Below are 57,671 nucleotides of genomic sequence, written 5' to 3'. Positions count from 1 at the left end.
TCAATTTTAGGATTCATCGTAGAGGCAAAAACAAGGTATTGGCATTTTGTAATATGCTGCGGAATTCTAATAAGATCGTTATAATCGCTGTTTTTGGTTAAGAATTCGGCGTCTTCAACCGCAAGAATTTTTAACTGACTTACATTGATACCGGTAATTTTGAAAAGCTGAAATAACTTTTTTGGTGTAGCGATCACAATGTCCACACCATCATAAATATCATCTTTTTGTTTGCTGATATCGGGAGCGTCATGGGCGCTATAAACGCGTAAGTCCATGTATTTTGTGAATTTGTTGAATTCTTCTTCCAGCGCCAGGGCAGCTTCTTTGTCCTGAACGAAAATCAAAGCTCTGGGGGCATCTTCAAAGGCTGCGCTTTCTAATTTCTGAATTGTACTAATTACAAGTGCGGTAGTTTTTCCTGAACCTTCAGGAGCAACGATGAAAAGATCTCTTCCGCTTTTAATTTTGGGTAAAATTTGTTTTTGAAATGGAAGCGGATTTTCAATTTCCAGTCTTTCTAAAGCTTCTTTAAGCGGAATATTCAGTTTTTTAAAGGACATAAGGTTTATTTTAAAGCTTTTTATTTAATTTCTAAATTAGAAATCAAAAGTTTCTGAAGCTTACAAAGATAACTTTCCCTATAATTAAAGCGCTATAAAACATTATTGCTTTAGAAAACTTGTTGGAAAAGGGCAGGATTTCAAATCCATTCCTGATTTTCCACGCTTAGTTTATCTTTTACTTCGCCGGTATGTTTGGTACTTGCAGGCTCAAAAAGTAAAATCCAGGCTTCCTCTTCAGCCACAGGGTTATGCTCCACACCTCTTGGGACGATATACATTTCGCCCTCATTTAAACGAATAGTTTTATCCCGAAATTCAATTTTCAGACTTCCTTTAATAACCAGGAACATTTCATCTTCCTCTTTATGATCGTGCCAAACAAACTCCCCTTTCAATTTCGCTAGTTTTACTTGTTGCCCATTGAGTTCGCCTATAATTTTAGGCGTCCAGTGCTCATTAAACAACTCGAATTTATCTTTTAAATTTACTTTTTCAGGCTTCATAAGTTTAGAATTAACTAATTAAAAATAAAAAAATTAGGTTCAATTTTTAATAAGCTGCGGTAACTTAGCTTCAATGGGGAAACCTTTAATTCCTTCTTTAGTTTTTAGGTAAGATTCGATTTCAGCCTCACTCATTTGGTAGGTTTCTTTAAGGCCGTCAATAATTATTTTCAGATAAAATTCGTGGGGAGAATTTATTTCATCTTTTAAGTAATCTTCATTGGTAAAAGTGAAAATAGGGCTGTCTTCATCTTCACCCAGGTAAATGATTTTCCCGTACCAGGAATTATTTTTCATATCCAGGCTACGATTTTTAATTACGTGTTGGAGATCTATATCAAAATCGCCTTCAAATTTTATTTCCTGTTGTACTAAATCTACAAATTGTTGCTGGGTGATGAGGTACATTCTACCCAGGGTTTTGATATTTTTATCGAAGTCAGATTTTATAAATCCGGCGCCACCACCACTCCAGGTTTTCGAAGATTTAGCGAAATAAAGTTCGCCGTTAATAGTAATTCCTTTAGATTTTTCAGGCAGGGTTTTATTGGTACAACCGGGATAAACGCGTTTGGCATTGGCAGGGCGACCACCACCAATATAACAGTTAAAGCGTTCTTTTAATAAATTGGAGCCATAACAGGCATACCAAACTTTGGGTTCTTCTTGTGGCATCTTTTTTCTACAAGAAAAGCTTTCTTATAGAGAATAGCAACTTCGCCTTAAAAGGAATTTTTTCCTAATGAATTGAGCGTAGTATGCTAAAGAATTTTATATTAATTCCTATTTGCATTAAAATGCTTAGATCTTCCCCGGCAATTTGCCATTTATCATTTTCTCTTAATGAGCCAACAGGATCAGTCCAAAATAAAGTAGGTTCTAATTGAAGGGCTAAATTGTTATTTAGCTTAGAACTTCAGAATTCTATTGATTATTATCTAATGTTTTAATGATTTTGGCCGGATTTCCGCCTACGAGTACGTTTGGTGGAACATCTTTTACTACCACCGCTCCGGCGGCAATTACACTTCCATCGCCAATATTAACTCCCGGACAAATAATTGCACCGCCGCCTATCCACACGCTATTGCCAATAGTAACCGGTTTGCCATATTCTAAAAGCGAATCTCGAGTTTTGGCATCTAAGGGATGCGTTGCGGTATAAATGTGTACGTTGGGCGCTAAAAATACGTTGTTTCCAATATTTACTTCCACAACATCCAAAATGCAGCAATTAAAATTCATAAAAACCTGGTCGCCCATTTTTATGTTATAGCCGTAATCACAATAAAATGGAGGCTCTATCCAAAGATCTTTACCAGCTTTTCCAAATAAGGAATAGAAGAGCTTGATTCTTTCATCTGCTTTTTCTTCCCCTAACTTATTTGCTTTTTGAAATATAAGTCTTGCATTATACCTGTCTTTTGCAATTTCTTTATCTGATCCCAGGTATAATTGGCCTGAAAGCATTTTTTCTTTTTCGGTCATGGTAAGTCTTAATTAGGAAATTTAATATTACAAAAAATTTCTGATTGCTTGATTCATTTCCAAACGTTTACAAACGTCTTTAAACGTAAACAAATAATTCCCAGACGATTACTACTAAAAGACGGTGTTATGTTTGTCCTGTTGAAATGAACTAACGATTTTCAGCTTTTTAAATTAATACGTTATGAGCACTATTAGAAACAAAGTACAATTGATCGGGAATGTTGGGAGAGAGCCTGAAATCGTAAACCTGGAATCTGGAAAGAAACTGGCTAAATTCTCGGTAGCTACCAATGAAAGTTACAAAAACGGAAATGGCGAACGCATAACCGATACGCAATGGCACAACATTGTAGCCTGGGGGAAAACCGCAGAGCTGGTTGAAAAATATGTAAATAAAGGCAAGGAAGTAGGAGTAGAGGGAAAACTCACCAACCGAAGCTGGGATGATAAAGACGGGAACAAGCGCTATATAACCGAAGTAGTTTGTAATGAATTGCTTTTAATGGGGAAGTAATCTGATTTGGGAATTATAAAAGATAACAAATGCTAGGGTGGAAGTAAAGGTGGTTATTTCTTTAAAAGATAATAACCACTTTTATTTTGTCTTTTGTATTGCCTCTATAGCATTGGCAAGATATACAAAAGGAGCATTCCAGTTAATTGCTATTTCATTACTGGCATAACTACAGCGGTTATCAATATATGAAGTTGCAGGGTGGTTATGCGCAGCTGTGTATTTCTCTGCGCATTCATTTTTGTCTTGTTGCCCTGGGTTTGGCCCCCCGGCTAAAAGTCCGGGTACCGGATCTTCATTATTGTCAGCTTCAGAAGGTCTGTGGTGCGGATCTTTTGTAGGTTTCTCGCCAAAACCGGTTAAAAAGGAAAAGCCCGTGGCATTTCTTCCCAGCAGGTAATCCAAATTGCTATTTGCAGCATCAAGATATTTCCTGTCGTCTGTTATTTCGTATACATTTAAAAGTAGTATTCCCTGGTTTGCTGCGGTGGAGTTACTTCCCCAAACAAAATCTGATTCATTTATTCCCATTGGAATCGCATAAGCAGAACTTTTTGATGAAGCTACCAGATTATCGGCCATTTGGGTAAGCTGCTCAATTATGGTATTAATATTTACAAGCTCACTATCCTTATAATTTTTCCTGTGCCTGGCAAGAGAGTAGAGGGCAGGCGTATTCACATTTGGCCAGGCGGGAATTCCAAAGTTATATTCTAAAGGGTTTTCCAGGTCAGCTTCCTGGTAATAATCTTTCTTTCCTGTGGTTATAAAAAGTTCTGTGGCAGCCCATTGAAATTCATCTTTAAAATTGCGATCTCCATAGGCTCCGGTATTTATTTCAGGATCTTTTAATTTTTCCTGGTGGTAAATTACATCGGGGTTTTCTTTTGCCCAGCGATAAGCTTTTTCGCTCATCACCAAAAGCGAATCTGCTAATCCCGGTAATTCATCTTTATAATCTTCGAAAATTCTTGTTGCCTGTGCAGTTACTGCTGCAAAATCTAAAGTAGCTGCTGTACTTTTTTGTACTACCCAACGCTGAAGTGTAGCATCTTTTGGCGCAACTGCGCCGTGAAAATTTGCGCTGGTAAGCTTGTGATAAACACCTCCGTCTTTATCCTGCATTGTCATCATCCATCTTAGATTGTACAATGTTTCATCAAGAAAATCGGGAATATTGTTCTCGCTTTCTGGAATATTTAAATTAAGTGTGTCCAGGTATTCCGGGAAATCTTCATAGAGCGAAAACAAAGTCCCCATGGTAATTCCGCTGTTTACAATATACTTTCCATAATCTCCTGCGTCATACCATCCTCCGGGGCTTGAAATAGTAGATCCAGCCGGTCTATTCTCTGAAGCGGCCGAATTATGAACTTTTACCATATCGTCTGGATGGCCGGCTTCTCTCGCCCATTTTCCGGCATATTCTTCGGGTAAACTTGTGGAAGCTCGCTGAAAATAAAAAGCCTTTATACTTGCCTTTGCTGGCTCAAAATGTACATTTTCGTCTATATAAAAAGGATGGCTGTTACCAATTCCCGGAACTTGTAATACATATTCTCCTGAGATTTCTACGGAAGAAAAATCCGCTTGTTTTACGGTTTCTTTACTATGCGGCCATTCTTTAGCATCGCTAAGTTTTCCGGAAAATACTTTATTCTTTTCATCTGCTGTAAGAATTGAAAAATTGGTAGCTTCTGAAGTTACAACAATCGCTATTTTTTGGCCTGTAGGATAGAATCCAACCTGATTGATCCTGATTTTATCTGTACCTGAACTTTCTTGATTTAATTGTGCAAATGCTGAAATATTCAGAAGAAAACATAAAATTGGAATCAGGAATGTAGTTGAAGCTTTCATAATTATATTTTTACTGCTGAATAGTGTGATAAACTGAAATGTCCAACCCTAAAGTTAACGTTCCTAAAGCATTTTTCCCTCACCTGTTTTGGTTTTTTGTGAAAATGGCGAAAATTTCTGAATGATCAAGTAGCTGAAACTGAAACTTTTTAAAAGGCAAAATTTTCACTCGATAGAAGAGATTAAATGCTAAATGGGAATAGATCAGAAATAAATTTCTTTAGCCAGTCGGTAAGTATTAGCATGGGCTTCAATAATTACCCTAATTTCTTTAGAATAGCCGCCACCCATGCTGCATTGAACCGGAATGTCTAAAGCGTAGCAGGTTTGCAAAACAAACCTGTCTCTTTCTTTGCAGCCATTTACCGTGCAGGAGATTCGGCCGAGTTTATCAGTCTCTAAAATATCAACACCGCTTAAGTAAAAGATAAAATCGGGCTTTTCTCTCGCTATTAAATCAGGTAATGTCTCTTTTAGTAGTTTTAGATATTCAATATCGCCGCTGCCGTCGGGGACTTCAATATCGAGATCTGACTTTTCTTTTTTGAACGGATAATTACCTTTTCCGTGCATAGAAAAAGTAAAAACCGAAGGATCATTCTCAAAGATCTCTGCTGTTCCATTTCCCTGGTGAACATCCAGGTCTACAATAAGAATTTTTTCAGCTAAATTTTTATGCTGAAGATATCTTGCAGCAATTGCCTGGTCGTTAAGTAAGCAAAATGCTTCGGCCCGGTTAGAATAAGCGTGATGAGTACCTCCGGCAATATTAAAAGCAATTCCATGTTCCAGGGAATAATGCACGGCTTTCATCGTACCATCGGCGATGATCATTTCCCGTTTCACTAAAGCCTCAGAAAGTGGAAAGCCACTTTTTCTAATTTCCCTGGGGCTTAGTTTTAAATCACGTAAGCGTTCAAAATAATCAGCATCGTGAGCTTTTAGAATATATTTGTCGGTTGGGAATTCCGGCTCAAAAAAATTTTCCTCGCTACAGGTTCCTTCGTGAAGTAATTGCCTTGGCAGCAATTCATATTTCTCCATCGGGAAACGGTGACCTTCGGGTAAAGGATGTTTATAGATAGGATGGTAAGCGATTTTGAGCATTTGCAAGGTAATTGGCTATTCAATAAGCAAATTATAAACGTCATTACGAACGCAGTGAAGTAATCTGCCCGTTGAGAGTCGGCAATTTTAGATTGCTTCGTTCCTCGCAATGACGCTTATTTGCAATTTTTCAGATGCATTTTTAATAAACTTAATTAATAGTTGTCCCCGGTTCTACACCATCTTCATCTGGATTTACAAAAACCAGTTTTCCGGCTGAATCCTCGGTCATTAAGATCATTCCCTCGCTTTCTACACCGCGAAGTTTTCTTGGCGCTAAATTGGCTAGAACGGTTACTTTTTTTCCAATGATCTCTTCTGCTTTATAATGTTCAGCAATTCCTGAAACTACCGTTCTTTGGTCTAAGCCTGTGTCTACTTTTATCACCATTAATTTCTTGGTTTTTGGCATTTTATGGGCTTCAATAATAGTTCCCACACGCAAATCCATTTTGGTGAAATCTTCAAAAGTAGCAGTTTCTTTTTGAGGTTCTACCTTACTGTTTTCGGCTGCATTAGCAGTTTTTGTGGCTTCCAGTTTGTCTAATTGTTGCTGCATTTGAGCATCTTCTATTTTGCTGAAAAGCAATTCTGCTTTTCCAATTTGGTGCCCCGCGGGGAGTAAAGAATCACGCGTAGCGATCTTATCCCATTGTGAATATTCCTTCCCGGAAAGCTGACTTTCAGCATCAGTGAAATTCAGCATTTTTTGAAGTTTCGCCGAAGAAAATGGTAAAAATGGTTCGCTTAAAGTAGCTAGCGCTGATGCGATTTGTAATGCCACATACATCACTGTTTTTACACGTTCTTCATCGGTTTTAATGAGTTTCCAGGGTTCCTCATCGGCTAAATATTTGTTTCCTAATCTGGCTAAATTCATTAATTCACCTTGCGCTTCGCGGAAACGGTATTTTTCAATAGAACTTGCAATAACCGCCGGATAGACTTTTAGCTCGGCAATGGTTTGCTCGTCCACTTCAGAATAATCATTAGGTTTTGGAACAATTCCGGAGTAATATTTATTAGTAAGTACAACTACGCGATTAATAAAATTCCCGAAAATAGCGACCAACTCATTATTATTCCTGGCCTGGAAATCTTTCCAGGTAAAATCGTTGTCTTTGGCTTCAGGAGCATTTGCAGTTAAAACATAGCGTAAAACATCCTGCTGGTTTGGAAAATCTTCCAGGTATTCGTGCAACCAAACCGCCCAGTTTTTGGAGGTAGATAATTTTTTTCCTTCCAAATTAAGAAATTCGTTTGCAGGAACATTTTCAGGTAAAATATATTCGCCGTGCGCTTTTAGCATTACCGGGAAAATAATACAGTGAAATACAATATTGTCTTTTCCTATAAAATGGACCAGCTTGGTATTCTCATCCTTCCAATACGGTTCCCAGTCTTTGCCTTCGCGCTCGGCCCATTCTTTAGTAGAAGATATATAGCCAATAGGCGCATCAAACCAAACATAAAGTACTTTACCGTCACCACCTTCAACAGGTACAGGAATTCCCCAATCCAGATCACGAGTTACGGCTCTTGCGCGCAAACCATCGTTTAACCAGGATTTCACCTGCCCGTGAACATTGCTTTTCCAATCGTGAGCGTGCCCTTTTACGATCCACTCATCTAACCATTCCTGGTATTGATCTAAAGGTAAAAACCAGTGCCGGGTTTCTTTTAAAGTGGGTACTTCACCGGTAATAGCCGATTTTGGATTAATAAGATCTGTGGCGTTTAGCGAAGTCCCGCAGCTTTCACACTGGTCGCCATAGGCTTCTTCGTTTCCGCATTTTGGGCAGGTACCGGTTACAAACCTATCGGCCAGGAATTGTCCTGCTTTTTCATCGTAAAGCTGTTGGGTAGTTTCTTCAATAAACTTCCCATCTTCATACATCTTTTTGAAAAATGCCGAAGCGGTATCGTGATGTACTTTAGCTGAAGTTCTTGAGTAATTATTAAAAGAAACGCCAAAATCTTCGAAAGATTTCCTGATAATTCCATCGTACTTGTCAACGATATCCTGCGGCGTAACGCCTTCTTTCTTTGCTTTTATGGTAATAGGAACTCCGTGCTCATCACTTCCGCAAACAAAAGCCACATCATTGCCCTGCATTCGTAAATAACGGGCATAAATATCGGCTGGAACATAAACACCTGCAAGATGGCCAATATGTATGGGGCCGTTGGTGTATGGTAATGCTGCGGTAATAGTGTATCGCTGTGGAGTATTATTCATTTATCTTAAAATTTATTGAGGGCGCAAAGGTAAGCAACTCCATAAAAATACGCGTTAAATTCTTGTAAAACAGAAGGCGTCTATAGGAAATGTTCCTCAATTTAGCCTTTAAATTTAATTCGAATACCAAAAGTTTTAAATCGATAAAAATTAACCAATGAAAAAATTAAGCTTAATAATTATTGTACTTAGTCTTGCAGCCTGCGGAAGTTCTAATAGCAAAATGTCTAAAGATAAATTTGTGGTTGAAAACCTTACAAATTATAATGCTGAGGAATTGAAGGCAAATTATCCTGAAGCAGATTTTCTTGAAGATACCGGTATGTTTGAAGAAGGAACTGTAGAGCGGGCCTATACCGTAATGTATCCCGATACGCCCGATGAATTGCATATTACCTGGAAAACTGAAGATCGTAAAGAAATTTTTGATATTCGGTTTTCTGAAAATGGAAAATGGAAATCTACAGAGGGCATTGAAATAGGAACCATGTATGAAGCTTTGAATAAGCTTAATAAAAAGGAGATCTCTTTCTACGGATTTGGATGGGATTACGGCGGTGCGGTTATGTGGAATAACGGGAAATTGGAAAATTCTAATTTAAGAGTGTTCCTGGCACCCAAAGGAGAAGTAGCCAATAAGTTTTATGGTGATCGCATAATTGAAGCCAGTAAAGAAGAAATTGAAAGTTTAGATTTAAAAGTTGCCAGTATAATGCTGGTGAATTAGTTATTTTTTACGGGAAATCCCCAGGTATAGAAACCTGGAATAAATCCTAAATTCACTTTATGGCTCAGCATAACGCTTTGGGGGAATTGGGTGAACGCCTCGCTTTAGAGTACCTTTTAAAACAAGGTTATGAAATTCTGGCTCAAAATTATGTTTATAACAAAGCGGAAATAGACATTTTAGCCCGGAAGCATAGCACTTTGGTAGTAGTAGAAGTTAAAACAAGAAGCACACCCGATTTTGGGGACCCACAAAGTTTTGTAAAGCCTAAACAAATTCGGCAGCTTGTAAAGGCTGCCGATTTTTTTTTGAATGACAATCAATTAAACCTGGAAACCCGTTTTGATATAATTGCGATTATAAAAAATAAAGCCGGAATACAGGTAGAACATCTTGAAGATGCTTTTTTGCATTTTGAGTGAATTTGAAGCCAAACTCTCTTCCAACCGGATTGTTTCAATTCAAAATAGTTACAAAAAACTGTGTGAAAGGTTTTTGAATTCGTCATTCTGTCCCGAAGATTCAGAATCATTTCAGAATCTAAGATAGTGATATTCAAATCATGTTAGAAGCTGAAACAAGTTCAACTTGACGGATTTTTTCAAAAAACAAAAAGACCTCACAACTTTACAAAACCTGTGGTCTACTTTTTGGTAAAGAAAAACCTCACAGTCCCAATGCTTATCGGGACTGTGAGGTCTATACTTTTATTAAAAAACTTCCGTAGAAATTTATTACCAGATCTTCACTCGATCTTCTGGGGCAACATACATTTTATCACCTTCTTTAATATCAAAAGTGGTATAAAATGCATCAATGTTCTGAAGCGGTACATAAGCTCTGTACATTCCAGGAGAATGAGGATCGGTCTTGATTCTGTTTTTCAAGGCTTCATCACGCATTTTTGTTCTCCAAACAGTAGCCCAGGACATAAAGAAACGTTCTTCTGGAGTAAATCCATCTATTTTTCCGGGATCTCCGTGTTCTTCTAAATGAATTTGTAATCCATCATAAGCAGCGTTAACGCCACCAAGATCACCAATATTTTCACCTAAAGTAAATTGACCGTTGATGAAAACACTGTCTAAAACTTCAATATTGCTGTATTGATCTGCAAGATCTTTTCCAAGGGCTTCAAACTGTTTAAGATCTTCGTCTGTCCACCAGTTATTAAGGTTTCCTTCGGCATCAAAACGAGAACCGCTATCATCAAAGCCGTGAGAGATTTCGTGACCAATTACAGCGCCAATTCCACCATAATTTACAGCAGCATCGGCCTTATAATCATAAAAAGGTGGCTGAAGAATAGCTGCAGGGAATACAATTTCGTTATAGCTTGGGTTGTAATATGCGTTAACGGTTTGTGGTGGCATAAACCATTCGGTTTTGTCTACCGGTTGCCCAAGGTCCGCCATATTATCTGCAACTCTCCATTTGCTGGTATTCATCATATTCTGAAAATAAGACCCACCGTCTTCAACATTTACTATTTCTAGATCGCTGTAGTCTTTCCATTCGTCTGGATAACCAACTTTAATAGTTGTGGTTCCTAGTTTCTCCTTGGCTTTTTTCTTGGTTTCTTCGCCCATCCAGCTAAGGTTGTCTATCCTGGTTTCGTAAGCTTTAATAAGATTTGAAATCATTTCCTGAGCTTTTTCTTTAGCTTCAGCAGGGAAATGTTCGTCTACATATAATTTACCAAGCGCTTCTCCCAGAGTACCGTTTACAGTTTGTAAAGCACGTTCTTTTCTTGGGCGCTGTTCTTGTGCACCTTGTAAGGTTTTGCTGTAAAACTCCCAATTTGCAGTTTCAATATCTGTAGAAAGTGTACTGGCCGCATCATTAAAAATGCTCCATTTTAGATAATCTTTCCAGTCTTTAATAGAATTTCCAGCAAAAACATCCTGAAGGGATTCCATATAGTTTGGTTGAGAAACGATTATGGTATCAAGATCTGTAGCACCAATTTTTTCAAAATACGCATCCCAGTCTATCGCTGAAACCATATTTTTAAGTTCGGCTACAGTTTTAGGGTTATAAGTGTTACGGGCATCACGGCGCTCTACTTTGTCAAGTTGAGGTTCTGCAAGGCCGGTTTCAAAAGCAAGAATTCGCTCTGCAGCATCTGCAGCTTCTTCTTCAGAATAGTCTATATACTGAAGCATTCTGGTTATATGCTCTTTATATTTTTCCCTTTTTTCTTTGGAATCTGAATCGTCTGCCACGTAGTAATCACGATCTGGTAAACCCAATCCTGCAGGATAAAGGTAAGCAGCATTCATATTACTGTTTTTAGCATCGGCACGAACTCCGAAAGAGAAAAATCCGGCGCCACCGTATTGTTGCATTTCGGTAAGAAACTCCTGGAGGTCTTCTTTATTTTCAACAGCATCTACTTTTGCCAAATATGGTTTTACCGGTTCCACTCCTTTTTCATTTCGGGCCACGGTGTCCATAATAGTTTTGTAAAGATAAACGGCTTTAGCCTGGTCACTAGACGGGTCTAAACTATCGTTAGCAGAAGCGCCTTCTAAAATAGCCATCGCATCCTCATCGGTACGCTCACGCAATTCCATAAAACTTCCCCAGGTAGTCTGGTCTGAAGGGATCTCGGTAGAATCTACCCATTTTCCGTTTACGTATCTAAAGAAATCTTCCTGAGCGCTTACGGTGGTGTCCATATAGGCAAGGTTAATACCGCGAACCTCTTCTTTTTCTTTACTTTCTTTATCGTCGTTTTGGCAACTTGTTAGGGTTGCAGCTCCCAAAATCGATAAAAAGAGCACATTACTTATTTTTTTCATATGTGGTTTAAATTATTATGAATTCTCGCGCTAAAGTACTAAAAAGTAGCATATTTAACTGAGGATTATTCAAAGTAGAAAATTGATTGAATTTTTCGCAAAACTGGATCCTGGAAAAGCTGGATTTAACTGAAGGTTTAATCAATTTGATTTATCAAATTTTGATCAAATTCCTTTTTTAATTGGGTTACTTCTTCCACATTTTCGTTGGGTACAGTAACAGAAAGTACATAATGAGTAATTTTCCAGCCATCTTCAGTTTTTTGAAGCACGCCAGAGCCACGACAAATTCCCATTTGCGTGTCAAGAAGTTCATCAAACCAGGCGGTTTTACTGTTTTCGTCGGTATAAATATTTCGTTCTAAAGTGGTGAAATTCCAGGCCTGACCCCGATCAAAATACGGTTTTGAAAATTCACGAAAATCATCATTCTGCCAGTTCTCGGTGGCATCGGTGCCTATAAAAACCCCATCTTTAGTCATTAAGCTGAAGTATTTATCAAAGTTAGCTTCAGCGGCTGCCTGGTGCCATTGGGTTAAAACCTTATCTATGTTAGATTTTTCCTGGGCTGCAATATTTAAACTGAAAAGCAAAAAAAGCAGTGCGATAATTTTTTTCATTGCGAAGAATTTTTATTGAAGATATCAATTTTTCTGCACTCAAGATTAGAAAAATGATTACTACAATTTGGCCTGGGGAAGGGAATCTATAGAAATGGTATCTCTTTCGGCTTTAAATTCGTCCAGCTCGTCTTCAAAATCTTCCAGGGTTTTTAGGAAAAGCTCATTGAGCTGAATCTTAAAATTATTGAATTCCTCAGGGATTTCCCGGGCAACTTCTGTAATAGCATCGGCATCTAATTGCCGGCGGTGCGATAATTGTTCCAGGACTTTTGCTTTAGTGGTTAAAACGTTGGCGCGGGCCCTAACCGCGTTGGAGCTCAAAGAATCGGGAATGCTTGTGTTTAGGGATTCCATAACCTGGGAGATTGGTTTTGAGCTTTCTATAGTTTGCTGTAGATTATAATTTCTTAATTGGTCAACTTCATTTTGGGCAGCTATATACGCCAACCAATTTATGGCATGTTTTCGTGCTTCAGGAAGTAATATTACTTCTTCCTTAGTAGTTTCTATAGGTTGGTTTAAGGTAATTGAATCTAATTGACTGCCATTACTATCATCGGTTTGAGATTTTTCATTGCAGGCAAAGCAGAGTAAAATAGATAATATTAAAACCAGTTTTTTCATACCTAACAAAGTTAACCTAAAAATTTCCAATTTAAATAATTACAAAAGGAAGTATTTATGCCTCTGTTCAGCTTTGAAATTTTATTTAATTTCACTTTGTTAATTGAACAATTATCGAAATCCTTCCTTCAATAAAAGATTTCTAAAAAAAGTAAAGGTTTCGGCTGTTTCATTGCGAAAACCTCTATCTAAATAAATATATTTGCGGAAAAATCAATACAATGGCCGGGAAAATTTTAATTATTGGTGCTTGCGGGCAAATTGGAACCGAGTTAACGCTGAAATTACGTGATCTCTACGGAAACGATCGGGTAGTGGCTAGTGATATTAGGGAAGGAAATGAGGAATTAATGAATTCCGGGCCGTTTGAAATTACCGATGCTACTGATGCTCCAGTAATTGAATCCATTATTGATAAATACGGAATTTCTGAAGTTTATCTTATGGCCGCGATGCTTAGTGCAACTGCCGAAAAGGCGCCAATGAAAGCCTGGAATCTTAATATGGATTCGCTTTTTCATATTTTAAATTTTGCAAAAGATAAAAAGATTGAGAAAGTCTTTTGGCCTTCCAGTATTGCAGTTTTTGGCCCTACAACTCCTAAAAATGATACCCCACAAACTACTATAATGGAACCATCTACGGTTTACGGGATTAGTAAGCAAACCGGGGAAAGATGGTGTGAATATTTTCACGATAAATATGGGGTAGATGTAAGAAGCTTGCGTTATCCCGGGATTATAAGTTATAAAACCCTTCCCGGCGGCGGAACTACAGATTATGCGATAGAAATTTTTCACGAAGCGCTTAAGAATAAAGCCTACACTTCATTTTTAGCTGAAAATACCGGTTTGCCAATGATGTATATGGACGATGCGATTAAAGCTACCGTAGATATTATGGAGGCTCCTTCGGAAAAAATAAAGGTGCGGTCTTCTTATAATCTTTCGGCTTTGAGTTTTACACCAAAGGTTCTTGCCGAGGCTATTCAGGAAGAAATTCCGGACTTCAAGATCTCTTACGAACCAGATTTTAGACAAAAAATAGCCGATTCCTGGCCATCTAGCATAGATGATTCTGAAGCCAGAAAAGACTGGCAATGGAAACACGATTTTGACATGCAAAGCCTGGTTAAGGAAATGCTTGCCGGAGTTTCTGAACAACTGAAAACCGCGAAATAGGTACGCGATAATCGAATTTATTTTTTCTTCATTTTATTTAACCAGATTATGGTTCCGGTAATTGGTAAACTGGTTGCGATTAAGCAGGCCAGGAAATAAAGAATTTTTGAAAAAGTCCCGAAAATTTCGCCTGTGTGAATTGGTTTAATTAAAGAAGCCACCTGAACATTTGCTGGTTTTTCTGAAAAAAGTTCCTTTTTGAGAATTTTCCCGTCTCTATCTATCACCAACATATCATAAGTGTTGGGCGACCAGTTGCCAGCTTCATATTTTCTAATAGAAAAAATACCATTTTCGTCCTCTGGAAATGAAATTGAAGTCTCCCCGGGATAATCCAGGTTTTGATTAGAAATATTAATGATTTCTGCAAGTTCCAGGGTTCTAGAATCGGCATTAGTTTCTGATGCAATTTTTGGTCCGCCGCGGCCACCAAAAACCTGGGTTCCCAGAACCTGACTACCGAGGTCTTTATACCAATCAAAAGACCAGAATAGTCCGGTTAGCGTCATTACGATTAATAATAGGCAGGAATAGAAACCAAGGGTGTTGTGCAAATCGTGATTAATCCTTTTCCAGTTTGCAGACCATTTAATTTTAAAGCCCGGTTTTAAGGTTTTCCACTTTATTTTTTTCTTCGGAAACCAAAGTACAACTCCGCTTATAGATAGAAAGAGAAAGATAAGAGTTGCGATTCCTACAATAGGTCTTCCAATTGCAGAATCGAATAACAACCAGCGATGCATTCTAAACATTGTGAAGAAGAATTCATCTGCAGGATTTTCACCTAGTTGCTGATAATCGCCGGTGTATTGATTTACATAAAAAGTAGTGCCGCGTCTATCTTCCGGCGAAGTTTTCACCTTGAATTCATAAGCTTTATTGGGGTTTTTAGGTAACGTAAGCCCGGTAACCGCTCCTTCTTTTTCAAGGTTTTGCTGCAAATTTTCAATATCAATTAGTTTACCTTGTTGCGGGTCTACTTTTAATTCTTCAGCAAAAAGCGATTTTATTTCGGTTTGGAAGGTTAAGATAGTTCCGCTTAGGCAAACTAAGAACAGGATAATCCCGCTACCAAGCCCTAACCATAAATGCAGATCGTTCAGTAATTTTCTAAACGTATATTTTTTCTTTTTTTGCTTCTTCTTTGTCATAGATTCTGGTATAAAACTTAAAATAAGACTGACCGGAAAAAGAATTTCCGGTCAGCCCTTTTTGGCAAATTCAAATATTTTTTAGGTGCTTAAAAAACTCCTATAAAGTGGCTTCCTTCTACATTTACCAGCTCGGCTCCTTTAGCTACCTCACCGGTTTGCGTATCTATTACATAAATATTTCCGTTTTCTCCTACGGGAGCTTCGGTTACATAAACTTCATCTCCATCTACCACAAATCCCTGGTATTGGAATAGGTAGAAATCTTCGCTATATGGAATTTCGTTTATTTTTTGTGCAGTTTTTGATTCTAAATCTACCAGGGCGAAATATCCCTGGGCTCCAGCTACACCTTCAGCAGAACCTGCGTGACGATAAGCTACAACGGCTTTTCCGCTTGCGGTAGGTCTCCAGGCAAGAATATAAGCGTCTTCAACACCTAATGCTTCGTCTAAATTAAACACGTACGAATCATCATACTGGTTATTAGCACCAATTTTTAAGATATGGGAACCGTTTGGATCTCCCTGGTTTGCCTGGTAAACACTTCCGTTCACCAAAAATGCATTAATGCTTCGGTAACCGTTGGTATTTCCCTTTCCAACTTCAGAAGTAATAATAGTTGGGTTTTCTAAAGAAGGGTAGTCTAAAACAATGGTTTTAGAACCTAAAACTTCACCATTTCTATCTGTTTCTCCGGTTTCCGGGTCTACCTTACTTATACGGGCGCCAATGTATAATTTATCTCCGGTAGCATTTAAGGTTGGCATATCAATCCTGCCAATGTAATATCCCTGAGCTTCCAGTTCTTCACTGAGTTGAAGACTTGATTCTTTAAACTCTTTTATTACCGAATTCTGTAAATCTAAGGTAACAATCCCCATAGTAGCTTGGGTACGAAGATAATTATCCTCATCATCAAACTGGTTTTCGGTATCTACATATACCGCAGCGCCTGTTTGGTCTCCATCAAATAATTTAATCCATCGTGGTGCAGAACCTACATAAGGAGCAATGCTAATTTCGCTTCCGGTTTGTTCAAAATCCTGCCCGCCATTCACGTTGTATTTCGTATAATTACCACCGGTGTCGCCGGCATAGCTAATATTGAATATAGTGCTGCCGTCTTCAGAAGATTGTAACCTTGCCGTTCTGTTAGAAGGCACTATAAATCCGTTATCAAAAGGTTCTATAGAAACCGATGGATCTTTGGCGTCTTCACTACTTACGGAATAAATTAGGGTGCCACCATTACCATCGCCGGGGTTTTCTCCCATTCTGGCTGCGGCAACGGTAATCCATCTCCCGTCTTCATTTTCAACTGGTTCCTGGCCTGGGTCTATAGGAGAATCATCGCTACTACAAGAAGCCAGTAAGCCTGTTGCCATTGCTAATGTTGCAAAAGTTTTAATGCTGAAAAAATTACGTTTCATATTATTATCTTTAATTATTGGTTAAAATTTATTGATTGAATAATTTAATTTTAAGTAAAAAGCCCTTCCCGGTTTTTGTACCGATAAATTGTCGTAAACAGGTTTGTCAAAGATGTTTTTTACATCAAAACTCATTACAAAATTTTGACTTGGGAAGGTGTAACTAAGCCCAATATCTTGCGCTAATTGCTGAGGTACTTTAAAGAAGTCGTCTCCTACCGTGTTGGATCCCTGTGGAACCAGATATGAAAATTCATCGGTAAAGTACATCGTGTAAAATAGATTTAGCCGGGAGTTTTTCTGAATTAAATCTTTAATTGAATAGCGCAAGTTTCCATTCATGGTAAAAAATGGAGTGTTGGGGACATCTATTTCTGCGCCCCGATTTTCAATTTTTAAATCGAATCGGGATACGTTGAAATTAAGTCCGAAATTATTATTATAAGTATATCCCAACTGTGCGTCTATACCTTTTGAAGTACCGCTGCCCTGATTTACATACACAATTAATTCTTCATCTACATTTAAAGAAGTCTCTATAGGTAAACCAATTCTATCTTTAATATTTCTGGTAAAAAGATTTGTGGAAGCATTAAATTGATGCTTCTTAAAGTTAAATGTGCCTAGTTTAATTCCTAAATTATAATTGTTACTTTGCTCGGGATTAATACTGGCGTTGGCTACAACATTATCCCCATCGTTACCAAAAATTTCGGTTTCGTTTGGAAGTCGTACTGCTTTTTCGGCCGAAGCCAATAAGGTAATAGTGGGGTTAAGCTCGTAAGATGCTGCAAAACCATAGCCTTCATATTTTTTGTTACTGCTTATAACATCGTCTACAATTTGCCTGCTTCCGTCTGGATTTATTTGAATTTCAGGATCTACACTTATGCTTTTTTGTTGATAATATTTCCCGAATACATTGGTTTTTAACCTGTCATTAAAAGCATTTAATTCATAGGTGAGCGAAAGTATATTCTTGTGTAAATCTCTTGTTCCTAAAAAGGTATTTTCTAATACAGATTGCAGCTCATCGCTATCTTCTCTATCAATTCCGTTGTAAACGTGGTTTGCTAAAATTGTGTGATTGTCGCTAATAGCGTAGGCCAAACCAGTTCTAATGGAGGCTACGTTACGGTTAATTTTTGCAAGCGTTGGACCGCCTTCTTGCTGCGAGCCCCAGGTATATTTGTATTCGTTTCCTCTAAAATCTATTGCTCTTTCGCCGTTCCAGCTATAAGCCCAGGGTACCGTATCATTCACCTGGCGATTTCGCTTTCCATAATATCCGGTTACATTTACATTCAAACCTGGTGTAAATAAATCTTCTTGTTGATAAGTTAAATTGGCAAGGGCTGCGTCAGATTCAAGAAATCTTCCTTCGTATGGCATAATGGTCATAAATGCGCCGTGTTGCACTTCTTTGTAATCATCAGAACCTGTAAAACCTACAAAAAACTGGTCGGCCCATTTTACATCTGTATATCCTACCTGAACCGTCCCTCCGGTAGACCTATAGGCGTCGTTAAAACGTCTCGCGGTAATTGGGGTTTGTTGGCCACCTAAACCGGTTACTACAATACTTCGGCCTGAAACTTCATAATCATTATCAGAATAGTTATGAAAGGCAGAAGCTTTTACGGTTAAACCGGAATTATCAAACCTGTACAATCCATTTACATTGGTTTGAAAAGTATTGAATGAGCCGTATGAAACGGAAGCGTTAATATTTTCACTCGACTGTTTATTAAGTACGATATTGATGGCACCGCCAAGCGCATCGTCGGCTAAATGGCCTGGAACAACGCCTTTGTAGACTTCAATTCGCTCGATCATGGAAGGCGGAATACTGTTTAAGTTATAGGACGAACCAAAGGTGGAAATGGGAATTCCATCTATAAAAATACGTACCGCACTTCCCGATAATCCATTCAAACTATATTCTGCACGAGAGCCTAAACCACCATTTTGCCGAATTTTTACTCCAACCGTAGTATTTAGTAATTCATTGGTCTGAATGTTTCTAATACTGGCTTCTTCTGTTTCAACAACATTAAGTGCAAAACCTTTTTTCTCCATTTTGGTTTTGAAAGATTCTGCTCTTAAGTGTACCTCATCTAATTCGTTCCCTGAGGTATTTATTCTAATATTATGTTCTAGATTTTTTGGATTTACCGCTATTTGATGGTGGGCTAGAAAATCACCTATACGAATTTCGAGTAGAAAAACTCCCGGTTCTAAATTCTTTAATTGGTAATTTCCTTCGGAATCTGATGTAGTGCTTTCGCTTTGGTTGAGATTGGAGGCTGTAATACTTGCCTCATTTATAGCATCGCCATTTTCATCTTCAATTATTCCAGAAATATTGAAGCTTTTAGTCTCCTTTTGCTGTGCGCTTAAAGTAGACACGATTGCCGAGAGCAACAGTAAAACAAAGCTTATCCTAAATTTTGCAACCACAATTATTAATTATTATTCTTATTTAAACTAATTTTAAATAACTTGCGGCAAATTTATATTTTGAAGTGGTAAGCCTGTTTCGGTTTTGGAAATAAAAATTACGGAAAACGTATTATGTATATTGAGTCTAAATTAATAGAGGTGAATGAAACCTTATTTTCACAGGATCTATCAGAAGAAGAAGGTCTAAATATTCTTAAAAATGAAATCAATATTCAATCGTATTCCTGGTTAAAAGCGAAATGTAAAATTCAGTATTCAAAAGGTTTATTTATATTGGAAACCTTCTTTGAAAATAAAAAGAAGCTTACCGAGCTTATAAGTATTGGCGATGAGTATATTCAAATTTCATATTTGGGAAAAGGAGATTCGCAATTGGTTTCAACGAAGGAAAAAAAACCTGTTGGATTGGGCAGAATAAACTGCTGTTACAATCGCGACACCGTTAATACAATAGAAATGCCTTCCAATAGCCCTACACATTACCAGGCAGTTTTTCTTTCAAAAGCATATTATTTACAACTAATGAAGAGCGAAGCCTGGGCGGCTAATAATTCTTTTTATAAAAATATAGTTGAGGGAGAATTTTTAGAATGGGGAGCCTGTAAATTTCCTATAGATTATAGTTTGTACCATATTTTAAATGAGATTACAAGGGGAGAGTGGCAAGAAGATTATAAGAAATATTATCTTGAATTAAGGCTTAAAGAACTATTGCTTTCTCTACATTTTTGCCAGCAGAAACTGTGCAACGGAGTGGTAAAAGGAATTAAAGAAGAAAACCTCGAAAAAATAAGAGTAGCTCACGCATATTTAATTGAAAATTTTAAAAATCCTCCAACAATAAAAATACTGGCCAGGAAAGTGCTATTAAATGAGCTTCAGCTAAAAAGAGATTTTAAAAAGATGTATGGTAGAACTATTAGAAGCTTTATTATAGATTTGCGAATGAAAAAAGCTAAAAGCTTATTGGGAAAACATACCGTGAGTGAAATGGCCGGTATATTAGGATATAAAAGTGTTCCCCATTTTATAAATACCTTTAAGAAATACTATGGTTATACTCCAAAACAGGGTTTAAACCAGTAAACTACTTCCGGGCAAGCCACGAAGCATTATGATTGGAAAATATAATTCCATATCGAGGCAAGCCTCGGAGGATTTAATCTCGATTATCGAGTAAAATTAGTGCATAAAAAAAGCCGCTAAATTAGCGGCTTTTCAAGTTCTTGAAATAGGATAATATATATTATTCTATAACGCGTACTTCAGCAGCGTTAACTCCTTTTCTACCTTCTACTTCAACGTACTCAACTTTATCACCTTCATTCAAGCTCTCGCCATCTAAACCAGTAATGTGTACGAAGATGTCTCTTCCTGTTTCGTCGTTGGTAATGAATCCGTATCCTTTAGACTCATTGAAAAATTTAACTGTACCTTCCATTGTAATAATAAAATAAATAATTAATAAAGGGCAAAGTTAGTACAATATTATTGAAGACAATGCAATAATATTAATTTTCTTTTGAAAGTATTCTAAAACAGTAACTTAATCTATTCCTTTATCACGCATTTTATCCATGTTCTCTTTAGTGAGAGTGTAGTCTTTAAGACGTTTTCCCTTCCATCTCACGTAGAGGAAAATAGGCATTAAAATAAAAGCACTGGCAAGCACTGCAATGCCAATTATTTGGTCTCCAAGCAAAACATCTTCAAAAGTTCGGTAATAAAAACCGACTCCAATAGCGATAAGAATTAATATTGCGAGAATTTTTATAACTGTATTCATAAGATTAAACGGTTACTTCTATTAGTTTTTGGCGATAGGCAGTGAGCATTTTTGATTTTGAAATAAAGCCTACATACTTTTCGTCCTCTACCACAGGAAGGTTCCAGGCATTTGTTTCCTGAAACTTGGTCATTATTTCTCTTGGCCGGTCTTTTCTTAGATCTATTATTTCAGGCGCCCGCTGCATAATATCGCTCACCTTTACTTCGTTATACATTTTCTGATCAAACATGATAGGCCGTATATCATCTAACAATATTATTCCCAGGAATTTACGGTTTTCGTCTATAACAGGAAAAAGATTCCGGGAAGATTTTATCACGCCTTCGTGAATCACATCACCAAGATTCATATCAATATTAAGGCTTACAAAGTTTTTTTCAATTATCTGCTGAATATTCAGCAACGTTAAAACCGCCTGATCTTTATTATGAGTAAGCAACTCCCCGCGTTGAGCAAGTTCCATGGTATAAACAGAATGTGGCTGAAACCTACTGGTTACCACAAAGGATATTGCAGCGGTAATCATTAAAGGAACAAAAAGCTCGTAGCCCCCGGTAAGTTCGGCGATAAGGAAGATTGCGGTAAGTGGTGCGTGCATTATTCCCGCCATAACCCCGGCCATTCCCACCAAAGTGAAATTACTCACCGAGATAGGATTATTTAGAATTCCTAAATTATTGACAATAAGCGCGAAACAATGCCCCATGGCGCTTCCCATAAATAAAACGGGAGCAAAAATACCTCCAAGTCCGCCTGCACCCAGGGTTAATGAAGTTGCAATTACTTTAAAAACTACCAGTCCTGCCAGGAGGAGAATCACAACCCAAATATTATCCAGATAAGCGTCAAAAAGATTTGTTTGCAGGGCAAACATATAATTTTCCTGGAGCAAATTATTAATCACATCATAACCTTCACCATAGAGCGGAGGAATGAAAAATATTAGAATTCCCAGACCAAGTCCGCCAGCAATTAGCCTGAAAAATCCAGACTTTATTTTCCGAAATAATTCAGCGAATTTAAAGTAAACTTTTCCAAAGTAAATTGAGCAAAGTGCGGCCAACACGCCTAACACCACATAAAATGGAACTTCAGAAATATCAAATTGATCGCTTAATTGATAGTGTAAAATAATATCGTTACCAAAAAAGAAATAGGAGGTAAGGATGGCAGAAACCGAAGCAATTAACAAAGGAATCATAGAAACCAGCGTAAGATCCAGGCTAAATATTTCAATAGCGAAAATTATTGCGGCAATTGGCGCTTTGAATAAAGAAGACATGGCACCTGCAGCAGCACAACCTATTAAAAGCGTGCGTGTGGCCTGGTTCATTTTGAACAATCGCGATAAATTAGAACTTATAGATGCTCCCGTAGCCACTGTTGGCGCCTCTAAACCTACAGATCCTCCAAACCCAACAGTTAATGGTGCGGTAATTAGAGAGGCGTAAGATTGAAACTTACGCATAATTCCCTGTCTTTTGGAAATAGCATATAACACGGTGGGAATGCCGTTTCCAATATCTTTCTTAATAATATATTTTATGAGGAAAACGGTAATAGCAATACCTATAACCGGAAAAATAAAATAGAATGCATTGTGATAATTCACAATAAATTCGTCTTCCAGTAAACGTTGAATATAGTGCGTAAAATTTTTGATACCAACGGCTACAAGACCTGCCAAAAAACCAATGATAGAACTTAGAACCATTAGAAATTGCTGGTGACTAAGGTTCCTTGTGCTCCAATCAGAAAATTGGGTTAGAAGTGCTGTAACTTTACTACTCACTCAAAAATTTTAAGTGAAGATAAAAAATCCCGATTTGATTCCGGGATTTTTTAATCAATTATAATTTTACTCGATAATGGGTAACTTAGAGTCTCCAAGGCTTTTCTAGAAAAGAATTATTTTACCTGAAGATGAAGCTCTTTAAGTTGAGCTTCGTCAAGTTTTGCAGGTGCGTCTATCATTACATCCCTACCGTTGTTATTTTTAGGAAATGCTATAAAATCTCTAATGCTTTCCTGTCCGCCTAAAATGGCTACCAACCTATCAAAACCAAAAGCGATCCCACCGTGTGGTGGTGCTCCATATTGAAAGGCATCCATTAAAAAGCCGAATTGTGCTTTGGCTTCTTCTGGAGTGAAACCAAGATAATCGAACATTTTTGCCTGGGTTTCCTTGTCGTGAATTCTTATAGAACCACCGCCAATTTCATTTCCGTTCAACACCAAATCGTAGGCATTGGCACGAACTTCTCCCGGCTTTGTTTCAAGAAGCGCAAAATCTTCTTTCTTTGGGGAAGTAAACGGGTGATGCATCGCGTGGTAACGTTGGGTCTCTTCATCCCATTCTAATAATGGGAAATCTACCACCCAAAGTGGAGCGAATTCATCGGCTTTTCTAAGACCAAGTTCATTACCTAAATGCATTCTCAATGCGCTTAATTGTGTTCTGGTTTTATCAGCATCACCGGCCATAACCAAAATTAGATCTCCGGGTTTCGCTGAGGTAGCTTCAGCCCAGTTTTTTAGATCTTCTTCGGAATAAAATTTATCTACTGAAGATTTTAAAGTTCCATCTTCATTATATTTTGCCCAAACGAGTCCGTTGGCACCAACCTGTGGTCTTTTAACCCAGGATATTAATTTGTCTATTTCTTTTCTGGTGAAAGAAGCCGCTCCCGGAACCGCAATTCCCACCACTAATTCCTGCTGATCGAAAACGTTGAAACCTTTGTTTTTGGCCAGGTCGTTTAATTCGGCAAACTCCATCCCAAATCTAATGTCTGGCTTGTCGTTTCCGTATTTTTTCATCGCTTCGGCATAGGTCATTCTTGGGAATTTTTCAACTTCCACACCGTTGATCTCCTTTAGTAAATGGCGGGTTAAACCTTCAAAAATATTCAGAATATCCTCTTGCTCAACAAAAGCCATTTCGCAGTCAATTTGTGTGAATTCTGGCTGCCTGTCGGCCCTAAGGTCTTCATCCCTAAAACATTTTACGATCTGGAAATATTTATCCATTCCGCCAACCATTAGCAATTGTTTAAACGTTTGTGGCGATTGGGGTAGGGCGTAAAACTGACCTTCGTTCATTCTACTTGGTACTACAAAATCTCGGGCACCTTCAGGTGTAGATTTTATTAAGTATGGAGTTTCCACTTCAATAAAATCCTGGTTAGAAAGATAATTTCTTACTTCCATTCCTACTTTATGGCGAAATTTTAGCTTGTTTTTTACCGGATTTCGTCTAATATCAAGGTAGCGGAATTTCATTCGCAAATCTTCGCCACCATCGGTTTCATCTTCAATAGTAAAAGGAGGCGTAAGCGAGGTGTTGAGAATAGTAACTTCGGTCACCAAAACCTCAATCTCACCGGTTGGAATATTTGTATTTTTAGATTCCCGCTCAATTACTTTTCCGCTAACCTGAATAACAAATTCGCGCCCAAGTTTTTGAGCTTTCTCCATAAGTTCTGTTGAAGAGCGCTCTTCATCAAAAATAAGCTGGGTGATGCCGTAACGATCGCGCAAATCTACCCAAACCATAAATCCTTTATCTCTTATTTTTTGAACCCAGCCCGAAAGTTTTACTTCCTGGCCAATTGAAGCTGCATTTAATTCCCCGCAAGTATGACTTCTATACATAATATTCCTGAAATTTTAAGTAGCGCAAAAGTAAGAAGATATAGTGAGTTTGCCGATAGAATAGGTTGAGAAAATACAGGATAATAATCGGTATTCAATCGGTTTTAATAACTTGTAAAACAGTTTTTACAGGATTTATATTTTTGTTACCTGCCTGGGTACATGCCGGTTTTTACTTTAAGAATATCTTTTAAGTAGTGCTTGGGGAGATATTCATCCGCCTAATGTTAACTTAAGGTTATGTGATTGTTGATTTAAAGTAAACTTTTAGTTATATTTGAGAAGTAAAGTTTTAAGGAAACGACTATGAAAAAGATAAAAAATATATTATTGGCTACCATTCTTACCTTTGGAGCAGCTGCTATGGCGCAGGAAAGTCCGGAACCCAAATTTGAAAAAGAAGGAAATCTTATTAAGGGAACTTTCTTTTATGAAGACGGTTCTGTAAAACAAGAAGGAACTTACAAAGAGGGAAAACTTCACGGAAAGTGGGTGGCATATGATGCTAATGGTAAAAAGCAAAGTATGGCTACCTATACTGAAGGAAATAAAACCGGAAAATGGTTTTTTTGGACTGCAGATAAATTAACCGAGGTGGATTATGATAATAACCAAATAGCGAATGTTAACACGTGGAAGAGCGATGGTACTCTAGCTGATAACTAGTCAAAATTTTATACCTAAATGAAAAGGCCGTCTTTTTAGACGGTCTTTTTTGTTTGACTAAACTTATTTTTAATCTTTCTCTACCTGCATTGCATCTATAGGATCTTCAAAAGCGATAAAAAGCACGCACGGCGCATCGCCACATTTTGCTGAATGAGGCTTATTGGCCGGCCCGTAAGCATACGAACCTTCTTTTAAAGTTTGCGGTTGCTCTCCTTCATATGTTACTTCCATTTCGCCCGAGACAAGAATCATCCTTTCGGGAGACGTATGGGTGTGCATTGGGATATTGGCATTGGCAGGAACTTTAAAAAAGATATCTGCATTTCTTTCCGCGGGATTTCCATGTAGCACTGCAATATTACAACCATCGGGCATAAAATCTGGGCAGGCACCCCACTCCAAATTTGAATCACCTTTTGAAATGGCAACGGAATTTTCAGCAATTTCCTGGGCAAAAACTCCGGAAGAAAGAAAGAACATTATCAAAATGGCGAAACTCTTTAACTGGTAATTCTGATTATTGATTTTCATGATTTCCTGTTTTTATTGATTAAAACGCTTCTAAAAATAATAGAAGAGTGCATTTACCTTTTAAGATAATTTTTAAACAATACACCAGAAATAAGGGCAATCCTGTAAATATGTAAAAACCCCGAAGTTTCTGCTTCGGGGTTTTCAGTTTTTAGGCTTTTGCTTCCAGTTTTCGTTGTTTTCGCTCCTGGCGTTTATCGGCGGTTTTAACCTTGGCTCTGTTTACCAGGTAAAACATTACAGGAACTACAACCAGTGTAAGGAAGGTGGCAAACACCAACCCAAAGATCACCGTCCAGGCCAGTGGCCCCCAGAAGATCACGTTATCACCACCAATAAATACTTTTGGATCGTAATCTGTAAATAAACTAAAGAAGTCTATATTTAAACCTACTGCCAGCGGGATTAAACCAAGTACGGTAGTAATTGCGGTAAGTAATACGGGTCTCAACCTCGATTTTCCACCTCTCACAATACAGTCATAATACTGCTCGCGAGTTAGTAAATCGTCATCATCTAAATTGAGATCCCGTTTTTTTCTATCAATAAGAATTTGTGTATAATCAATAAGTACAATAGCATTATTTACCACAATTCCCGCGAGGGAGATAATTCCCATCATCGTCATAATAATAATGAAATCCATCTGGAAAATAATAAGTCCAAGGAAAACACCCACCAAACTCAATACCACTGCCATAACAATGATAATTGGTTTCGACAATGAGTTAAATTGCGCCACGAGAATAAGCAAAATACCACCCATAGCAATTAGCAGGGCTTTTAGTAAAAAAGCCATATTTTCTTCCTGCTCTTCCTGTTCACCTGTAAATTCTAAGGTAATGTCTTTAGGAAGATCATAGCTTCTAAGTGCCGTTTTTAACTGGCCAACAATCTCATTTCCATTGTAACCCTGAAGCACGTTAGAATAGAGAGTAATTACCCTTTTCAGATCTTTTCTTTTAATAGAACTAAAAGAAGAGGCAGATTCTGTAGTGACTAAAGATGAAATTGGCACCTGAATTATCTCCCCCGTGTTCTGATCTTTAAAAGTAATTGGTTGGTTGAATAACACATTTTCATCATAGCGATATTCATCTGCAAACCTTAAATTTATTTCATAATCATCATCTCCTTCTTTATAGGTAGAAACTTCCTCACCATAAATAGCCCTTCTTAAAGTCTGGCCTACCTGGGAAGTTGTTACTCCTAGCTGTCCTGCTTTTCTTCGATCTACTTTTACACTTAATTCAGGTTTAGATTTGTTAACATCTATTTTGAGTTCTTCGATCCCGGCAATACTAAGATCGTTAACATAGGAGCGCAGCTTTTCGGCTTCTTGTAGCATTTGCTCGTAATCTTCACCTTTAAGTTCCATGTTTATTGGATAGCCGGTTGGTGGGCCTGCAGCATCTTTTTCTACCACAATAGAAGCGCCGGGGAATCCCTGAACGGCTTCCCTAACTTCAGATAAAACTTCGCTACTGCTCACGCCGCGTCTTTCAGTGAACTCGCGCATAGAAAGTGTGACTTTGGCTTTGTGCGGCATTTCATTTTGCTGGCCACCATCGGTTTGAGGGTTTCCTGCACCTTCACCAACCTGCGAAATGGCTGACTCTACCATAAAGTTGTAACCATCTTCATCTTCGTACTGCTTAATAGCGTCAAAAATTCGTTGTTCCACTTGTTTGGTAAGCGCATTGGTTTTATGAATATCGGTTCCCTGTGGATATTCAATATAAGTGATAACCTGGTTAGGTTCATTTTCGGGGAAAAATAATACTTTGGGTTGTACCAGGCCAATTAATACGAACGATAAGAAAAGCAACAGTAGCGTACCAAAAAAGGTGAGGTAAGCTTTTTTTCCGCGTAGCGCAAATTTTAGGGTCTTCTCATAAGCATTTTCCATTTTTTTGAGTGCGGTGTATTGAAAATACTCCACCCCTTTAGAAATAAAATATTTATATACCCAAAGTAAAATAGCAGCTAAGATTAGTATATTTCCAAAAGCTCGAAGTGCCCCTGCATCTACTACAAAACCTACTATTAAGAGTAATGCTCCAAATATTGCGAGAATAGAACTTATTTTTATAAGTCTCTTTTTTGTGAATTCTTCCTCTTCGGTTCTCATAAATTGGGAGGTAAGCATCGAGTTGATGATTAGCGCGACAAATAGAGAAGAACCTAAAACTATAGACAGGGTAATTGGGAAAATTACCATAAAACTTCCTATAATTCCCGGCCAGAGTCCCAGTGGGAAAAAAGCAGCTAAAGTTGTAGCGGTTGAAGCAATAATTGGCCAGGCAATTTCACCTAAACCTTGTTTTGCAGCTTGTTTTCGCGGCATACCTTCGTCCATTAATGTATAGACGTTTTCTACCACCACAATTCCATTATCCACTAGCATTCCAAGTCCCATGACCAGGGCAAAAAGTACCATGGTATTTAATGTATATCCCATACTGGAAAGAATAATATAGGAGAGGAACATAGATAAAGGAATCGCAATCCCTACAAACAATGCGTTTCTAAACCCTAAAAAGAACATTAAGACTAAAACCACCAGGATTACCCCAAAAATAATGTTGTTCACCAGGTCGTCTACCTGGCTTCTTGTGTTGGTAGAAAGGTCGTTAGTAAGGCTTATGTGTAGACTCTCCGGAAGATATTCTTCCTGCTCTTTTTTTACAATTTCTTTGATCTGGTCTACGGCTTCGATCATATTTTTACCGGCACGTTTTTTAACGTCCAGCATCACCACCGGGTCCCCATATTCCCGGGCAAAAGTGGTTGCATCTTTTTCTCTAAAATTAATATTAGCAATATCCTGAAGGAAAATATTACCGCCATCGGTTTTTACCACAACATTTTCGAGCTCGCTGGGATCTTCAATTTCCCCAACAATTCTTATGTTTTTTTGTACTCCGCTGGTAATTACATTTCCACCCGAAATTGTACGGTTCTCGCCACTCACGGCATTTACGATATCTGAAAAACTAACTTTGGAAGCCGTCATTTTATAGATATCTACGGCGATTTCAACTTCCATTTCTTCAGCCCCACGAATACTCGCTTCTTTTATCTGCGGAAGCAACTCGATGCGTTCCTGAAGATATTCGGCATATTCTTTTAATTGCTGAACGGTATAATCTCCGGTTAGGTTGATGTTTAGAATAGGTTGTTCTTCTGAAATATTAAGGTCGAACACATTGGGTTCTACCTTTGCGCCATTATCTAAAGTGGGCCAGGTAGTTTCAGCTTTAACCATATCTACCTTGTCTTTTACCTTGGTTTTGGCACTTTCTACTTCAACATCTTCTTCAAATTCTACAATTACCAGGGAGTAATCCTGGAAAGTAGAAGAAGAAATCTCTTTCACTCCCGCAACATCATTAAACTCTTCTTCGAGCGGTTCGGTGATGAATTTCTCTACGTCTTCGGCAGAGTTCCCGGGGTTAATTGAGCTAACATAAATTTTGGTTTCTACAACCTCGGGAAAGGTTTCCCTCGGCATATTGTAGTACGACATGAGCCCGCCAATCATAATAATGGCGATAATTACATATATCGTCATTTTATTATTGATGGCCCAGGACGAAAGCTTAAATTCTTTATCTAAATTCATTGCAGCTTAGTTTCTTATTTTAACTTCCTGACCATCTCTAAGGTTTTTTGCACCTTCAATAATCAGGGTTTCACCTGTTTCTAATCCGTTGGTTATTTCTACTTTATTATTATAGGAATATCCTATTTCTACAATCTTTCTTTTTGCAGTACCAATATTTTTTTCTCCTTCTTTTTCCTGAAGCGTGAATACTACACTTTCTCCTTTTGAATTTTTAAGCAGCGCATTCTCGGGGATTATAATTGCATTTTCTGCAGTGTAGTCGTTCAACCTAATAGTAGCGATTTGGTTGGGTTTTATCATTCCGTTTTCATTGGGAACTGCAACCTGAATGTTAAACGAACGGTTATTAGGATTAATAGTATTCCCTACTCTTCTAATTTCACCTTCAAATTCACGATCCAGGGAACTGATTTCTACAATTACTTCGGTACCTTTTCCCACAGTATTTAGATAATTTTCTGGTACAGCAGCTTCTACATACATATTCTTTAAGCTTACTAAACGGAATAATTGACTTTGCCCCGGGCTTACCACTTCGCCCTGCTCGGTAAGTACTTCGTCTATAATACCGCTAAAAGGTGCTCTTACAATAGTTTTATCCAGTTGTGACTGTAATCTTTTTACTGAATTCTGCATAGATTCGTAATTGGTTTTAGCTTCTAAATACTGCATTTCAGATCCAATATTTTGTTCCCATAAACGCTTCTGGCGTTCAAAAGTGGTTTTGGCTAAAGTAGCCTGGGTTTCCAATTGAGCCAATTCGCTTGAAAGTCCGCCGTCATCAATTTTAGCAAGTACCTGTCCCTTATTTACCTGTTGGCCTTCTTCTACCCGAAGATCTTGTAGAATTCCTGAAAATTCAGAATAAATTACAATGTTTTCATCGGTAGCTACATCGCCCTGTACTTCGGCATAATGTTTAAATAGGGTGTCGTTAATTTGTTGAATTTCTACCAGGTCTAAACGCCGGGTTTTGTCTAAACGGTCTATGGCCTGATCCAGTTTGTCTAACTTCTGGGTAAGATCACTTTGTTGCTGACTTAATTCAGATTTCTTAGCTCTAATTTCGGCAAGATCTTCATTTTCTATAATTTCTTCTACAGATTTTCCCTCCTCATTACTTCCGCAGGAAAGCAATAAAAGTGGAATACTTAATAAAACAGCTAACTTTTTCATTCTTAATATTTGATGGGTATATTTAATCTTCATTGTTATATTTTCTGGTATCCAATAGGTTTTCTAATTCTACCTTGGCAGTTATTACATCCAGCATAGATTGCAAAAAGTCTTGCTGCGCCTGGTAAAGTTGGCGTTGTGCTTCGCTAAGCTCAAAACTGCTGGCAATTCCTTCAAAAAATTTAATTTGATTTTTATTTTCTATCCTTTCGGCCAGTTCAAGGTTTTTCTTCTGGGCCTGGTAGTTTTCAAGGCTAAATTCGTAATCACTTTTAGCTGAATTTATTTGGCGTTTTACTTCATTTTCAGTTTGTTCCAGTTCTATCATTGCCTGTTCGTAGGCAATTTGTTTTTGCTGAGTTCTGGAGTTTCGCATACCGCTGCTGAAAATTGGGATATTTAGGCTCACCCCTAAAATAGATTGGCCAAAGTATTCCTGGTCCTCATCAAAAAAGGTAAACTCCTGGCTAAAGCCCTGAACACCATAATTTAGAAATCCGCTTAAAGAAGGCAGCGCTTTAGATTTTTCCAATTTCACTTCTATTTCCCGGGAATCGGCAGTATTGGCGGCAATACGATAATCTATATTTTCTTCTACCGGAATTTCTTCCTGTAAAAGTTCCAAATCAAAATATTGCATTGCTAAAGTGTCTAATTCTTCGGTTAGATTCACCGGTATTTCTACCGGAATCCCGAGTGTTAGATTAAACATTTCGTAAGCGATATCTCGCATTCGTTTACTTCTGCTTAAGTTATTTTTTAGATTAATCAAAGTGATTTCCAGCTGTTCTACATCTTCCTGTTCGGCGAGCCCATTTTGATAGATCTCGTTGGTTTCATCGTAATTCTTCTGAACGTTTTCAACGTTTTTTTGAAGAATAGCTACGTTTTCTTCCGCCAGTAAAACATTTCCGTAGGCATTAATTACGGCTTTCTTTATTTCGAGATCGGTTTTTGTTTTGGCATTTTCAGAAATTTGAAGCAAAGTTTTAGCCGATTGAATTCCTACAATATAAGAGCCGTCAAAAATTAACTGGTTCCAGGTGGCAGTGGCATTTACGTTGTGCTTTGTGCCAAAAGTAACGGGGATAAATTCGCCTCGTTCTCCTCCTACAATTTCGGCGGGAAGTAATTGCACGGGGAGGTTTAAATTGTTTTGGTAATCGCCGGTGGCACTTACCTGGGGTAATCCCTGGGCAATAATTTCCCATTTTTGCTTCAGGGCAATTTCAACATCTTTTTGCGCGTTTATTGAAGAATAATTATTCTCCAGGCCAAACTGTATAGCTTCTTCCAGTGAAAAACTGTAATCTTCCGGAGTTTCCTGAGCTATACTGCTTAGCGAAATCAGTAAAATTAGCAGGTATCTAAATTTCATTTTTTTGCTTGTTAGTTTTAATTAATCCTTCAAGGGTATTTAAACCTTTTTGGGTACAAATGGAGTTGAGGTGATATCTTAAAAAATAGTCCATCAATTTTGCATTGCTGTATTCGTCTTCTGGAAAGAGGTTTTTATCTTTTATACCCAGCATTCCTACAAAGTAAATTCTGCTTACAAAAGATATAGGAATGTCTCCTTTATAATGACCGGTAGTAATGCCTCGTTCCAGGTTGTCTATTACAATACGCTGTACAATTTCAAATTGTTTGTCCCTAAGTGGGTAATAGACCTCGGGATAATACTTTTTTAGCTGAAATTGAGGGGAACTCTTTTCATTTTTCAGCATTTGCATGGCATACTTTTTCATCTCGTAAGATTCTACAATAGGATTTAATTTTTTAGCGCTAAGAATGCTAATTCCCTGCTCAATTTCTTTAATTAAATACTCTACTGTAGCCTTCACTAACTTGGTTTTTGTGCTAAAATGTGCGTAAATGGTTTTCTTTGAGATAGCCATTTGTTGCGCAATGTCATCCATCGTTACACTTTTAAAACCGAGTCTTAGAAAGAGGTCTGCGGCATTTTTTAAAATATCTTCTTTCACTTTTTCTGTAATTTCGTGCAAAACTAAAGCAAGGAAACTTAAAAAACAACAAAAGTTTCCTTAGTTTTTAGTAATTTAACTTCTCTTATAGAATTTGAAGTACGCTCAATTATGTATTTTAGCCGGAAAATTTTTTGGTATGAAGTCTGTTGCTGAATATAGAGAAGCTTTCCAGGAGTATTTAGATCTTAAAATGCAGGTAAGAAAGCCTGAAAATCTTTACGAACCTATGAAGTATATTCTGGGTTTGGGGGGTAAACGCTTAAGGCCTGTTTTGGTACTAATGGCCACCGATATTTTTGATGCAGACTATAGAAAGGCTTTAGATGCTGCACTTGCCATAGAGGTTTTTCATAATTTCTCTTTGGTTCATGATGATATTATGGACGATGCGCCTTTAAGACGGGGCCGGGAAACTGTTCACGAACGCTGGGATATAAATACCGGGATTCTTTCTGGTGATGCCATGCTTATAAATGCATATCAGCTTTTTGAAAATTATGAAGGAGAAACTTTTAAAGAATTAGCGCGTTTATTTACCAAAACAGCTATTCGGGTTTGTGAAGGTCAGCAATATGACATAGATTTTGAAACCCGGGATGATGTTGCAATAGAAGATTATATAAGAATGATAGAATTTAAAACCGCGGTTCTGGTTGGGGCTTCCTTGCAAATGGGAGCCATAGTGGCCGGCACTTCTACGCAATGTAAAGAAGCGGTTTACGAATTTGGACGCTTGTTGGGAATTGCATTTCAGCTTCAGGACGATTATTTAGATGCTTTTGGAGATCCAGTGACATTTGGAAAACAACCTGGTGGCGATATTATTGAAAACAAAAAAACCTTTCTTTATTTAAAAGCTTTGGAAACTTCAGGAGCAAGTGAAGTCCAGCAGCTTGAGCATTTATACACGATTAATCCGGCAGAAACTTCAGGAAAAATAGAAGCGGTAAAAAATCTTTTTGAAAGTAGTGGCGCTGCAGAATTAACACGGCAGGAAATAGAAAAATATACCAATAAAGCTTTTGATGTTTTAGATAAAATTGAAATTGCTGAAGAGAAAAAAATTCCGTTAAGACAATTTGGGGAAATGCTTATGAATCGTAAGGTCTAATTTACGGCAAAATCCCAATTGAGAGATTCTTAATTTTTAGGCGGTTACACCTAATATATTTGCAAACAATAAACAATTTTTGGGACATCCTGAAGTTTCTACTATGTTAAACTTCTTATAATTCATAAGATAAATATATAGTTTGCTACCCCCTGTTTTTGCTAAAAATTGTATTTTTGCTGTGTTTTACACTCAAAAGAAACATTAGTTTCAAATTATGGATAGATTTTCATTTTTAAATGCTGCACATACGGCATATTTCGCCGAACTTTACGATCAATATCTTCAGTACCCCGATAGTGTAGAGCCCAGTTGGAGGGCTTTTTTTCAAGGTTTTGACTTTGGAATGCAACAAAACGGAGTTTCTGCGGAAACTATGGAAGAAGCTCCGGTAGATTTCCAGGATGGAGAAATTCCCGAACACGTTACAAAAGAATTTAAGGTAATTAGACTTATAGATGGTTACCGAACCCGCGGCCATTTGTTTACCAAAACAAACCCGGTAAGAGAGCGCCGTAAATATCGCCCAACCTTAGGTATTGAGAATTTTGGCCTGGAAGAAAGCGATTTGGATACTACATTTAATGCCGGGGAGATGCTTGGCATTGGGCCCAGCACGCTTCGGGATATAATAAAACATCTTGAAAAAGTTTATTGTGAATCTATCGGGATAGAATATATGTTTATTCGGAAACCTGAAGAAATTCAATGGATTCAGGATAAGCTGAATAAGAATGAGAATCATCCTAACTTTAGTGATGAGGAAAAAAAGAAAATCCTGAAGAAGTTAAATCAGGCCGTTTCTTTTGAATCATTTTTACATAGAAAATATGTAGGACAAAAACGTTTCTCGTTGGAAGGGGGAGAAAGTTTAATTCCGGCCCTGGATGCGCTTATTGAAAAAGCAGCAGATTATGGGGTGAAAGATTTTGTGATGGGTATGGCCCACCGGGGTCGTTTAAATACGCTTACCAATATATTTGGAAAAAGCGCTAAAGATATTTTTAGTGAATTTGACGGAAAGGATTACGAGCAGGATATTTTTGACGGTGATGTAAAATATCACCTGGGTTGGACATCCTGCCGACTTACAGATAACGGAAAAGGAATAAATATAAATATAGCACCAAACCCTTCGCACCTTGAAGCGGTAGGTCCTGTGGTAGAGGGTATCGCAAGAGCCAAACAAGACAGGCATTATAATGGTGATAAAATGAAAGTGCTTCCTATACTTGTGCATGGTGATGCCGCTATTGCAGGTCAGGGAGTGGTTTACGAATTAGTACAAATGGCTAAGCTTGAAGGCTATCAAACCGGCGGGACCATTCATGTGGTGATAAATAACCAAATTGGATTTACTACCAACTATTTAGATGCACGATCCTCAACATATTGTACCGATGTTGGAAAAGTAACTCTTTCTCCGGTATTGCACGTAAATGCCGATGATGCTGAAGCCGTAGTTCACGCAATTTTATTTGCCTTAGATTTTAGAATGAAGTTTAAGCGTGATGTTTTTATAGACCTATTAGGTTATAGAAAATACGGGCATAATGAAGGTGACGAACCTAAGTTTACACAGCCTAAACTATATAAAGCCATCGCTAAGCATAAAAATGCAATGTATATTTATGCCGAAAAGCTTAAGTCGGCAAATATTATAGACGACGATTACCTTAAAAAACTGGAAGAAGAGTATAAGGCAGATTTGGAAGAGAATCTAGAAGATTCCAGAAAAGAAGAAACTACCAGGATCACACCGTTTATGTACGATGAGTGGGAAGGTTTTGATAATGTTCGGGAAGAAGAAATGATGAAGGAGTTTGATACCACCTATAAGATAAAGGATCTTGATAAAGTGGCTGAAGCTATTTCTAAATTACCCGAAGACAAGAAGTTTATGCGTAAGGTTAAAAAAATTATAGACTTGCGTCATCAGTTTTATTTTGAGGATAATAAGTTGGATTGGGCTATGGCCGAGCATCTGGCTTATGGTTCTTTAATGAAAGAAGGATATAATATTAGAATTAGCGGGCAGGATAGTGAAAGAGGTACTTTCTCTCACCGTCACGCTATTGTAAAAGTAGAAGATAGTGAAGAAGAGATTATTCTTCATAATAATATAGAGGGCAGAGATGGCGATTTCTTTGTGTATAACTCTCCGCTTTCAGAATACGGCGTAATGGGGTTTGATTATGGCTATGCTATGGCAAGTCCTAAAACCCTGGTTATTTGGGAAGCCCAGTTTGGAGATTTCGTAAATGGTGCGCAAATAATGATAGATCAATATATTTCTGCAGCAGAAGACAAGTGGAAATTGCAAAACGGGCTTGTGCTTTTCTTACCTCATGGGTATGAGGGCCAGGGTGCAGAACACTCTTCAGCCAGAATGGAACGTTTTCTGCAACTTTGTGCAAAAGATAATATGTATGTGGCAGATGTTACTACACCGGCCAATATGTTCCATATCTTACGTAGGCAAATGAAAGCCGGTTTTAGAAAACCATTGGTGATTTTTACTCCAAAAAGTTTGCTAAGACATTCTAAAGTAATTTCAACTAAAGAAGATTTTGCAGAGGGAAGTTTTCAGCCTGTATTAGACGATCCAAAAGCGAAAGTTAAAGACGTAAAATCTTTAGTTTTCTGTACCGGTAAATTTTATTACGATTTATTGGAATATAAAGAAGAAAACGATCGTGACGATGTGGCTTTAGTACGTGTGGAGCAATTATTCCCGCTGCCTATTGAAAAAATGAAAGAAGCAATCAAGAAATACAAAAATGCAGATGATGTAGTATGGGCTCAGGAAGAACCAAGAAATATGGGGGCTTACGGGCATATGTTATTGCATTTTGATGAAGCTAAGAACTTTAGGGTTTGTAGTAGAAAATTTTATGGCTCTCCGGCTGCCGGAAGTTCTGTGAGATTTAAAAAGCGTCACGATAAAGTGATTGCAAGTGTTTTTGACAAGAATTTAGAAGAATAAATTAATATAGAATTAAAGGTTTTCGCTTTCGCGGAAATAACAATAAAAAATAAAAACAAAGATCATGGCCTTAGAAATGAAAGTTCCTTCTCCGGGAGAATCTATAACCGAAGTTGAAATAGCCGAATGGTTAGTTGAAGACGGCGACTACGTAGAAAAAGATCAGCCAATTGCAGAAGTAGATAGCGATAAAGCTACACTGGAACTTCCGGCTGAAGCCAGCGGTATTATCACGCTCAAAGCCGAGGAAGGTGATGCTGTGGCTGTAGGAGAAGTGGTTTGTCTAATCGATACCGAAGCTGAAAAGCCCGGTGGAGGTGATGATAAAAAGGAATCTAAAGAAGATAAAGAAGAGTCTAAAGATGATTCTTCAGATAAAAAGGAAAAAGAAGATAAGGATAAGGCCGAGGCTAAAACCCAGGAAACTTCTAAATCTTCAACACCTTCTCAAAAACAGGATTCGCATGCAAAAGGGAGTCCGTCTCCTGCCGCTAAAAAAATCCTTGACGAAAAAGGCGTTGATGCTAAGGATGTTGAAGGAAGTGGAAAAGATGGCCGAATAACTAAAGAAGATGCTGTACAGGCAAAAGCTTCTATGGGGAGCCCGGGTAAAGGAAAACGCGGGGAGTCTAAGAAGAAAATGTCTATGTTGCGTAGAAAAGTAGCTTCTCGATTGGTTTCAGTTAAAAATGATACCGCGATGCTTACTACTTTTAACGAAGTAGATATGCAGCCTATCTTCAGCTTAAGAAAGAAATATAAAGAGGAATTTAAAGATAAGCACGGCGTAAGTCTTGGCTTTATGTCTTTCTTTACATTGGCCGTGGTACGTGCATTGGATCAATATCCAGGTGTGAATTCTATGATAGATGGCGATCACCAGGTAAGTTTTGATTATAAAGATATTAGTATAGCGGTTTCTGGTCCAAAAGGTTTAATGGTGCCGGTAATAAGAAATGCTGAAAATCTTAGTTTTAGAGGTGTAGAAGATGAGGTAAAACGTTTGGCTACTAAAGCCCGTGATGGGAAAATTACTGTAGACGAAATGACTGGTGGTACTTTTACTATTACCAATGGTGGTGTATTTGGATCTATGCTTTCTACTCCAATTATTAATCCTCCTCAAAGTGCAATTTTAGGAATGCACAACATTGTAGAACGTCCCGTGGCTATAGATGGTCACGTAGAAATTCGTCCTATTATGTATGTAGCGCTTTCTTACGACCATAGAATAATTGACGGGAAAGAATCTGTAGGTTTCCTTGTAGCAATTAAAGAAGCTATAGAAAATCCTGAAGAATTATTGATGGATAACGATGTAAAAAGAGCCCTGGAGCTTTAATCATTCGAAAATTTATAAAACAAAAAAGGCAGCCACACGGCTGCCTTTTCAATTTTTAAATAATAAATTAAAACAAAAATAAATTTAAGATGTTTAAAAATAAAACGCATACCACGAAGATGCTTAATATAATATAAAGGAGTTGGTCGCGAAGTTTATTTTTAGACACTACAGGCATTGCTAACATTAATTTAATCAAACTTAGCTAACAGGCGTTCGTGAATCAAGGGGATAATTCCCCTTTATAAAATTCTATTTTAAATAAAGAGCAGGAGTTTTGTAGTCTATTACAGCCTTCCCTTTCTTTAAAATATCGGCACCAATAATACCGTGAACTTTTTCGGCTTCGTGATTAATAAGAGCTTCGTTAACATGCCTTAAATCAAATAGTACCAGGTCTACTTTTTTCTTTTTCCAACCTTTTATTTCAATTCGGTTTTTTTGGGCAATTTGTGTGAGCATATTGGTGGCGCCTGCACCGGCAGCTTTAATATCACTATCTTCGGCAAGAAGTTTAAAATGTTCTACCGCTTCCAGGCCCACACAAGTGCTGGAAGCTCCTGTATCAAGGATAAAGTTTCCTTCAATATTATTAATTTTGGCTACCAATTCCAGGTGTTGGGTTTTGGTGTATTTCAGTTTTATGCGTTTAAAACCTTTTTCTTTTAGGAATTTTTTTAAAGATGACATTCTTTATGTTTTTCGCAAAGATAGGTCTTCAAAATAAATTATTTTTGCTTTTATGATTTTAACCGATACGCACATACATCTTTATAGCGAAGATTACGAAAAAGACCGTGACGAAATTATAGAAAACGCCTTTCAGCAAAATATTGAACGGTTTTTTCTTCCGGCCATAGATTCTGAAACTACCGAGGCTATGTACGAGTTGGAAGCCAGGTATCCCGAAAATGTTTTTTTAATGATGGGCTTGCATCCAACCCACGTGCAGGAGAATTATGAAGAGGAATTAATACATGTAGAAGAGCAGTTTGAAAGAAGAAGGTTTTATGCCGTAGGCGAGATAGGGATAGATTTGCATTGGGATAAAAGTACACTGGCAATTCAGCAGGAAGCTTTTAGAAGACAAATAAAACTCGCTAAAAAATACAAGCTTCCCATAGTAATTCACTGTAGGAAGGCTTTTGATGAGATTTTTGATATTTTAGAAGAAGAAAAAAGCGACGATCTTTTTGGGATTTTTCATTGTTTTACCGGAAACCTGGAGCAAGCCAAAAGAGCACTTTCTTATAACCTGAAACTCGGAATTGGCGGGGTGGTTACCTTTAAAAATGGAAAAATAGATAAATTTCTGAATGAAATTCCACTTAAAGAAATCGTTTTGGAGACCGATGGGCCGTATTTGTCCCCAACCCCTTTCCGTGGAAAGCGTAACGAACCTGAATATCTTATAAAAGTAGCAGAAAAACTTGCTGAAATATATGAAAAACCACTAGCCGAAATTGCTGAAATAACTACTCAGAATTCAAAAGATATTTTTGGGATATAAAGGCGGTTATAATTAAAATTTGTTCATTTGCCTAGCTAACACAATTTTGCGTGAAAGAATTCGAAGACATAAGGTTTTATAAGGATGAAGAGGTGCAGCCTGCCTTGCAGGAGTTCATGAGGCACCCAATGGTTAAAGCACTTTTACAGTTTACATTTCCTGATAAAACATCAGAAGAAATTGTGGCTGTTTTGGGAGAATGCCATTCCATAAGGGATTTTCAAACTAAAGTAATTTATAATTCGGTATTAAAAGTTATTGAAAAAAGTACCGAAGGACTTACTTACAATGGTTTTGAAAAATTAGATAACGATCAACCTTATTTTTATATATCCAATCATCGCGACATTATTCTGGATACTTCCTTGCTGAATACTTCTTTGTATGAGCAGGATCTTATTATGACGGCTTCAGCTATTGGAGATAATTTGGTACAAAAGCCTTTTCTCATGGCCCTCTCCCGCTTAAACAGGAATTTCCTGGTAAAACGCGGACTTAGCCCCAGGGAAATGCTTAAAAGTTCCATGGTACTTTCAGAATATATAAAACAGTTGCTCCTGGAAGAAGATAGATCGGTTTGGATGGCGCAGCGAGAGGGTAGAACCAAAGATGGTAGTGATTACACTCAACAAGGAGTGTTAAAAATGCTTGCTATGGCTAAAGGCAAAAAAAGCCTGGCCGAGTATTTTGCCGAACTAAAAATTGTTCCGGTAGCGATTTCTTATGAATTTGATCCTACAGATATTTTAAAAATGCCCGAACTTCTTGCCAAAAGAATGAAAGAAGAATATGTAAAATCGGCTAACGAAGATTTTAATTCTATTATGCAAGGAGCTCTTGGCAATAAAGGGCGTATTCATATAAGTGCTGGAAAAGTGCTTGGTAAAGAAGTTTTTGAAAAGATTGAAAATGAACACGCTTCTGTAAATGCACAGCTTAAAGCCGTGGCATCTAAAATAGATGAGCATATCTATAAAAATTACAAATTGTGGCCGGCAAATTATATTGCTTTCGATTTGTTGAAGAATTCAGAAACTTATGCCGAAAAATATTCAGATAAAGAAAAGAGGCAGTTTGAGCGCCGACTTAGCCGAAGGGTAGATGTGAAAAATTCCCTGGAACTAAACAGTTATTTATTAATGTATGCAAATCCTGTAATAAATAAAGAAGCGCTATATGAAGAAAAGAGCTAAAATCTTACTTATTTATACCGGCGGGACCATTGGTATGATTAAGGATTATGATTCTGGAGCCCTTAAAGCCTTTAATTTTGATGAATTACTACAAAATATTCCAGAGCTTAAAATTCTGGAGCACGAGATAGACACCCTAAGTTTTGACGATCCTATAGATTCCTCTAATATGAATGTGGAATGCTGGGTGAAAGTTGCTAATACAATTAATGAAAACTTTGAAACCTACGATGGTTTTGTGGTATTGCATGGCAGCGATACTATGTCTTACACAGCATCGGCGCTTAGTTTTATGTTTGAGAATTTAACCAAACCCATTATTTTTACCGGGTCACAATTGCCCATTGGAGATTTAAGAACAGACGCTAAAGAAAACCTTATTACCAGTATTCAAATTGCCGGTTTACAGAAGAATGGAAAGCCGGTTATTTCTGAAGTTGGGCTTTATTTTGAATATAAATTATATCGCGCCAATAGAACCACAAAGATTAATGCCGAACATTTTCAGGCTTTTGCTTCGTTAAATCATCATCCATTAGCTGAATCTGGTGTATATCTTTCTGTTAATTACAATGCTTTATGGCGTCCAAATCGCCGGCAAAAAACAAAATTGCACACAGGATTTAATAATGAAGTGCTTATTTTAAAGATTTTTCCGGGGATAAATGCAAAAACCGTAGAATATATGTTGTCAAAACCCGGTCTAAAAGGAGTGGTTTTGGAAACTTATGGAAGCGGAAATGCGCCCAGTGACGATTGGTTTCTGGATATTCTAAAAAGAAAAATTTCTGAAGGATTATTCGTAGTAAATGTTACCCAATGTATTGGAGGAAGCGTAGTTATGGGTCAGTACGAAACCAGTGTTCAGCTTAAAAAAATAGGGGTGGTATCTGGCAAAGATATTAGTACTGAAGCTGCGGTTGCAAAATTAATGTATCTTTTAGGAAAAGAATTGTCTCCTAAAGTGTTTAAAACTATCTTTGAAACTTCTCTTAGAGGGGAAATGTCATAAAATTAACGGCAGATGCTTGACGAAGTATATTTTTTTTCGTTATTTGGCGCACCGTTTAGAAAACTTTAAGAAAGAGAGGTGGCCGAGTGGTCGAAGGCGCACGCCTGGAAAGTGTGTATACGCCACAAGCGTATCGAGGGTTCGAATCCCTTCCTCTCTGCAATAATTATTATATTTTTATTAAAAATTTATTTTTATATCTTTAACCCTTTAACTAATTAAATTAAGACAAACAGTAATGAAAAGATTATTTTCTATTTTGGTAATCGCCGCGGTGATGGTACTTGGAGCCGGAAACCTTAATGCGGCCAATAATGTTAACACATTACCTGGTACAATTGTAAACTTTGTACAAGATGAAGAGGCTGCAGCTGCCGCAGATGAGGCAGAGGAAGAAACTCTTGGTTTTCATCAGGAACTTAAAAAACGATTTATAGAAGGTGGTCCTGCATTTATGGGGATTGTTCTTTTATGTTTAATTCTTGGTTTGGCTGTTGCCATAGAGAGAATTATCTTTTTAAACCTTTCTACAACTAACACCAAAAAATTGGCTAGAGATGTAGAAGACGCTTTAAATAGTGGTGGTGTAGAGTCTGCTAAAGAAGTTTGTAGAAATACAAAAGGACCTGTAGCATCTATCTACTACCAGGGTCTTGACCGTGCAGATGAAAGTATTGACGCGGCAGAAAAAGCTGTGGTAGCTTACGGTGGAGTACAAATGGGACAATTAGAGAAAAACGTTTCCTGGTTGTCTTTATTTATCGCTATTGCTCCTATGCTTGGTTTCATGGGTACTGTAATTGGTATGATTACCGCCTTCGATAGAATTGAAGCTGCTGGTGATATGCAACCATCTCTTGTTGCCGGAGGTATTAAAGTGGCACTTCTTACAACCGTATTTGGTTTGATCGTGGCTATTATTCTTCAAATATTTTATAACTATATTATCGCTAAAATAGATAGTATTGTAAACGATATGGAAGATGCATCTATCACTCTTATCGATATGTTGGTATCTTACAAAAACAAAAAAAGAATCTAAGACCAGATTAAATTATGACTTTACATAAAATATTAAAATATGTATCTATCGTTTTAGGCGTTGTAGGTCTTATCCTTTTGGGAAGGATCCTTGCCGAAGACGGTGATGCTATAGAGGCCTCGGCCGATTTACAGAATAGTCTGCTTACACCAATAATGTATTTGTCTTATTTCGTGTTACTGGTTGTTCTTGTATTGGTTGCAATCTTTGTGATAAAAGGTCTGTTTAAAGGAAATATTAAAAACACACTTATCGCTGTTGGTGCATTTATTGCAGTTATTGTAATTGCATACCTTGTAACCGATGGAACTCAAATGACGCTTAAAGATGGAGATATACTCTCGGCTAACGCGGCACATTGGATAAGTGCAGGTTTAGTAACATTCTATATCCTTGCTGGAATTGCAATTTTAGCAATGGTTATTTCAGGAGTTAAAAAATTAACTAAATAAGAATATGGCAAGAAGAGAAGCACCAGAGGTTAATGCCGGTTCTATGGCCGATATTGCTTTCTTGCTACTAATCTTCTTTCTGGTAACAACAACCATTGAGACAGATAGCGGGATTAGCAGGAAGTTGCCTGAATGGCAGCCTGAAGAACAGGATCCGCCGGTAATTAAAGAACGAAACATCTTCCAGGTACTGGTTAATGCAAATAACCAATTACTTGTAGAAGATGAGGAGATGGAGATTGAGGAATTAAGACAGGCAGCTGTAGAATTTCTTGACAATGGAGGAGGAACAGGCGAAGAGGCTTGTGACTTCTGCCAGGGAGCCGGAGACCCAGCTTCTTCTGTTAACCCAACGAAAGCTATAATTTCTTTGGTAAATAACAGGGGAACCGAGTATGGGACTTATATCGCGGTACAAAACGAACTTGTAGCGGCTTATAACCAACTTAGAGATAGGGAAGCCGAACGTTTATTTGGTACTAGCTTTACAGCAATGGAAGCCAGGTATAACGACTCACGTACAAGCGAAGGTGATAAAGAAACTTTGAAGGAGAGAATTGAACTTATTAAAGATATGATCCCTCAAAAGCTTTCTGAAGCCGAGCCTACGAGTTAATAACCTTAATATAAAACTTAAATTTAAGACTTAATTATGTCTAAATTCAAAAAGAAAAAGAGCGAAGGGCAACCAGCCATTAGTACAGCATCCTTACCAGATATTGTATTTATGTTACTGTTCTTCTTTATGGTTGTTACCGTGATGCGTCAGAATACTTTAATGGTTGAAAATAAACTTCCATTCGCTGATCAGGTTGAAAAACTGGATAAGAAGGATCTTGTAATGTACATTTACGCCGGTAAACCCAGCCCACGCTACCAGGAAAGATTTGGTAGTGAGGCAAGGATTCAGTTAAATGATAAGTTTGCCAGTGTTGGCGAAGTACAACAATTCATTTTTGCTGAAAGGGAAACTAAGCGTGAAGAGTTAATACCATATCTTACAACTGCCTTGAAGGTAGATGAAGAAACGAATATGGGATTAGTTTCAGATATCAAACAAGAATTGAGAAAAGCTGAAGCTCTTAAAATTAACTATACCACTAAAGAAGGTGACGCACTGCAAAATATGCAATAATTACCAATAGGTATTTTTTCAAAACTGTATAAACATCCTGTCAAAATTTAAATATTTGGCAGGATGTTTTTTTATCTTTAAACTCAATATAGCCGTGGTTTAAAATGAATAGAATATACTACCTTGTTTTCTTCTTTATATTTTTTTCTACGCCGCTATTGGCCCAAACCGAAGAAGAAATTAGTTTAAAAAGCATCCCAGACTCCGTTCCGGTGGTAATAGATAGTTTGTATCGGGAAGATCAGTTTTACGTAGGGCTCACCTTTAATTTAATAAGCAACAAGCCTGAAGCTATATCCCAATCTGGATTTTCCGGTGGTATTCACGCCGGATTTACAAGAGATTTCCCCATAAATAAACGTCGAAATATCGCTATTGCAGCTGGTTTAGGTTGGTCTTTGAATAGTTATAGTCATAATTTATTTATAGGGGAAGATGATAACGGAGAAACCACCTTTAGAAGCTTAACACGAGACGTTGATTATAGTACAAACCGCTTTACTGCACAATTAATTGAAGTTCCCCTGGAGTTTCGTTGGCGTACTTCCACTCCAGAAACTTATAAATTTTGGAGAATTTATACCGGATTAAAATTCGGTTATATCTATCATTTTAGGAGTAATTTTGTACAACCAGATAATCAGGTGGTTCAAACTGATGTGCCCGAGTTAGATCGTTTCCGGCTGGGAGCAACCTTTACTTTTGGTTATAATACTTTCAATTTTCATGTTTATTACAGCCTTAATTCCTTTTTTCCTGAAGCTCGTTTAAATGAAGAGACTATAGATATTTCGGTCTTTAGGGTTGGACTTATGTTCTATATTCTATAACCAGAAATACAAAACCAAAGACTGCGGAATTACCCCACAGAATAAACCAAGCAAAAGTTCATTATAGGTGTGTGCTTTGTAATATAGCCTTGAAGAAGCAGTAATACCCAGCATGAGAATTAAAAAACTAATGGTGTAAGTTAAGTTTAATTGAAAGTTGAGGCTTACACCTATTAAGAATATTATAAGCCCGCTAAGCGCCATTATATGTAAACTTGCTTTTAACCGGAATAATACTAGAGTAAAGGCCAGTAAAGTGGAAAAAAGAATACCTACAAAAAAATAATATAATGCGGCATAATTATAGGCATTCAAAATCTGGTTGAGCACCATGGTGATTAAAATGGCAAAGAAAAGCAAAGGCCATCTACGCTCGCGTACATCTTCTAAAAAGATTGATTGAGCCTTCCCCAGGTTTTTAAGCAAAAAGTAAAATACAACGGGAATAAATACGGTTAAAATTGCAATGGCGAGAAGTTTTGCCTGCATTACGCCCGGCGGAAAAAATCTCGGTGTAAATAAAAAATAAAGTAAACTCCCTGCTAGCGGTATCCAAAGCGGATGAAATATAAAGGAGGCGCTTTTTAAAAGGAATTTCATTAAATTTCTTTTCGCAATCTTGCAACCGAAATATCTAATTGCTCCCTGTATTTTGCTACGGTACGTCTGGCAATTGGATAACCTTTATCTTTTAAAACCTTAGCGAGCTTCTCATCGGTAAGCGGTTTTCGCTTGTCTTCTTCTTCAATAGACATCTCCAGGATTTTTTTAATCTCCCGGGTAGAAACATCTTCTCCCTGGTCGTTTTTCATAGATTCAGAGAAGAATTCTTTTATAAGTTTTGTTCCGTAAGGAGTATCAACATATTTACTGTTGGCTACACGGGAAACGGTAGAGACATCCATTTCAATCTCATCGGCGATATCTTTTAAAATCATTGGGCGTAAATTTCGCTCGTCGCCGGTAAGAAAATATTCTTTTTGATAGTTCATAATAGAACTCATCGTAACCATTAAGGTTTGCTGTCTTTGTTTTATAGCTTCAATAAACCACTTTGCAGCATCCAGTTTCTGTTTTATAAACATCACCGCATCTTTCTGCGCTTTTGTTTTTTCCTTAGATTCCTTGTAACCCTTCAGCATATCGCTATAATCACGAGAAACGTGCATTTGTGGTGCATTTCTTCCATTTAAGCTAAGTTCTAAATCGCCATCTACAATTTTAATGGTAAAATCTGGAATTACGTGTTCTACCATTCGGGTGTTTCCTGAATAAGAACCGCCGGGTTTTGGATTTAAATGTTCAATAACATCTATGGCTTCCCGTAATTCATCTTCAGAAATATCGTGTCTAGAAAGAATTTTGGTGTAATGTTTTTTGCTGAATTGATCAAAAGATCTTTCCAGTATGTCTTCAGCCATTTCTACGCCTTTTGTAGGCTCTTTGCGTCTTAATTGAATAAGTAGACATTCCTGAAGCGATCTGGCACCTACGCCGGCTGGATCAAGTTCCTGCACCTTTTTCAGCACTTTCTCTACCGCAGCTTCATCTGTATATATATTCTGGGTAAAAGCCAGGTCGTCTACCACGTCCTGTAGTTCTCTTCTCAAATAACCACTTTCATCTACACTACCTACTAAAAAAGCGGCAATTTGTTCTTCGGTTTCATCAAACCTAAGCGTACTTAATTGCGTGGTTAAATATTGTGTAAACGAAGTTCCCGAAGCGTATGGCACACTTTTCTCATCATCGTCTGCGCTGTAATTATTTGCCTGTAACTTGTAATTAGGGACTTCATCGTCGCTTAAATACTCATCAACATCAATTTCAGCTTCTATAGATTCGGTTCCTTCATCTTCTCGCTCTCTATCACTATAATCGTCTTCATATTCCTCATATTCATCCTTGGTTTCCACCTTACCATCTTCCAAAGCCGGATTTTCTTCCAGCTCCTGTTTTATACGCTGCTCAAAAGCCTGCGTAGGAAGTTGTATAAGCTTCATCAGCTGGATTTGCTGGGGGGAAAGCTTTTGGGATAATTTGAGATTTAATTGCTGTTTAAGCATATATTATTTTCCTTTACTCACCTGCGGGTGAGATTTATTCTATTTTAACGCAAGGTCAAAACAATTGTTGTTTACTACAAAAATAAGCAAAACAATGCGACACAGCCTTTGGCATAGTAAATGATTGTGGTAAAATTTTGTTAAGTATTCTTAGAGAAACTCTTAATTTCTCTGAATTTCTTCGGAAGCGGAAGTTCTAAATTCAAATTATTTTTATTCACAGGATGTATAAATCCAAGCCCGGTGGCTGCTAGAAATAAGCCACCTTTTTTTATGATTTTTGAAGGTTTACCATAAAGTTTATCGCCCACAATTGGATTTCTATGTTTTGCAAGATGAATTCTTATTTGGTGGGTTCTACCGGTTTTAGGAAAAGCTTTAACCAGGCTAAAATCTTCGTTTTTAAGCTGAAAATGTTCTAGAACCTCAATGTGGGTTTCCGCATCTTTTTCTTCAATTTTATCGTTTAAAATAACTGAAGCAGAAAGACTTCCAAAGACAAGCGCAACATAACTTTTTTGAATCTTTTTTTCTTCAAATAACCTGTTTAAATCTACCTGCACCGCTTTGTTTTTAGCAATAAGCAATAAACCCGAAGTTGGATTGTCTAAACGGTGAACGGGTAGGGGAGCCGGTAGTGCATCTTTGGCTTTAGATTCATTTAAATTAAAACCTAAAGCATTCTCAATAGTTTTAAAGTAATTTCCGCTGGTGGGAATTCCGGCTGGTTTATGAATAACCGCCAGGTAATCATCTTCAAAAATCACTTCCAGTTTTAAAGTGAATACTTTTCTTACTGGATTTTCGGATTCAAGCAATTCCAGTTTTTGACCTTCTTTAATCCAGTCTGAAGTTTTTGCGGGTTGCCTGTCTAAAAGGATAAGTTCTTTTTTTAAAGCCTTCTTAAGCGAGCTTTTGGTGGGAAGGGAAGCAAAGATAGAAACCGCATATTCTTGTAACCTGATTTTTTCAGTTATTACGGGAACAATATGCGTTTCTCTAATTTTCAATGGTCAGGTGGTTATTATAAACTAAAAGCTTTCGTCAAGCTGAACTGGTTTCAGCTTCTAACATGATGCAAATTTTTAATCAAATTAGATCCTGAAATAAATTCAGGACGGGACATAGACAAGAATAAAAAAACCTCACAAGTTTTGAAAGCCTGTGAGGTTTTTAAAATATCTTAAAACTCAGCGTTACCGGGGAATCTTGGGAATGGAATTACATCCCTGATATTTCCCATTCCGGTTACGAATTGTACCAGTCTCTCAAACCCAAGTCCGAAGCCACTGTGAACACAGGTTCCAAACTTACGAGTATCAAGGTACCACCACAATTCTTTTTCGTCTATATTTAATTCCTTCATTTTATTTTGAAGCACGTCTAAACGCTCTTCCCTTTGTGAACCGCCAACAATTTCTCCAATTCCTGGGAAAAGTATGTCCATTGCTCTTACGGTTTTACCGTCTTCGTTAAGACGCATATAAAAAGCTTTAATATTTGCGGGATAATCGAATAAAATTACCGGGCATTTAAAATGTTTTTCAACTAAAAAACGTTCGTGTTCACTTTGCAGATCGGCGCCCCATTCTTCAATAATATAGTTGAACTTCTTCTTTTTATTGGGCTTTGAATTTTTAAGAATTTCGATAGCTTCAGTATAACTAACTCTCTTAAAGTTGTTATCTATTACAAAATGAAGTTTCTCCAATAATCCCAATCCGCTGCGGTCTGCTTTTGGTTTGGCTTCTTCTTCAGCTTTAAAACGTTTGTCTAAAAACTCAAGGTCGTCCTGGCAATGATCTAAAATATATTTAAGTACATATTTTATAAAATCTTCAGCTAAATCCATATTGCCGTCCAGATCACAAAAAGCAACTTCAGGCTCTATCATCCAGAATTCGGCTAAATGGCGGGAAGTATTAGAATTTTCAGCTCTAAATGTTGGACCAAAAGTATAGATCTGCCCAAGTCCCATCGCGTAGGCTTCACCTTCCAGTTGTCCTGAAACCGTTAAATTAGTCTCTTTTCCGAAGAAATCTTCACGAAAATCTATACTGCCATCTTCATTCTTTGGCGGGTTTTCCATATCTAAAGCGCTAACTCTAAACATTTCGCCGGCACCTTCGGCATCACTTCCCGTAATAATTGGAGTGTTTACATAATGAAAGTTATTTTGCTGAAAATAACTATGCACGGCAAAAGACAGTTTAGATCGCACACGCATAATGGCGCCAAAAGTATTTGTGCGCACACGTAAATGTGCCTGCTCTCTTAGTTTTTCCAGGCTGTGTCGCTTTGGTGAAAGAATGGTAAGTTTTACTTCTTCGGGATTTGCATCGCCAAGAATTTTAAACTCTTTTACCTCAATCTCAACTCGTTGCTGATTTCCCTGGCTTTCAACCAAAGTTCCTTTTACAGAAACGGCAGCACCAACGGTGATTCTTTTAAGCTCGTCCTGGTCAAAATTCTCAAAATCTATTACACATTGCAGGTTGTTAATGGTAGAACCATCGTTTAAGGCAATAAAGCGATTGCTCCTAAAAGAACGAACCCAGCCGTTCACCTCAAATTCCTGTAGAAATTGATTGCTGTCTAATATTTCAGCAATTTTTGCTTGTATCATTTATGTTAGATTTAGAAAAAACAAATATAATTTATCCGTCTCAGCCTGCAAAGCAAGCCGGTTTTTATTAATCACTCAAGGAGGTTAATTCCCCAAGCGCTTTGTTGATTATCTTTCTGAATTTTTAGATTCCTCTTTTTCAATTTCAGCTTCGTCTTCTTCGGTTTCAATAATCTTCATTGCGGGTTCTTTCATAACTTCTTTGTTGGCAATATTTTTCTCTAAGGAAAACAATAAAGAAGGAAGTAATAATAAATTAGCCAGCATTGCGAAAAGTAAGGTTGCTGAAACGAGACCACCAAGAGCTACAGTTCCCCCAAAACTACTAATCATGAATACCGAAAACCCGAAAAACAGCACAATAGAAGTATAAAACATACTAACTCCTGTTTCCCGTAGCGCCGCGTAAACCGAACGTTTAATTTTCCAATTATTAGCTTTTAGTTCCTGCCTGTATTTTGCTAAAAAGTGAATAGTATCATCTACCGAAATCCCGAAAGCTATACTAAATACCAGGATTGTAGAAGGTTTTATAGGAACACCTAAAAAGCCCATCATTCCTGCAGTTACCAGCAAAGGTAGGAGGTTAGGAACCAGGGAAACAATAATCATTCTAAACGATCTAAACATCCAGGCCATAAATATTGCAATTAATAAAATGGCCAGGGAAAGCGAAATAATAAGATTTTTTACCAGGTAATTGGTTCCTTTTTGGAAGATAAAAGCTTTACCCGTCATGGAAATTTCGTAACGTTCCTGGGGGAAAATTTTATTGATTTGGGGCCAGAGGTCTTCTTCCAGTTCTTCCATTTTATCGGTTCCCACATCTTTCATATAAGTGGTAATTCTCGCATACCTTCCCGTACTGTCTATATAAGAAGTGAGTAAATTTTCATTTGAAGAAAATCCTTTGGTGTACGGCATAATAAAGTTTTGTTCCTGCGAACTTGGTAATTGATAATATTGGGCATCGCCGTTATAAAACGCCTGTTTAGAATATTTTACCAGCCGGGTTATGGAAATTGGCTGAGAAAGTTCAGGAATTTCAGCCAGATGATTTTCCAGTTCTTCCATGCGTTTAAGGGTAGCAGGTTTTAAAACACCATTTTTTCGTTTAGTATCTACAAGAATTTCTAAAGGCATCACCCCGTCAAATTCTTCTTCAAAGAATTTAATATCCTGGAAGAATTCAGCTTCTTCGGGCATATCTTCTAATAAACTGCCTGAAATTTTTATAGTGTAAATTCCTATAATACTCGCTACTAAAAGAATAATAGAGGTAATATAGATGCTGATGCGGCGGTGTCTCACCATTTGCTCCATCCAGTTTACAAAACCACCAATCCAGCGCTTGTTAAGGTGTTTTAGATGCTTGCGCCTGGGCAAATTCATATAACTGTAAATAATAGGAATTATCAACAAGCTTAGAATAAATATGGCGACGATATTAATTGAAGCTACAATACCAAATTCCTTTAGCAGCGTGCTATCGGTTAAAATGAAAGTGGCAAAACCAGATGCGGTGGTAATATTGGTCATTAAAGTGGCATTTCCCACTTTGGTAATTACTCTTTGGAGCGATTTTGCCTGGTTCCCGTGTTTTTTTATTTCCTGTTGATATTTGTTGATCAGGAAAATACAGTTGGGAATTCCTATAACAATAATTAATGGCGGGATAAGCGCAGTAAGTACCGTGATTTCATAATTAAACAAGCCTATTACCCCAAAGGCCCACATTACCCCAATGCAAACCGTAATCATAGAAATAATCGTGGCTCGAATTGACCTGAAAAAGAAGAAAAATATAAGCGAAGTTACCCCAAGTGCTGCGAGAATAAATAGCCCTATTTCATCAATTATATTCTGGGAATTCAGGGTTCTTATGTAAGGCATTCCAGAGACTTTTACGTCTATGCCTGTTTTTTCTTCAAAATTAGCAATAAGGGGTTGCAGCTCATCTATAACAAAGGTTTTCCGTTCTTTAGAATTAACGATCTCTTTATTTAAATAAATAGCCGATTGTAAAGTGTTGGAATGTGAACTATAGACCAGGTTTTCATAAAATGGTAACTCATTGTAAAGTTGATCCTGATATTGCTGAAGTTCTTCCTCGGTAGGATTATCTTCGGTAATAAAAGGCACCATCTCAAATCGGCTGGGATCTTCGAACTTTTTTAATTGCTGAAGATTACTAACTGAAATTGCATAATCTACCGCAGGGTAGGCTTCTAAAGTTTTGGTAAGCTCTTTCCACGCTTCAAAATTTTCTGGTTTAAAGAGTGTTGAATCTTTTACGCCAAGCAAAACCAGATTCCCTTCTTCTCCAAATTTATCCAGAAACTCATTATAGGCAATATTGTCTTCGTGATCGTCTGGTAAAAGGTTGGCTTCGGTATAAGAAAAACGCATATTTTTCCACTGTGTGGAAAGAAATACCGTAGTGGCGATAATAAGTAAAAGTATAATAATCCTGTTCCGCAAAATTAATCGCGCAATTGAGTTCCAGAATCCGAAACTAAAAATCTTGGCCATGGGAAGTTTTTAAGCGAGCGCAAAGGTATAAAAAGGAAGCCTATTTAATGCTGTTTAAACTCCTAAAGTAGCTCAGGATTAAATATCTAAATGAAAAGTGAATTTAAATGCGAAATTTTCATCAAAAGTAGGCAAACTATAGGGGCCATAGCGGTAGGCTGCTCCCAGGCCAAAACCTACAAGTATTTTTTGTAGTTCTATTCCAAATTCATGATAACCCTGTTCTAAACTTTTAAACGGAATACTATGCCTTTCGGGATGGCTAATATCTCCAATGGCGTGGCGGGAAATAAATACAAGCTCTGGCTGAATTAACCTGTGAATATTTATGGGTCTTAATTGATGTTTTATATGTAACATAGCCTGCTTATCGCTAAAAAACTCGTTATAAAACATGGTTTCAAAACTGCGTCTACCTGCTACTGAAAACCGCCTAAGGATGCCATTGCGCCTGGGACTGTTTGGTAGGGAATGAAACAAATGCGTAAGCGGAACTTCGCCTGTGGCATAATTGCCTTCCAGGATAATTTCGGTTCGGGATTGGTTAAGTCTTTTTATTTCGTGTTCTACCAAAAGCCCAAATTTGGTATAATCAAAATCGCTTCCGCCAATTCCAGAAATTCCTTTAGTGATTTGGCCCGTAAACTTGGGGTAACCTTTTTCTATTAATTTGGTAGCATTTGGCGTTTTTAAAAATTTAGCAAATGGCCTCCATAAAAATGAAAATGTAGCTTCAGAAAGCGTGTATTCAGAAAATTCCTGGCCGTTTAGCAAAAAGCTGTAATCTCGAATTTGATAAATATCGCTTTTAGACAACCGAAGTTCAGTTTTAAAATCAGACCCGAATCTATGGGTTAAACCACTGCTTAACGTGCGATGTTCGTAGAAAAAATTAATATTTACAAAGCGTGGTTCTATAATAGAAAAATCGTTTTTGCCCTGTAGATAATTAAAACTTCCGGTTTCAACAATATCGCGGGTGTAGTTGAATTTAAGATCGGTTTCGGTAGCTTTATTTAAATGAATTGAGGTCCCGAGGTTATACTTAAATACTTCATCTTTGGTGCCATATACCAGGTAGCCGTTTAAACTAAATTTTTTTGATAATTGTTCATTAGTCTTCCCGCCAAATCCCAGGCGAATGCCTTCGTAGTTATTGAATTTAAAGAATTTACCAAGATCAAAATCCCAAAATCCTACCGGATAATAACCTGTAGCAATAGATTTTTGAAAGCTTATTTTTTCTTCAACTTCTTTTTCCTTAATAAGTCTTTCTGCTCGTTGGCGACTTAGCTTGTTTTGTGGGCTTAAAATTTCGGTTCTGTTTTCTTTCCAAAAATTATCTTCTCGGGAATTCGCATCAGCATTAACCAAAATTTCAGCTGGGGTTTCTAAGCTCTCTTCAGAATTCAGCTGAATATCAAAATTAGTGCTGGTTACATTTAAAAACAGGTTGGGATCACCTCTTCCCGGGGCAAGAATATTATTTAGAATAGATTCCTTCTTCTGAAGCGTCCCTGCAGCAATAACTCCGCCAAAAACCGAAATCGCCTGGTCCCCATTTCCTGGTCTAATGGTGATTTTTTGAGTTTTTGGAAACCATAAATTTTCGTCTGGGAAATATTCGTATTCCTGATCTATTTCTAGTTTTATAGCGCCCAAAAGCTGGGCTTTTGCCTGCTGTATGGCGTATGTCTTGGTATCTAAATAAAGCACCCCTTCTAAGCCCGCTACGGCACGTTGCCTTTTAGGTTTAAAATAAATTACATAAGCGGGGCGGGAAGTTGTAGTGGTATCTAAAATTTTAAACGAATAATTTCTGAAAGCAGAATTTTGCAAGGGCGCGGCATAATCGGTTTCAAAAATTCTAAAATCTTTATCGTAGAGTGAAAATGGATTTACCGAAAGCGATAAAATCTCATAAACAGGGTCTTCAAATCCGGCGGTTTGTAAAGCTTGGACTTCTTCTTTTAAACCTTCTGCCTTGGAAAAATAAAATCTTGAAACTTTTTCTGAAAAATAACTTGCAGCCGAATTTATTATGGCACCAATTTCGAGATTGGTGCTATCGCTCGCCATTTCCAATGTGGCGGTTTCATTGTCTACAATAAATTTATTATAGTTTTTAAAATTGAATTTTTGCAGTTTTTCTTCAGGATCGTTTTCGGGCTTTCGGGCGATTGCTTTTTCAATTATTGCATTCGCTTTATTTTTTCCTGATGAAATAGTTACAGCATCAAGACTTTCAATTTTAGGAGTCAATTTTATTCTTACAAATTCTACATCTTTTGAAACTTTGAAGTTTTGCGTTTCAAAACCCACATAAGATATACTAAACTGGGTTTCATTTTTTGTAAGCGTAATTGAAAAACTGCCGTCTATTTTGCTTAAATCTTCTTTGTCACCATAGGTTATTTTAGCGTAGGCGAGGGGATCGCCGGTTTGTTCGTTTACAATTCTTCCTCTTAGTTCTTGCTGAGCAAAAACATTAAAGGAAAAAAACAGAAAAATAAGCAATAACAGAGAACGCATAGGTTTTTCTGAATTATGAACAAATTGATTAATCACTAAAATAAAAAAGACTGTTTGAGAAACTTATTGTCGTCAAGCTTTACTTTCCCTACACTTCGGGAGTATTCAGCTTCCAGTTTAGATACTGAAACCAGTTCAGGATGACGATTTTAAAATTCTTCAAACAGCCTCTAAAATAACAAGAGAAAATGACTTTCTATTATATAGTCATAATTTCTTTTTCCTTGTTTTCCAAAATAGAATCTATACGGGAAATGTGGGCATCAGTCAATTCCTGAACCTCATTTTCAGCATCCCTAAGTAAATCTTCAGAAATATCAAGTTTCTTCAATTCGTTGTTGGCTGATTTTCGGTCGTTTCTTACTCCAATTTTGGCATCTTCCGCTTCAGCTTTTGCCTGTTTTGTAAGTTGCTTACGGCGCTCTTCAGTTAAAGGTGGTACATTTATAATTACACTCTCACCGTTGTTCATTGGATTAAAACCAAGGTTTGCCAGCATAATTCCTTTTTCAATATCTTTAATCAGGCTTTTTTCAAAAGGCTGAATAGATATAGTTCGGGCATCTGGTGTATTCACATTGGCAACCTGTTGAAGCGGGGTTTGAGCTCCATAATATTCTACCATTACACTTCCAAGCATTGCCGGGTTGGCTTTACCTGCCCGAATGTTTTGCAATTGTTTCTTTAAATGTTCAATTGCCTTGTCCATATTTTCCTTGGCGGTGTCTATAATAAATTCAATTTCGTCTTCCATTTTTAAAAAATATTAGTTGAGCGTAAATCTTTATAAATTAACTTTTGTACCTATTCTTTCTCCGGTCACTACTTTTAAAAGATTTCCGGGGGTATTCATATCAAAAACAATTATTGGGAGTTCATTTTCCTGGCTTAAGGTGAACGCGGTGGTATCCATCACTTTCAGACCTTTTCTAATTACATCGTCAAAAGAAATAAAATCGAATTTTGTAGCTTTTTTATCCTTTTCAGGGTCGGCATTGTAAATTCCGTCTACACGGGTTCCTTTTAAAATAACATCGGCGTGAATTTCAATAGCGCGTAAAACTGCAGCAGAATCTGTGGTGAAATAAGGATTTCCAGTTCCGCCTCCAAAAATTACCACGCGGCCTTTTTCTAAATGGCGCATAGCTTTTCTTCTAATAAAAGGTTCAGCAACTTCATTGATCTTTATAGCTGATTGTAACCTGGTTTGAACTCCGGCATCTTCCAGCGCACTTTGTAAAGCTAAACCGTTAATTACGGTGGCAAGCATCCCCATATGGTCTCCCTGCACCCGGTCCATTCCTTTACTTGCACCGGCAACTCCTCTAAAAATATTTCCGCCGCCTATAACAATGGCTACTTCTATTCCTTTATCGGTCACTTCTTTAATCTCCTCGGCATATTCTGCCAGGCGATCGGGATCTATGCCATATTGGCGTTGTCCCATTAATGCTTCTCCCGATAATTTTAAAAGTATTCTTTTGTAATGCATAGCCTTTTTGTAGTGATTGGTGCAAATATAGGTAATATCTTAAATTGTAAAATAACATATTCACAATCAATCTTCCGCTAATTACCAATTTTTTTATTGGAGTCTAAGTTTCATTTCAGTTAAAATTCTTTGAGTTTATTTTAAAATGTCAAGTCTTAATTGAAAATACAAATGGCGAGGTTTTTGCTATCTTTGGGTTAATTAAACAGAAAAGAAAATGTTAGGATATTATATTATTGCAGGGCTCATTTTTATAGTGAGTATGTATGTGAGTAATAAACTGAAGAGTAAATTTAAAAAGTACTCTAAAGTTCATTTACAAAACGGAATGAGTGGAAAAGAGCTCGCCGAAAAAATGTTAAGAGACAACAATATTACCGATGTAAAAGTAATTTCTACACCGGGAATGTTGACCGATCATTACAATCCGCAGAAAAAAACAATTAACCTTTCTGAAGGGGTTTATAGCCAAAGAAATGCTGCTGCCGCTGCCGTGGCAACACACGAAACCGGTCATGCTATTCAGCATGCTAATGCTTATAGCTGGTTAACCATGAGAAGCCAGTTGGTGCCGGTGGTAAGTATAGCCTCAAGATTTTCCCAATGGGTGATTTTTGGAGGATTAATCTTAATGGCCACTACGGCTATAGGAAGCACCGTTTTACTTATTGGAATTATCATGTTTGGAATGGGAACCTTATTCAGTTTTATAACTTTACCCGTAGAATATGATGCGAGTAAGCGCGCTTTAGCCTGGTTAGAAACCGAAAATATGGTTTCTGGACCGGAACATGAAGCTGCCGAAGATTCCCTAAAATGGGCAGCAAGAACTTATGTGGTTGCCGCGGTTGGTTCTTTAGCAACTTTGCTTTACTTTCTTAGTATTTATATGGGAAGAGATTAATATTGAAAATATTTCTTCGGAAAATTTTATAAAAGAAAACCCGCTTCAACTGAAGCGGGACACTATCCCGCAAAGTGTGTAAAGTTAAAATAACAGGGGTTGGACTTTTTAAAGTCTGACCCTTTTTTCATAGATCGTAAGGAACTGATTTAAAATAATGCCCCAGTTCCTAATTGGCATTGACC

49 protein-coding genes and 1 tRNA gene (1 of these 50 running past the window's edge) are annotated in these 57,671 nt (G+C 37.4%); 19 read left to right on the top strand and 31 right to left on the bottom strand.

The features are described 5' to 3' along the window. From J0871_RS02740 to J0871_RS02725, 4 genes are all read right to left on the bottom strand, one after another. Positions 1-563: the 5' portion of a DEAD/DEAH box helicase gene (locus tag J0871_RS02740; RefSeq protein WP_208223247.1), read on the bottom strand. The gene continues 55 nt to the left of window position 1, outside the view; only the first 563 of its 618 coding nucleotides appear in the window; its start codon is at positions 561-563; the stop codon falls past the left edge of the window. 140 nt (positions 564-703) lie between these two features. Beyond that, positions 704-1,069: a cupin domain-containing protein gene (locus tag J0871_RS02735; RefSeq protein WP_057482536.1), complete on the bottom strand. Its 366-nt coding sequence runs from the start codon at positions 1,067-1,069 to the stop codon at positions 704-706. A 39-nt stretch (positions 1,070-1,108) separates the two neighbouring features. Further along, a complete protein-coding gene (locus tag J0871_RS02730; protein WP_208223245.1) occupies positions 1,109-1,744 on the bottom strand; it encodes a hypothetical protein in 636 nt (211 codons plus the stop codon). A gap of 249 nt (positions 1,745-1,993) precedes the next feature. Continuing rightward, positions 1,994-2,557, bottom strand: coding sequence for a sugar O-acetyltransferase (locus J0871_RS02725; RefSeq protein ID WP_208223242.1), 564 nt, complete (start codon positions 2,555-2,557; stop codon positions 1,994-1,996). Positions 2,558-2,741: 184 nt separating this feature from the next. Here J0871_RS02725 and ssb point away from each other — a divergent pair, with 184 nt between their 5' ends. Beyond that, positions 2,742-3,074 (top strand): single-stranded DNA-binding protein, encoded by a 333-nt coding sequence (ssb, locus tag J0871_RS02720; RefSeq protein ID WP_057482539.1) that lies wholly within the window; start codon positions 2,742-2,744, stop codon positions 3,072-3,074. An 81-nt stretch (positions 3,075-3,155) separates the two neighbouring features. Here the strand turns inward: ssb and J0871_RS02715 are convergent, their stop codons facing one another. The 3 genes from J0871_RS02715 to metG all read right to left on the bottom strand — a co-directional run bounded on the left by J0871_RS02715 (position 3,156) and on the right by metG (position 8,280). After that, positions 3,156-4,934, bottom strand: a complete 1,779-nt coding sequence (locus J0871_RS02715; protein WP_208223239.1) for a glycoside hydrolase family 9 protein — start codon at positions 4,932-4,934, stop codon at positions 3,156-3,158. A gap of 204 nt (positions 4,935-5,138) precedes the next feature. Beyond that, positions 5,139-6,041: a histone deacetylase gene (locus tag J0871_RS02710; protein WP_208223237.1), complete on the bottom strand. Its 903-nt coding sequence runs from the start codon at positions 6,039-6,041 to the stop codon at positions 5,139-5,141. Between the two features lie 151 nt (positions 6,042-6,192). Beyond that, the gene (gene metG / locus J0871_RS02705; RefSeq protein ID WP_208223235.1) at positions 6,193-8,280 is read right to left on the bottom strand and encodes a methionine--tRNA ligase; all 2,088 of its coding nucleotides are present in this window, start codon (positions 8,278-8,280) and stop codon (positions 6,193-6,195) included. Between the two features lie 157 nt (positions 8,281-8,437). Here metG and J0871_RS02700 point away from each other — a divergent pair, with 157 nt between their 5' ends. Further along, entirely contained in the window at positions 8,438-9,007 is a 570-nt protein-coding gene (locus J0871_RS02700; protein ID WP_208223233.1) for a hypothetical protein, read from the top strand. Positions 9,008-9,066: 59 nt separating this feature from the next. After that, a complete protein-coding gene (locus tag J0871_RS02695) occupies positions 9,067-9,429 on the top strand; it encodes a YraN family protein (RefSeq protein ID WP_075325149.1) in 363 nt (120 codons plus the stop codon). 312 nt (positions 9,430-9,741) lie between these two features. On the opposite strand, the gene J0871_RS02690 is transcribed toward J0871_RS02695, so the two are convergent. The 3 genes from J0871_RS02690 to J0871_RS02680 form a co-directional block, all read right to left on the bottom strand. Next, positions 9,742-11,811 carry a M13 family metallopeptidase gene (locus J0871_RS02690; protein ID WP_208223231.1) on the bottom strand — a complete coding sequence of 690 codons (2,070 nt, stop codon included), beginning with the start codon at positions 11,809-11,811 and terminating at the stop codon, positions 9,742-9,744. A 137-nt stretch (positions 11,812-11,948) separates the two neighbouring features. Beyond that, complete coding sequence (locus J0871_RS02685; protein WP_208223229.1) at positions 11,949-12,431, bottom strand: nuclear transport factor 2 family protein; 483 nt, start codon at positions 12,429-12,431, stop codon at positions 11,949-11,951. Between the two features lie 60 nt (positions 12,432-12,491). Then, entirely contained in the window at positions 12,492-13,058 is a 567-nt protein-coding gene (locus tag J0871_RS02680; protein WP_208223227.1) for a hypothetical protein, read from the bottom strand. A gap of 221 nt (positions 13,059-13,279) precedes the next feature. Here J0871_RS02680 and J0871_RS02675 point away from each other — a divergent pair, with 221 nt between their 5' ends. After that, entirely contained in the window at positions 13,280-14,239 is a 960-nt protein-coding gene (locus J0871_RS02675) for an NAD-dependent epimerase/dehydratase family protein (RefSeq protein WP_208223225.1), read from the top strand. A 17-nt stretch (positions 14,240-14,256) separates the two neighbouring features. On the opposite strand, the gene J0871_RS02670 is transcribed toward J0871_RS02675, so the two are convergent. The 3 genes from J0871_RS02670 to J0871_RS02660 form a co-directional block, all read right to left on the bottom strand. After that, positions 14,257-15,390 carry a PepSY-associated TM helix domain-containing protein gene (locus tag J0871_RS02670; RefSeq protein ID WP_208223223.1) on the bottom strand — a complete coding sequence of 378 codons (1,134 nt, stop codon included), beginning with the start codon at positions 15,388-15,390 and terminating at the stop codon, positions 14,257-14,259. Positions 15,391-15,479: 89 nt separating this feature from the next. After that, entirely contained in the window at positions 15,480-16,823 is a 1,344-nt protein-coding gene (locus J0871_RS02665) for a hypothetical protein (protein WP_208223221.1), read from the bottom strand. Between the two features lie 21 nt (positions 16,824-16,844). Then, positions 16,845-19,283: a TonB-dependent receptor gene (locus J0871_RS02660; protein WP_346014326.1), complete on the bottom strand. Its 2,439-nt coding sequence runs from the start codon at positions 19,281-19,283 to the stop codon at positions 16,845-16,847. Between the two features lie 114 nt (positions 19,284-19,397). Here J0871_RS02660 and J0871_RS02655 point away from each other — a divergent pair, with 114 nt between their 5' ends. Then, complete coding sequence (locus J0871_RS02655) at positions 19,398-20,372, top strand: AraC family transcriptional regulator (protein ID WP_208223219.1); 975 nt, start codon at positions 19,398-19,400, stop codon at positions 20,370-20,372. 160 nt (positions 20,373-20,532) lie between these two features. Here J0871_RS02655 and J0871_RS02650 read toward each other — a convergent pair whose 3' ends face one another. From J0871_RS02650 to aspS, 4 genes are all read right to left on the bottom strand, one after another. Further along, on the bottom strand, positions 20,533-20,727 hold the full coding sequence (locus J0871_RS02650) for a cold shock domain-containing protein (RefSeq protein ID WP_037318850.1): 195 nt from the start codon (positions 20,725-20,727) through the stop codon (positions 20,533-20,535). Between the two features lie 105 nt (positions 20,728-20,832). Next, positions 20,833-21,072, bottom strand: coding sequence for a hypothetical protein (locus J0871_RS02645; protein ID WP_208223217.1), 240 nt, complete (start codon positions 21,070-21,072; stop codon positions 20,833-20,835). A 4-nt stretch (positions 21,073-21,076) separates the two neighbouring features. Continuing rightward, positions 21,077-22,867 carry a chloride channel protein gene (locus J0871_RS02640; RefSeq protein WP_346014325.1) on the bottom strand — a complete coding sequence of 597 codons (1,791 nt, stop codon included), beginning with the start codon at positions 22,865-22,867 and terminating at the stop codon, positions 21,077-21,079. A gap of 116 nt (positions 22,868-22,983) precedes the next feature. After that, positions 22,984-24,729: an aspartate--tRNA ligase gene (gene aspS, locus J0871_RS02635; protein ID WP_208223215.1), complete on the bottom strand. Its 1,746-nt coding sequence runs from the start codon at positions 24,727-24,729 to the stop codon at positions 22,984-22,986. 306 nt (positions 24,730-25,035) lie between these two features. Here aspS and J0871_RS02630 point away from each other — a divergent pair, with 306 nt between their 5' ends. Next, on the top strand, positions 25,036-25,395 hold the full coding sequence (locus J0871_RS02630) for a nicotinic acid mononucleotide adenyltransferase (protein ID WP_208223213.1): 360 nt from the start codon (positions 25,036-25,038) through the stop codon (positions 25,393-25,395). A 69-nt stretch (positions 25,396-25,464) separates the two neighbouring features. Here J0871_RS02630 and J0871_RS02625 read toward each other — a convergent pair whose 3' ends face one another. From J0871_RS02625 to J0871_RS02605, 5 genes are all read right to left on the bottom strand, one after another. Beyond that, positions 25,465-25,929: a cupin domain-containing protein gene (locus tag J0871_RS02625; RefSeq protein WP_243870372.1), complete on the bottom strand. Its 465-nt coding sequence runs from the start codon at positions 25,927-25,929 to the stop codon at positions 25,465-25,467. Between the two features lie 151 nt (positions 25,930-26,080). Further along, complete coding sequence (locus tag J0871_RS02620; RefSeq protein WP_208223211.1) at positions 26,081-29,554, bottom strand: efflux RND transporter permease subunit; 3,474 nt, start codon at positions 29,552-29,554, stop codon at positions 26,081-26,083. 6 nt (positions 29,555-29,560) lie between these two features. Further along, positions 29,561-30,733 carry an efflux RND transporter periplasmic adaptor subunit gene (locus J0871_RS02615; protein ID WP_208223209.1) on the bottom strand — a complete coding sequence of 391 codons (1,173 nt, stop codon included), beginning with the start codon at positions 30,731-30,733 and terminating at the stop codon, positions 29,561-29,563. 22 nt (positions 30,734-30,755) lie between these two features. Then, positions 30,756-32,111 carry a TolC family protein gene (locus J0871_RS02610; protein WP_208223207.1) on the bottom strand — a complete coding sequence of 452 codons (1,356 nt, stop codon included), beginning with the start codon at positions 32,109-32,111 and terminating at the stop codon, positions 30,756-30,758. After that, positions 32,101-32,718: a TetR/AcrR family transcriptional regulator gene (locus tag J0871_RS02605; protein ID WP_208223206.1), complete on the bottom strand. Its 618-nt coding sequence runs from the start codon at positions 32,716-32,718 to the stop codon at positions 32,101-32,103. Before J0871_RS02605 ends, J0871_RS02610 begins: the two co-directional genes overlap by 11 nt. A gap of 139 nt (positions 32,719-32,857) precedes the next feature. Here J0871_RS02605 and J0871_RS02600 point away from each other — a divergent pair, with 139 nt between their 5' ends. From J0871_RS02600 to odhB, 3 genes are all read left to right on the top strand, one after another. Then, entirely contained in the window at positions 32,858-33,832 is a 975-nt protein-coding gene (locus tag J0871_RS02600; RefSeq protein WP_208223204.1) for a polyprenyl synthetase family protein, read from the top strand. A gap of 217 nt (positions 33,833-34,049) precedes the next feature. Beyond that, positions 34,050-36,818: a 2-oxoglutarate dehydrogenase E1 component gene (locus J0871_RS02595; protein WP_208223202.1), complete on the top strand. Its 2,769-nt coding sequence runs from the start codon at positions 34,050-34,052 to the stop codon at positions 36,816-36,818. A 64-nt stretch (positions 36,819-36,882) separates the two neighbouring features. After that, positions 36,883-38,160, top strand: a complete 1,278-nt coding sequence (gene odhB, locus J0871_RS02590) for a 2-oxoglutarate dehydrogenase complex dihydrolipoyllysine-residue succinyltransferase (protein ID WP_208223200.1) — start codon at positions 36,883-36,885, stop codon at positions 38,158-38,160. Positions 38,161-38,412: 252 nt separating this feature from the next. On the opposite strand, the gene J0871_RS02585 is transcribed toward odhB, so the two are convergent. Then, positions 38,413-38,850 (bottom strand): retropepsin-like aspartic protease, encoded by a 438-nt coding sequence (locus tag J0871_RS02585; RefSeq protein WP_208223198.1) that lies wholly within the window; start codon positions 38,848-38,850, stop codon positions 38,413-38,415. Between the two features lie 52 nt (positions 38,851-38,902). Here J0871_RS02585 and J0871_RS02580 point away from each other — a divergent pair, with 52 nt between their 5' ends. The 9 genes from J0871_RS02580 to J0871_RS02540 all read left to right on the top strand — a co-directional run bounded on the left by J0871_RS02580 (position 38,903) and on the right by J0871_RS02540 (position 45,334). Then, complete coding sequence (locus tag J0871_RS02580) at positions 38,903-39,670, top strand: TatD family hydrolase (protein WP_208223197.1); 768 nt, start codon at positions 38,903-38,905, stop codon at positions 39,668-39,670. A gap of 50 nt (positions 39,671-39,720) precedes the next feature. Then, positions 39,721-40,863, top strand: a complete 1,143-nt coding sequence (locus tag J0871_RS02575; RefSeq protein ID WP_208223195.1) for a 1-acyl-sn-glycerol-3-phosphate acyltransferase — start codon at positions 39,721-39,723, stop codon at positions 40,861-40,863. Further along, a complete protein-coding gene (locus J0871_RS02570; RefSeq protein WP_208223193.1) occupies positions 40,847-41,875 on the top strand; it encodes an asparaginase in 1,029 nt (342 codons plus the stop codon). The genes J0871_RS02575 and J0871_RS02570 overlap by 17 nt, the downstream gene beginning before the upstream one ends. 72 nt (positions 41,876-41,947) lie before the next feature. Beyond that, positions 41,948-42,035: transfer RNA gene (locus tag J0871_RS02565), tRNA-Ser, on the top strand. A 78-nt stretch (positions 42,036-42,113) separates the two neighbouring features. Then, positions 42,114-42,917, top strand: coding sequence for a MotA/TolQ/ExbB proton channel family protein (locus J0871_RS02560; protein WP_208223191.1), 804 nt, complete (start codon positions 42,114-42,116; stop codon positions 42,915-42,917). A gap of 14 nt (positions 42,918-42,931) precedes the next feature. Beyond that, complete coding sequence (locus J0871_RS02555; RefSeq protein WP_075325125.1) at positions 42,932-43,369, top strand: hypothetical protein; 438 nt, start codon at positions 42,932-42,934, stop codon at positions 43,367-43,369. Positions 43,370-43,373: 4 nt separating this feature from the next. Next, on the top strand, positions 43,374-43,985 hold the full coding sequence (locus tag J0871_RS02550; protein ID WP_075325124.1) for a biopolymer transporter ExbD: 612 nt from the start codon (positions 43,374-43,376) through the stop codon (positions 43,983-43,985). A gap of 36 nt (positions 43,986-44,021) precedes the next feature. Next, on the top strand, positions 44,022-44,504 hold the full coding sequence (locus J0871_RS02545) for a biopolymer transporter ExbD (protein ID WP_075325123.1): 483 nt from the start codon (positions 44,022-44,024) through the stop codon (positions 44,502-44,504). Positions 44,505-44,608: 104 nt separating this feature from the next. After that, positions 44,609-45,334, top strand: coding sequence for a porin family protein (locus J0871_RS02540; RefSeq protein ID WP_208223189.1), 726 nt, complete (start codon positions 44,609-44,611; stop codon positions 45,332-45,334). Here J0871_RS02540 and J0871_RS02535 read toward each other — a convergent pair. The 8 genes from J0871_RS02535 to pyrH all read right to left on the bottom strand — a co-directional run bounded on the left by J0871_RS02535 (position 45,329) and on the right by pyrH (position 56,582). Continuing rightward, positions 45,329-45,934, bottom strand: coding sequence for a hypothetical protein (locus J0871_RS02535; protein WP_208223187.1), 606 nt, complete (start codon positions 45,932-45,934; stop codon positions 45,329-45,331). The genes J0871_RS02540 and J0871_RS02535 overlap by 6 nt on opposite strands. Beyond that, positions 45,934-47,400 (bottom strand): RNA polymerase factor sigma-54, encoded by a 1,467-nt coding sequence (gene rpoN, locus J0871_RS02530; protein ID WP_208223185.1) that lies wholly within the window; start codon positions 47,398-47,400, stop codon positions 45,934-45,936. The genes J0871_RS02535 and rpoN overlap by 1 nt, the downstream gene beginning before the upstream one ends. A gap of 140 nt (positions 47,401-47,540) precedes the next feature. Beyond that, positions 47,541-48,410, bottom strand: a complete 870-nt coding sequence (locus tag J0871_RS02525) for an RluA family pseudouridine synthase (RefSeq protein WP_208223183.1) — start codon at positions 48,408-48,410, stop codon at positions 47,541-47,543. Between the two features lie 173 nt (positions 48,411-48,583). After that, a complete protein-coding gene (asnS, locus tag J0871_RS02520; protein ID WP_093306457.1) occupies positions 48,584-50,026 on the bottom strand; it encodes an asparagine--tRNA ligase in 1,443 nt (480 codons plus the stop codon). 108 nt (positions 50,027-50,134) lie between these two features. Next, on the bottom strand, positions 50,135-52,558 hold the full coding sequence (locus tag J0871_RS02515; RefSeq protein WP_208223181.1) for an efflux RND transporter permease subunit: 2,424 nt from the start codon (positions 52,556-52,558) through the stop codon (positions 50,135-50,137). 78 nt (positions 52,559-52,636) lie between these two features. Continuing rightward, positions 52,637-55,090 (bottom strand): DUF5686 family protein, encoded by a 2,454-nt coding sequence (locus J0871_RS02510; RefSeq protein WP_208223179.1) that lies wholly within the window; start codon positions 55,088-55,090, stop codon positions 52,637-52,639. Between the two features lie 199 nt (positions 55,091-55,289). Further along, a complete protein-coding gene (gene frr, locus J0871_RS02505; RefSeq protein WP_075325116.1) occupies positions 55,290-55,844 on the bottom strand; it encodes a ribosome recycling factor in 555 nt (184 codons plus the stop codon). 30 nt (positions 55,845-55,874) lie between these two features. Next, positions 55,875-56,582, bottom strand: coding sequence for a UMP kinase (pyrH, locus tag J0871_RS02500; protein WP_208223177.1), 708 nt, complete (start codon positions 56,580-56,582; stop codon positions 55,875-55,877). A 217-nt stretch (positions 56,583-56,799) separates the two neighbouring features. On the opposite strand from pyrH, the gene J0871_RS02495 reads away from it, so the two are divergent. Then, entirely contained in the window at positions 56,800-57,486 is a 687-nt protein-coding gene (locus J0871_RS02495) for a zinc metallopeptidase (RefSeq protein WP_075325114.1), read from the top strand. The last annotated feature ends 185 nt before the right edge of the window (positions 57,487-57,671 follow it).

The sequence above is a fragment of the Salegentibacter sp. BDJ18 genome, from assembly GCF_017579965.1.
Taxonomy (GTDB): Bacteria; Bacteroidota; Bacteroidia; order Flavobacteriales; family Flavobacteriaceae; genus Salegentibacter.
Note: the sequence above shows the minus strand (reverse complement) of the source record. Positions and strands in the feature narration are given on the sequence as shown.

What these genes read in the sequence shown, in the direction of transcription:
- J0871_RS02735 (WP_057482536.1), bottom strand. Translation starts at nt 1,069, where the DNA reads ATGAAGCCTGAAAAAGTAAATTTAAAAGATAAATTCGAGTTGTTTAAT.
- J0871_RS02730 (WP_208223245.1), bottom strand. Translation starts at nt 1,744, where the DNA reads ATGCCACAAGAAGAACCCAAAGTTTGGTATGCCTGTTATGGCTCCAAT.
- J0871_RS02725 (WP_208223242.1), bottom strand. Translation starts at nt 2,557, where the DNA reads ATGACCGAAAAAGAAAAAATGCTTTCAGGCCAATTATACCTGGGATCA.
- ssb (WP_057482539.1), top strand. Translation starts at nt 2,742, where the DNA reads ATGAGCACTATTAGAAACAAAGTACAATTGATCGGGAATGTTGGGAGA.
- J0871_RS02715 (WP_208223239.1), bottom strand. Translation starts at nt 4,934, where the DNA reads ATGAAAGCTTCAACTACATTCCTGATTCCAATTTTATGTTTTCTTCTG.
- J0871_RS02710 (WP_208223237.1), bottom strand. Translation starts at nt 6,041, where the DNA reads ATGCTCAAAATCGCTTACCATCCTATCTATAAACATCCTTTACCCGAA.
- metG (WP_208223235.1), bottom strand. Translation starts at nt 8,280, where the DNA reads ATGAATAATACTCCACAGCGATACACTATTACCGCAGCATTACCATAC.
- J0871_RS02700 (WP_208223233.1), top strand. Translation starts at nt 8,438, where the DNA reads ATGAAAAAATTAAGCTTAATAATTATTGTACTTAGTCTTGCAGCCTGC.
- J0871_RS02695 (WP_075325149.1), top strand. Translation starts at nt 9,067, where the DNA reads ATGGCTCAGCATAACGCTTTGGGGGAATTGGGTGAACGCCTCGCTTTA.
- J0871_RS02690 (WP_208223231.1), bottom strand. Translation starts at nt 11,811, where the DNA reads ATGAAAAAAATAAGTAATGTGCTCTTTTTATCGATTTTGGGAGCTGCA.
- J0871_RS02685 (WP_208223229.1), bottom strand. Translation starts at nt 12,431, where the DNA reads ATGAAAAAAATTATCGCACTGCTTTTTTTGCTTTTCAGTTTAAATATT.
- J0871_RS02680 (WP_208223227.1), bottom strand. Translation starts at nt 13,058, where the DNA reads ATGAAAAAACTGGTTTTAATATTATCTATTTTACTCTGCTTTGCCTGC.
- J0871_RS02675 (WP_208223225.1), top strand. Translation starts at nt 13,280, where the DNA reads ATGGCCGGGAAAATTTTAATTATTGGTGCTTGCGGGCAAATTGGAACC.
- J0871_RS02670 (WP_208223223.1), bottom strand. Translation starts at nt 15,390, where the DNA reads ATGACAAAGAAGAAGCAAAAAAAGAAAAAATATACGTTTAGAAAATTA.
- J0871_RS02665 (WP_208223221.1), bottom strand. Translation starts at nt 16,823, where the DNA reads ATGAAACGTAATTTTTTCAGCATTAAAACTTTTGCAACATTAGCAATG.
- J0871_RS02655 (WP_208223219.1), top strand. Translation starts at nt 19,398, where the DNA reads ATGTATATTGAGTCTAAATTAATAGAGGTGAATGAAACCTTATTTTCA.
- J0871_RS02650 (WP_037318850.1), bottom strand. Translation starts at nt 20,727, where the DNA reads ATGGAAGGTACAGTTAAATTTTTCAATGAGTCTAAAGGATACGGATTC.
- J0871_RS02645 (WP_208223217.1), bottom strand. Translation starts at nt 21,072, where the DNA reads ATGAATACAGTTATAAAAATTCTCGCAATATTAATTCTTATCGCTATT.
- aspS (WP_208223215.1), bottom strand. Translation starts at nt 24,729, where the DNA reads ATGTATAGAAGTCATACTTGCGGGGAATTAAATGCAGCTTCAATTGGC.
- J0871_RS02630 (WP_208223213.1), top strand. Translation starts at nt 25,036, where the DNA reads ATGAAAAAGATAAAAAATATATTATTGGCTACCATTCTTACCTTTGGA.
- J0871_RS02625 (WP_243870372.1), bottom strand. Translation starts at nt 25,929, where the DNA reads ATGAAAATCAATAATCAGAATTACCAGTTAAAGAGTTTCGCCATTTTG.
- J0871_RS02620 (WP_208223211.1), bottom strand. Translation starts at nt 29,554, where the DNA reads ATGAATTTAGATAAAGAATTTAAGCTTTCGTCCTGGGCCATCAATAAT.
- J0871_RS02615 (WP_208223209.1), bottom strand. Translation starts at nt 30,733, where the DNA reads ATGAAAAAGTTAGCTGTTTTATTAAGTATTCCACTTTTATTGCTTTCC.
- J0871_RS02610 (WP_208223207.1), bottom strand. Translation starts at nt 32,111, where the DNA reads ATGAAATTTAGATACCTGCTAATTTTACTGATTTCGCTAAGCAGTATA.
- J0871_RS02600 (WP_208223204.1), top strand. Translation starts at nt 32,858, where the DNA reads ATGAAGTCTGTTGCTGAATATAGAGAAGCTTTCCAGGAGTATTTAGAT.
- J0871_RS02595 (WP_208223202.1), top strand. Translation starts at nt 34,050, where the DNA reads ATGGATAGATTTTCATTTTTAAATGCTGCACATACGGCATATTTCGCC.
- odhB (WP_208223200.1), top strand. Translation starts at nt 36,883, where the DNA reads ATGGCCTTAGAAATGAAAGTTCCTTCTCCGGGAGAATCTATAACCGAA.
- J0871_RS02585 (WP_208223198.1), bottom strand. Translation starts at nt 38,850, where the DNA reads ATGTCATCTTTAAAAAAATTCCTAAAAGAAAAAGGTTTTAAACGCATA.
- J0871_RS02580 (WP_208223197.1), top strand. Translation starts at nt 38,903, where the DNA reads ATGATTTTAACCGATACGCACATACATCTTTATAGCGAAGATTACGAA.
- J0871_RS02570 (WP_208223193.1), top strand. Translation starts at nt 40,847, where the DNA reads ATGAAGAAAAGAGCTAAAATCTTACTTATTTATACCGGCGGGACCATT.
- J0871_RS02560 (WP_208223191.1), top strand. Translation starts at nt 42,114, where the DNA reads ATGAAAAGATTATTTTCTATTTTGGTAATCGCCGCGGTGATGGTACTT.
- J0871_RS02555 (WP_075325125.1), top strand. Translation starts at nt 42,932, where the DNA reads ATGACTTTACATAAAATATTAAAATATGTATCTATCGTTTTAGGCGTT.
- J0871_RS02550 (WP_075325124.1), top strand. Translation starts at nt 43,374, where the DNA reads ATGGCAAGAAGAGAAGCACCAGAGGTTAATGCCGGTTCTATGGCCGAT.
- J0871_RS02545 (WP_075325123.1), top strand. Translation starts at nt 44,022, where the DNA reads ATGTCTAAATTCAAAAAGAAAAAGAGCGAAGGGCAACCAGCCATTAGT.
- J0871_RS02540 (WP_208223189.1), top strand. Translation starts at nt 44,609, where the DNA reads ATGAATAGAATATACTACCTTGTTTTCTTCTTTATATTTTTTTCTACG.
- J0871_RS02535 (WP_208223187.1), bottom strand. Translation starts at nt 45,934, where the DNA reads ATGAAATTCCTTTTAAAAAGCGCCTCCTTTATATTTCATCCGCTTTGG.
- rpoN (WP_208223185.1), bottom strand. Translation starts at nt 47,400, where the DNA reads ATGCTTAAACAGCAATTAAATCTCAAATTATCCCAAAAGCTTTCCCCC.
- asnS (WP_093306457.1), bottom strand. Translation starts at nt 50,026, where the DNA reads ATGATACAAGCAAAAATTGCTGAAATATTAGACAGCAATCAATTTCTA.
- J0871_RS02515 (WP_208223181.1), bottom strand. Translation starts at nt 52,558, where the DNA reads ATGGCCAAGATTTTTAGTTTCGGATTCTGGAACTCAATTGCGCGATTA.
- J0871_RS02510 (WP_208223179.1), bottom strand. Translation starts at nt 55,090, where the DNA reads ATGCGTTCTCTGTTATTGCTTATTTTTCTGTTTTTTTCCTTTAATGTT.
- frr (WP_075325116.1), bottom strand. Translation starts at nt 55,844, where the DNA reads ATGGAAGACGAAATTGAATTTATTATAGACACCGCCAAGGAAAATATG.
- pyrH (WP_208223177.1), bottom strand. Translation starts at nt 56,582, where the DNA reads ATGCATTACAAAAGAATACTTTTAAAATTATCGGGAGAAGCATTAATG.
- J0871_RS02495 (WP_075325114.1), top strand. Translation starts at nt 56,800, where the DNA reads ATGTTAGGATATTATATTATTGCAGGGCTCATTTTTATAGTGAGTATG.